Below are 57,671 nucleotides of genomic sequence, written 5' to 3'. Positions count from 1 at the left end.
TGAGGAATTACTGCCAATAATCCCGGCTACGCATAGTTGCATGGGTTGGCCCAAACCTTTGCAACTACGGTTTTTACTTCTTCGCCTTTTTGTAAATCAACGAACCTGTCTGAAGGGTGTCATTTGTTATTTCAAAGTTCCTTGTCAGGACTCCCAGATTACTAAAGTAACCCTTTTCTCCGTTCTTATAGATCCTACCATTTAATATGCCCAAATTAAAAATGTAGTAGTTATCTTTTTTGACAATGGAAATGACCGGCCAATCTTCCGTATTTTGATATATACCCGATATCTCATCGTTTGTATTGCTTGCGGTTAGGATTTGTGAATCTTCAGGGTATGGGATTTTATCTTCACTTTCAAAACTTTTGTCAAATTTTGGCTTTTCCTGCTCAAAAATACGGTCTGCAGGTAATGCGTTTATCAGGTTGTAAGCGTAATCTGCCATTAAATGAGGTAATAGATACGCCCTGTTGTCATTCGAAAAAGCAATGATTCCAAATTTTTTCTCCGGCATAAATGACATGTGGAAGCTTATGCCTGCTAAACCTCCAAAACGCGTCAAAATCTTTTCATTCTGATATTCCGCAACGTCCCAGCCTAAACTGTAGCCCGAGCGATGGTACGAGAAATATTCTTTGTCTTGTGGTGTAGTAGAGATATGAAGTGCTGACCAGGAATTTTTATTTAACAAAATGGTGTCTTCTCTAATGTTAGTGCTTAACCATTTGGAAAGGTCGTTTACGGTTGAAATTATTCCTCCTGCCGCATGCATGGTAATGTCATTTTTGTAAAAGCCTTTTTCAATAACTCCTTTTTCATGGGAAACGGTAAGTGACGGACGAATGTCTTTTAGTTTATAATCGCTGACATTTACACTTGTATTCTCCATTTTTAAAGGGGTAAAAATATAGTCTTTCATTTCCGATTTCCACGTTTTTCCGGTTATGTTTTCCACGACCATCCCGGCAATGATGGGACCGACATTGGAATATCTGAATTTGCCCGATGGGTCAAGAAGGAAGTCGGTATTTAAATCGTTGATCAATTCTTCGTTTTTACCGCTATATCCCAAAAAAGCTGTTTTCCACGTCATTCTTGTGCCAAATGTTCCGTGAGTGTGATTTAAAAGGCTTTTAATGGTAATGTCCTTTGTGTCTATACTGTCGTTGTAATGCAGTTGCGGGAGGTAATCGTGAAGGGATTTGTTTAAATCGAGTACCTTTTTCTGTTCTAATATTTTGAGTAATGTCCCCGTAAATGATTTGGTGCCTGATGCAATATACATGGGGGAATTATTGTCAAGGGACGATTTTTTGCCATTTAAAACCGCCCGGTTAAAGGCAAAGGAATACGCCAATCCGTTCTCATCAACTACAGCAAAAATAAAATCGCCGAACAATTCTTTTTCTTTGAAGATGCTTTTTAGCCGGTTTTCAAATTTTGATAAAAATTGAGGATGGTCTTCCCTGAATTTGTGTATGTTTTGAGATGCAGAGTCCTTGTTTGTCTTACAAGAAAATAAAATGAGCAAAAAAAGTATTAAAAATTGTGGCCGGATAACTTGATTCATGCTGTCTGTTGTTTTTATAGTTTTATATAGCTAAGACCGTCAAATTTTCAATTGGTTACAGTTTTTGCGTTTAATTGCGTATAATGCACAATTCCCTGTCTCCATATTTTTTAAGATCGGGTTTAAAGAACTCCGGTAAATACCACGCCTTTGGCACCTTGTACAACTTTATTTATAGGTATTACAAACGTTTTTGGGAAGATAGGCGCTCGTTTCTGCATTGCTCAAAAGAGAGCCCGTTGGTGTATATGTATCTGACCAGGGCGGAATAAAACTTTTGTATATTTGGAGAACGGCATCTTTTAAGAAGGTAATCTTAACAATACCATGAACAAAGAAATTCTCGCATACCACAATGCACAATCAGAAGCAGACAGGGAAATCTGTGATTTTTTATACGAAGAGATCTCCCGCAATCTTCGGGAAGCCGAGAACAAGATCTGGCACGCCCACCCGGTGTGGTTTCTGGAAGGAAATCCCGTTGTCGGATACAGCAAATTAAAAGATGGTATCCGCTTGTTTTTCTGGAGCGGGGCAAGTTTCGATGAAGAACAACTGAAACCCGGTACGGGAAAATTTAAAGATGCTTCCATCCGTTACACTGATGTTGACGAGATAAACCCTGACGATGTGAAACGATGGCTAGAAAAAGCCCGCGACATTCAATGGGATTATAAAAATGTCGTAAAGCGAAAAGGCGAGTTAAAAAGACTGAAATAAGCCTGAAGGATGATTACAAAAGTTTGTGATTTATAATTAAGGTGCATTTGCAAGGCATTCATTACCAGTTTTGTTCTGTTACTCCGCACCACATTGGAACGAAGCAAATTCCTACACAACAATCCTTATTTAGCTATTTTTTGCTTAAATTGTAATCAGAAATTAATCAATCGTTCTAGATCAAATTTCGACTTAAGTATCAACCTTTAAATGAAAAAACCTCATGCGCACCATTACCTTTTGTCTTTTAATCCTTACGAGTTTTGTTATTAATGCTCAGCAAACCGTAAAATACGATCTCCTTCTGATGAACAATGGAGAACAACGCTTCGGAAAAGTAACCGAAATTTCAGATGACGAAATTAAGTTTGCTTATGCGGATGAGGCCCTGATATACACCATAAAAAAAGCAGATATCAGCAAAGTCACCTTTGCAAGTGGCCGCATAGAATTCTTTAACCCTCCTAAAACAGATACATCCGGTGATAATGCCCAGCCTGCAGATTTCAACAACAAGCTGGCTATCCTGCCCTTTGCTTATATTGCAGACCAAAAAGACGGAGGTGCGGAGATGCCTCTTAGAATCCAGCAAGAATGTTTTAGCATTCTCAACAAAAAAGCCGATAAACTACAGGTACAGGATATACAAACAACAAATACACTGTTGGCCAAGGCAGGTGTCAATAACGGCAATATCCAGGGATACACCATGGGTGAAATATGCCACATTTTAAATGTTGAGTATGTAATTCAGGGCATGATAACCACCAATGAAACGGGTGTAATTACATCTACCGTACAATCCGGTAATTCCGTTGTCAAGGAAAGTAACAAAAAGAATGTTATCGGGAAAATTTTAAATACTACAACCAGCACTACCACTTCCGAGAAAAACTATGATACCACGGTAAATATGAATATGTATGACAACAAAGGCCAGCATCTTTTCGGACAGGAACACAACTCATTCTGGCCGGGAATGGATGCTTACCGGGTAACGTTGAACTACCTTCTGAAAAGGACACCTGTATACGGCAAATAACATTCCGGCTTTACAAACCTCTATTCATCCCGGAAACATTCATCGCACTTATAGGTAAAAAGGCTCCTGATAACGGCGTTTTTTTTTATTTTACTACGTTAAAAACTATTGGATACCTTTAGGAAAGAAAGTACCTTTATAAACAATTTGTAGTACTTATAAGAACCCATTGAACGACGAGTTCATTATAAAATAACACCTTTTTATACAACAAAAACCTCATTATTACTATGCAAACAGAAAAATGGATTGAAAAAGGACTTGGACTACTTTTAGAATATACACCCAGGATCATTCTCGCCATTCTCATATGGATTGTTGGTCTGTGGCTTTTCCGACGTGTTGTCAAATACTCCCGGAAAATCATGGAAAAACGGAAATACGACGCCGGTTTGCAAGGCTTCCTGGCCACCTTACTGGATTGGGGACTAAAAATACTCCTTATTATCATTATTATGGGGACGCTCGGCGTTCAAACCATGTCTTTTGCCGCCGTTATCGCCTCTGCAGGTCTGGCCATAGGACTGGCCCTCCAGGGGGCACTGGCCAACTTTGCGGGAGGAGTACTCATTATGATCTTCAAACCCTTTAAAGCAGGAGACTTCATAGAAGCACAGGGTATTTCCGGAACCGTAAAGGAAATCGGGATTGTAAATACCTCTCTCAATACTTTCGGGAACCAGCTTGCCATTATCCCCAATGGAAAACTCTCCAACGAGAACATCGTCAATTACAGCGCGGAAAGCATCAGAAGGGAAAATATCATTGCAGGCATCAGCTACGATTCCAACATTAAAAAAGCCAAAGAAATCCTTCTGGATATTGTAAATTCCAGGGATACCATACTCCGCGAACCTGCACCAATGGTCATTGTTAATGAGCTGGCAGACAGTTCTATTAACCTTTCACTAAGGTACTGGACCAGGAATGAATATTTCTGGGATTGCCGCTGGTATGTTCTGGAAGAAATGAAATATTGCTTTGACGCAGAAGGCATAGAAATTCCGTTCCCGCACCAGGTAGAAATTCAAAAACAAGGATAATTTACCTCCTGTTTACCGGGTCATAGCTGACCATAACCGCTACCTTCAGCCAAATCTTCTCAAAATCCCGGAAATCCGGGATTTCTGATATGGTTACTTTGTCCGTAATTTTGTACAATACAAATTCGAAAAAAACAGACAACGATGAACCTATTACGTCTTGGCACTACAGGTGCACTATTGGTAATGATGTCGCTTACTGCCGGAGCGCAGATAAAGCTGAACAAAAAAGCGCTGGAATCCGGCTCTAAAGTGGTAAAAGCGGCTACGTTGAGTGATGAGGAAGTTATTACCTATACGAAAGAATATATCCGGTGGATGGACGAAAACAATCCCGTAGCACCGGAAACCGATGCGCTGGCACAACGTCTGCAAAAACTAACTTCCGGGTTAAGCAATTACGACGGACTGGACCTTAATTTTAAAGTATACCTGGTGCGGGATGTCAACGCTTTTGCCTGTGCCGACGGTAGTGTACGGGTTTGTGCAGGTTTGATGGATATTATGTCGGACGAGGAAGTGTTAGGCGTTATAGGCCATGAAATAGGCCATGTAAAGAATACCGATTCCAAAGATGCCTTTAAAACGGCACTGTTAACTTCTGCTTTGAAAGACGGGGCGGCATCCCAGGGCGGGGCAGCAGCTACATTAAGTGATTCTCAACTGGGAGATCTCGGCGAAGCTGTGGCCAACTCCGCTTTTTCCAGGAAACAGGAAAGCAGTGCAGATGACTACGGCTATACGTTTTTAAAGGATAATGATGTAAACCCGTGGCACATGGCCATGGCATTCGAAAAGCTACTCGCTCCCTCCGGGGAAGCCGACGGTAACGGAAAGAAAAAAGGATCGCAATTGTTTTCTTCTCATCCCGATACGGAGAAGCGGATAAAGGCAACCGCCCAAAAAGCGGAAAAGGACGGGTTTGATCGGCCGTAATAATATTTTTAAGAATATATCAGACAAAAGCCCTTTAAATACAGGGCTTTTGTTGTATAATAAAAAAGTTTCTGTTTTTTTAAACTATCTTTAGCAATGAACTCGTTTAAATTTTTTCCATCCCGATAATTATCGGGAGGCTGCAAAATGATCTTTTTGCCCCAAATTTTGCCTTTTTATTACTCCGTAGCTCTGCTATGCAGCTCAAAAAAGCCAAAATTTGGAACAAAAATCTCTATTTCCTGCCTGCCGGCCAGGCAGGTTCGCTTCAATCAAAAAAGTTTAAACGAGTTCAATAAGAAAAAGCCTCTGAAAATTATGAAACAATTATTTGCTCTCTCTCTGTTATGTATCTCCTTTTTTAGTTGTACAGATTCCGGGAAGAAGGTAAACTACGCAGAAAACATCCAGGGTGACTGGGTTACGGATTTTGTTAAAAATGATGCGAACAGGCCTTTTTATACTTTTTCCTTCCAGGACAACCTCTGCTCCTATCTCTATCCCTCAGGTGAATATTCTTCATTTACTACCGAATCCGACACCCTGGTCATAGCAGAAAGAGTACAACGAAGCAGGGATAAAGTATCGGGAGGTAAAGAAAAGTACCATTTCAAAATACTGAAACTGAACGACAGCAGCCTTACCCTTACTCCTATAACGGAAAGCACATTAGAATTGATAGGGGTTCCGGGAAACAGTACAGATACTATACACCTGAAAAAAATACCGGTTAAAAACGATCTGAAAATTAAAAGAATAGGTTTCTACAGCGGTCCGTGTTTCGGAGTTTGTCCTTCTATGTACATCGAAATAGATAATTCCGGAAACATACTTTTCGACGGACTCCGGTATACCGAAAAGGAAGGCTTGTTTGCTGGAGATATCCCGAAACGGGAAGTAAAACAGATTATCCGGCAAGTCCGCAATATAGAACTGGATAATCTCAAAAAAGAGTATACCGCCCGGTGGACAGACGACCAGGCCTGCAGAATAAAAATCGAAACGGATAAAAAAACGTATGAAAGCAGCGTTTACGGATTCGATAAAGAGCCTGTAGCTCTCCGTATCTTGTTCCACAAACTTATGGAAACATACAAGAATGCGGAACTGAAACAAGATTCCACAATCCTGAAAAAATTTGCTTTCCCGGAATTCCAGCAAAGCGGTTTTCCTACGCCTCCGGCAGGGCATAGTAAATAGCTATTGCAAAGAACACTGAATTATTGACTATCAAAAGTAATATACTTGAAGAAAATACACATAGTCATACTAGTATTACTCGCCCTTATCATCGGGACTTATGTCATTTTAAACACTGTTGCCCATCGTAAAATGGAGCAGTTTCTGAATGAACAGGTAGACCGGGGGAATCTGCAATACAACAGTTTTAGCCTGTCGCTACTACAAGGAAACGCAACCCTCCGTCAAATACGTTATCAGAAAGGTCACCAGGCGGCAGATGCCGATCGGGTCCGGTTAAAGGGTTTTAGTTACTGGCGTTATCTTGTTCATGATGAGATTTACGTCCGGCAACTTTTGGTGAACCGTCCTAACATCAGCATAAGTAAAAAGCGTGATGCTAAAAAGGAACAGGAAAAAACATCTTTAGATAAAGAAATAAAAGTAAAACGACTCACCGTAGAAAAAGGAAGTATCACCTATACGAAAGATACTTCTCAGGTCCTTAAAGTGGCCGAATACGACCTGGAAATACACGATATAGCAGTGAACCGGGAAACACTGCAAAAAAAGATTCCGGCTAGTTATAAAGAATTTTCCCTGGTACTTTCGGATTTTTGGTATGATTTAAACGAATTGCAGGAAGTAAAAGCGGGGCACATGCAGATTACGGACAATACCATCGAAATAAACACGGTTGAATTACTCCCGAAATACACCCGGAAAAACTACGTAAAGGTTATTCCCTACGAAAAAGATCTGATGCGCCTGAAACTGGACTCCCTGTCTATTCCGCAATACCAGCTGCAACTAAACCGCGACCTTCCCCTATTTGAAGCGCCTGAAATAGTATTCCGGGGTATTGATTTTGACATCTACAGGGACAAAACGGTTACCGATGACCTTAGGGAAAAACCCCTTTACAGTAAAATGCTTCGCGATTTAAACATCGATTTGGATATAGACAGCATATTACTTAAAAACGCGAATATCAATTACCAGGAGCTCATAAGAAAAGACCGGGAACCGGGAGAGGTTTATTTCAGTGAATTAAATGCTTCCATAAGAAACATTACCAACATGCGTCAGGACCGTAAAGATTTTCCGGTTACGGAAATTGATATTAAATCCTTGTTCATGGGAAAATCTCCCCTGTCTGTGCATTGGGAGTTTCGTATTAACGACCCTGCTGATGTTTTCCGTATAAGTGGTAAAGGCTTTGACATTCAGCAACAGTCCATCAATTCCTTTTTCATTCCCGCTTTTAATATCAAAACCGAAGGGACGGTTAACGAGATTTACTTTAATTTCGGAGGAAACCAAAATGTGGCTTCCGGAGATTTCCAAATAGACCATGATAATTTTACGGTGGAAGTGCTCAAAAAAAACGGGGAGGAAAAAAGTGGTTTTCTAAGCTGGGTAGCTAATATATTAGTAAAAAAAGGAGACAAAGGAGAAAAGATCACCGAACATGTTAAAGAAGTGGAAAGAGATAAAACCAAATCGTTCTGGAACTATTTCTGGTCGTGTATAGAAGCCGGACTCGCCAAAACGATTCTTTAACTTTTCGGAAAAAACAGTTGCTTATTACAGGCAAGCACAGGTATTCATGGGAAAACCTGTGCTTGCTGTAATGTCGCAGAAACGGATATGTCCGAAGAAATTTATTTTAAAATCGCTTCGATCTCTTCCAGTTCGGCTGCCGTAAAACTCAAATTGTCCAATGCAGCCACATTGTCTTTCAATTGTTCCGGTTTGCTTACACCAACCAACACACTGGTTACACGTTTATCTTTCAATAACCAGGCAATGGCCATCTGTGCCAGGGACTGGTTGCGGTTTTCGGCAATAGCGTTCAGTTTAGTGACTTTTGCCACGACCTCATCTGTAATCTGACTGGCCTGTAAATACCTGCCGTCCTTTCCGGCACGGGAATCTACCGGGACACCTTTTAAATATTTGTCGGTCAATACCCCTTGGGCCAAAGGAGAAAAGACAATAGAACCTATACCTGTTTCCTCCAAAGTATCCAGCAACCCGTCTTTTTCCACCCATCGGTCCAGCATACTATATCTGGGCTGATGGATCAGGAAAGGGGTTCCCATCTCTTTCAGTATTCTGGCAGCCCTGGCCGTATCTTCCGCATTGTATTGGGAAACTCCTACGTACAGTGCTTTTCCCTGGCGTACCAATTGGTCCAAAGCTCCCATGGTTTCTTCCAGGGGTGTTTCGGGATCTGGACGATGATGATAGAAAATATCTACGTAATCCAGTCCCATCCGCTTTAAACTCTGGTCGCAGCTGGCTATCAGGTATTTCCTGGAACCAAAATTACCATAAGGTCCCGGCCACATATCCCATCCTGCTTTGCTGGAAATTAAAAGTTCGTCCCTGTAGGGCGCAAAATCTTTTTTAAAAATACGCCCGAAGTTTTCTTCGGCAGAACCATAGGGCGGACCATAGTTGTTTGCCAGGTCAAAATGGCAAATACCCAGGTCAAAAGCTGTTCTTAAAATAGTCCTTGCTTTGGTAAAATCGTTAGCATCGCCAAAGTTATGCCATAACCCTAAAGAGAGTAACGGCAACTGAACTCCACTTTGCCCGCACCGGCGATATTGCATGATATCGTAACGGTTTTCACCGGCAATGTAAGCAGGTAAAGGATGGATGTCGTTTATATGCATAGTATATGATTAAGATTTAATAGTCGATTACTGCAGTGCGGATCAACCCTGCAGAACAAGTCGTATTACAGATGGCTGTTCCGAATTTATTAAACAAAACAATATGTATCCGATACTTTGAAACCGGCCGGTAAGAAAGATAACTACCCTAATACCGAATCGTGCACTACCACCTTTTCCCAAAAGTGGCTGTATTTTTCTATGGCATCCATATGTATGGGATGTACACCGTAAACTTCCAGTTCTTCCAGGGTATCGAACTGTATCATCAGGTTATACGTAAAGCTGTTATCCACAACATCGCGGGGTTTGCTGCCGGCAGGTTTGCCGTAATAGAACTTGCGCACACCCGGTATGGTACGCAGCATTTCAAAAAAACCTGTAAACTCCTCTACCTGTTTTTTCGTAAGATCTTTTTTCAGCCAGAACAGTACATAGTGATTTACTACTTTATCGGATGGTGTTCGCATTGCCGAAGTTGTAGCCATAGCCGGAACTACGCTGCCCGCGGCTATGGCAGCAGTTGCCGTTTTAACAAAATTTCTTCTTTTCATGTGGTTGGGTTTATGTAATTTTATGGAAACTTCTTCCGGATTATATACGGTATGAAGATCGTAAAATTGTTTTAAAAAGCCCAGTTTTCCAAACAAAAGATGAATATACAGGCATATTTAAACCGGATCGCTTGCCCTACTGTTTCAAAACCGGATTTCTCCGCATTACGGCATCTGCAGAAACAGCACCTCCTGCACATTCCCTTTGAAAATCTCGATATCCATTACGGGGTTCCGATCCGGCTGGATACGGAAAATATTTTTCAAAAAGTCATCCATCATAAAAGAGGAGGTTTCTGCTATGAGCTCAATGAACTGTTCCTGCAATTACTTCTTGACTCCGGTTTTACCGCCAGGAGGATTTCGGCACGGGTTTACGACAGTAAAAAAGAACAGTTCGGCCCGGAATACGATCACCTTGCAGTGGTAGTAGACCTTGATGGGACTGAATACCTGGCAGATGTAGGTTTCGGGGAATTTGCCTTCGCGCCGTTAAAAATGGAGCCTGATGTTGTGCAGCAGGACGTAAGAGGCGCTTTTGTTATCCGGCCGGGCCATAAAGATGAGCTCGTTGTAAATATAAAAGACAATGCCGGAAACGAAGTCCCTAAATATTCCTTTCAAAACATCTCCCGCGAATACAGTGAATTCTCCGGAATGTGCCGGTACCACCAGACCAGCAGTGAATCGCCCTTTACCCGTAACAAACTGATATCCATTCCTACGGAAAACGGGAGGATAACCCTTACTGATAACAAACTGACGATCAAAGAAAACGGTAATACCAGCGAAGTTCGTATTATCAACAAATCTGAATTTGACCAAAAGTTACAGGAACTTTTTGGAATTGTGATAGTATAAAAACACCTCTGAAAACCTACAGTTCTTTCAAAAACGTGTCCAGAGCCTTCCGGTGTTCTTCCTTCAGTTCGCTATCGGTTATCTCTTTTTCTTCCCTGGAAAAGTTGTGACCGAAAGAAGGTAGTGAGAATGTAGCTACTACTTCCGCTCCGAACCTCGGTATCGTATCCTGTATTTTTGCCAGGGAATGCTGTCCTCCTGCCCTTCCGGGTGACGTACTCATCAAAAATACTTTTTTACCGGCCATAAACTGACGGTCCAGCCGGGAAAGCCAGTCGATAAGATTTTTAAAATAGGCAGACGGATTGCCGTTATGTTCATTGACGGAAATAATAACCCCGTCCGATTTTTTTATATCCTCATTGAGTTCCACCAATGAATTGGAAAAACCTTTTTCGCGTTCCAGGTCTTCGCTATACATCGGAAAAGGGCAATTGGCCATATTCAGTTGCTGTACAGGAATATTTTTTATCTCAGAAACCGTGTATTTCACCAGTTCGTAATTGATGGATGTGGAAGAATTACTTCCGGCAAAAGCCAGTATAGATGCCATATATATTGTTTTAAGATCGGTTTTATCCGTTAAATGTGCTAAAGATTTCTCAGAAAAGGAAATTTTAATGTAATAAACCTAAAAAAGCCATTTTTATTATGAGTTCATTTTCGCTTTAATCAAAAAAATAAATGAGTTCTATCTCAGTATATGACAACAAAAGATTTTGTCAGGATTAAAAGTCCGTTTTTTTTGCCGGCAAATAATCCAAAAGCCGGTTTTTGACAGTATATGTTATATGAAGAATAGCTCCCGCTTATATTTTATAGATGCCATGAGGGCCTGGGCTATTTTAATGATGCTGCAGGGACATTTTATAGGCAGCTTACTGGATTACTCTTATAGGGACTCGTCTGGTCTCGCCTTTATGATCTGGCAATACAACCGGAAAATAACCGCCCCCACCTTTTTTACCGTGGCCGGATTTATTTTCATGTACCTTCTCATACGGCAGAAAGGGCTCACGGGATGGGACAATCCCCGGGTAAAGAAAGGCATAAAAAGAGGATTGATGCTTATTGGGCTAGGTTATATCCTGCGCCTGAACTTTGAGGCCTTTTTTCTGAAAAACACTATAAACGAATCTTTCTACCAGGTATCGGTATTACATTGTATCGGGGTTTCTGTTCTGCTGCTTATCCTGATCTACCTTGTAAGTTACCGGAAAATGAAATACCTGATGCCTCTTACACTATTGGGTACCACGGTAGTATTATTTGCTTTATTTCCAATGTATTACGGCCTGGACTACACGGTACTTCCGAAAATGCTGGCTAACTTCTTCACCAGGTCTAACGGCTCCGTATTTACTATTTTCCCCTGGTTCGGTTATGTCTCTTTCGGTGCTTTTATGGCGGTAATGTTCGATACGTATAAACAAAAAAAGAATTTATACCCTATTGCCATAGCAATTTGCCTGGGTACGGGACTTCTCCTCATATGGTTGTTTTCCTTACCTTATCTTCACAATAACCTGTTTTCCTGGCTGGGCAATGTGCTTGTTTTATTCGCCGTTTTTATGCTGTGCAGAAATATACTGACCTCCGGAACCGTGATTGCCATAGGCCAAAATACCCTTTCTATCTATGTTATACATTATATTGTGCTGTACGGAAGTGTTTTCGGATTGAGTTTTCAGTTATTCCGGCATTCCCTTCCCCCCTATATTGTGATACCGGGAGCTTTATTGTTTATGATCATGATCAGTTATTTGTCGTTTCAGTACAATACGGTAAAACGGGCCATAAAGAAAAAATTACGGCGATATAATACCACCACCGGTTGATCTGCCTGTTTAATTTAGGGCTTCGGGTAAGAGATGCGAAATGGAACAGGCACCTGAAAAGAGCCAGGTAATTTGTATTATTTTTGCGGGGAAAAATCCAAAAGCACTGTTTTAGGAGTATATACCTATTGAACTCAAAAAGTAATCTATGGAGAAGACTTCCCGGTTATATTTTATAGACGCCATGAGGGCCTGGGCCATTTTAATGATGTTACAGGGCCATTTTACAGATGGTCTTTTGGATCCTCTCTTCCGGGACACATCCAATGCCTTCTTCGCTGTCTGGAAATACAATCGGGGGATTACGGCCCCTACCTTCTTTACCGTGGCCGGATTTATTTTCATGTATCTTCTCATACGCCAGAAAGAACTCACGGGCTGGGCCAATCCCAGGGTGATGAAGGGCATAAAAAGAGGGCTTATGCTCATAGGCCTGGGATATATTCTGCGACTCAATTTCAAGGGATTCCTGTTTAAAGGAGAAATATACGATAACTTTTACCGGGTAGACGTGCTGCATTGTATAGGACTTTCCATCCTGTTCCTGGTGGGCATCTACCTGCTGACTCATAAAGCCAGGCGATTTGTGATGCCTTTGGTGCTGGCGGGCAGTACTCTGTTACTCTTTTCTCTGTTTCCGTGGTATTCCGCGTGGGATTACAGTTTTTTCCCGAAACTGATCGCCAATTACTTTACCATGGCCAACGGATCGGTATTTACTATAGTGCCCTGGCTGGGTTATGCCGCTTTCGGAGCGTTTATGTCGGTATTGTTCAGTCAATACAGGGAGAAAAAGAACCTGTATCCCGTTGCTATCCGGACATGCCTGGTTGCAGGTAGTGCACTGATCTTCTTCTGCTCTCCCGCCTACCTGAACAACGCCTTGTTTGCCAGGCTCGGAAATGTCCTTATCCTATTTACCGTTTTTATGCTTATACGGAATATACTGACTTCCCGGACCGTGATATCCATCGGACAAAATACGCTTTCTATTTACGTTATACACTACATCATATTATACGGAAGTTTTTTTGGTTTGGGGCTTTACCAGCCATTCCATCACTCTCTGAATCCGTATATCGTCATTCCGGGGGCTGTACTGTTTATGGCTACTGTTACCTGGCTGTCTTTCCTCTATAATAAGATTAAACCTGCCATCCGGGAAAAAAAGACAATTTTGAAGAAGGAAATCGTTTCCGGATTCTATCAAAGCTACAGGGAAACCACATCGTTTTTTGCGAAGTTAAAAGTAAAGATCCTTTCTGCACTCAGCATGATCAAAAGCTAAATTCCCGCAAAAACCCCTCCCACAGGGTTTTTATCATTCTTTTTATCCCTGTTCTCCAAAGTCAACTATTTTGGGGCATCCCGATAACGGGACTGCGAATAAATATCGCTTGTGAATTAATCCGGAATGGGTTGAAAACCTTATCTTGGTACGGATAAAATAATATTATTTGAAATGAATTTTACCCAAGAGAAATTACATCATGTCCTCCAAAGAGGATATAATCTGGAATTTAGTCCTGTATTTGAAAAAGCTTTCGAGAACTACAAGAAAATTGCCTTACAGGCGGGGGTGGTCCTGCTTATTGTAAGTGTTATTCTGGTCGTCCTCATCACGGCCGTTGTTTCCAGTCTTTTCGGGATTGGCAGCCTGTCGGAAACCCTGCTGCAGGTCAACCTGAATTCTTCTTTTCTGGTTATTCTGGTCTATACCATATCTATTGCCGCCATCAGTGCCGTTCTATCACCTGTAAGTGCCGGCCTTATACGGATGGCACACCTGGCAGAGACCGGGAAGGATTTTTCCATATCCACCGCTTTCGATTATTATAAAGGTGTGTACCTTAAAGAGCTGTTCCTGGCATCATTCCTGCTTACCGTGGCCGGGGCTGTTATTTCCTTGCTCCCTTTTATCGGAACTATAATCTCCTACATCATCTCCTTTTTTACATTTCTGGCCATTCCGCTTATCATTTTTGCCGATCTGAAAGCCATGGATGCTATTCAAAAAAGTATTCAGCTAGTCTCCAAACAACCGCTTGTTATCCTCGGACTCCTTATTGTTACGGGTCTGGCTATTATGATAGGATTTGTTGCTCTTTGCATAGGTATCTTGTTTACCTTTCCGTTCATGTACTCTATGTATTATACTATTTATGCTCATATCATTCCGCTAGATAGCCGCGATGAGATTGACGAAATTGGCACCCCGGTGGACTGACCGGCACCAAAAACCATAAAAAAGTAAGGCCTCAAAACAATTTGAGGCCTTACTTTTTTACACATCACTTATATATTATACATGCAATGCCCTGTTATCGGTAGCAGCGAGGGCTGCTTCCTTAACTGCTTCGGCATAGGTAGGATGGGCATGACTCATGCGGGAAATATCTTCCGCGCTGGCCCTGTATTCCATTGCAGTTACTCCTTCGGCTATCAGGTCGGCCATACGGGCACCTATCATGTGGACGCCGAGTACTTCATCCGTAGCGGAATCTGCAAGTATCTTTACAAATCCGTCCGTATCCATACTGGCCCTGGACCTTCCGAGGGCGCGCATAGGGAACTGGCCTACTTTGTAATCTACTCCTGCTTCTTTTAATTGTTCTTCTGTTTTACCAACCGCCGCTACTTCCGGCCAGGTATAAACCACCCCGGGGATCAGGTTGTAATCGATATGCGGTTTTTGTCCTGCAAGGGTTTCCGCTACAAAAACACCTTCTTCTTCCGCTTTGTGAGCGAGCATGGCTCCTTTGATGACGTCTCCTATAGCGTAGATATTGGATGCACTGGTTTGCAGGTGGTCGTTAACTTCTACCTGTCCTCTTTCGTTCAGTTTTACCCCGGCAGCTTCAGCATTCAGGCCATCGGTGTAAGGACGGCGCCCTACGGAAACGAGACAGTAATCCCCTTCCAGAACTACTTCTTTGCCTTTTTTGTCATCGGCTTTCACAGTTACTTTCTTTCCGTTCCTGGTCACTTCTTTTACTTTGTGCCCGGTGTAGAACTTAAATCCTTGTTTTTTCAATACTTTGGTAAGTTCTTTGGATAGGGCTCCGTCCATGCCAGGAATAATCCTGTCCATGAATTCCACCACGGAAACATCGGCTCCTAATCTTTTATACACTTGCCCGAGTTCCAGGCCAATGACACCGCCACCTATAACTACCAGGTGTTTGGGTATCTCTTTCAACTTCAACGCTTCCGTGGAAGTGATCACTCTTTCTTTATCTATTTCTATAAATGGAAGTGTGGAGGGCTTGGAACCAGTGGCTATAATGGTATTCTTAGCTTCTATCTTTTCCTCTCCGCCATCTGCTTTTTTGATATTTATGTGCGTACTGTCGGCAAAGCTTCCCACACCTTCGTAAACATCTATCTTATTTTTGTCCATCAGGAACTTTACTCCGGCACAGGTCTGGTCTACCACAGATTGTTTACGGTTTATCATCTTTTCCAGGTTAACTTTTACTTCTCCCGGAATTTCGATACCGTGCTCCTCAAAATGTCTTACGGCATCATCGTAATGATGCGTAGAGTCCAGGAGCGCTTTGGAAGGGATGCAGCCTACGTTAAGGCATGTTCCTCCAAGGGTGGAATATTTTTCAATGATTGCTGTTTTCATCCCGAGTTGTGCACAGCGGATAGCTGCAACATATCCTCCCGGACCTGAGCCTATAACGGCTACATCGTATGAACTCATAATATGTTTTTTGAAAATGTATTTTTAAACTTAATAAACACAAAAATACAAATGTTTTGCAAAGCACCGGCCTTGTAATGCGGCTATTCTCGTATTTGTCACAAGATACTGCAATGAAGTGAGATATTACCCGGATACAGATCATAGGGGCATCGTATCCGGGAATCTTCTTTATAAACATTGCCCCCTTATGTCATTTACACTTTTACCGTCTTCCAGTTTCCTTTTTTAAACCATAGCAGCGCCATGATAGCAATCAAGGTTTCTGCAATCGTTATGCCCAGGTATACTCCTACAGGTCCCCAATGAAACACCATAGCTGCCAGATAGGCAAAAGGCAGCTGGAAAACCCAGAAACAGAAGAAATTTATGATCGTGGGGGTTTTGGTATCTCCCGCCCCGTTAAATGCCTGGGTAATCACCATGCCATAGGCATAAAAGATATATCCGGCCGCCACTACCTGTAAACTAAGGCTGCCGTACTTTATCACCTCTATATCATCGCTGAACCAGCCTATGATATACCTGGCGAATACCAGGTATACCAGGGACACCGTAAGCATAAAAATAGCATTGTATTTCCCGGTTTTCCAGACGGATTGTTCCGCCCGATCGGGCTGGCCGGCGCCCAGGTTCTGGCCTACCAGCGTTGCCGCGGCATTGCTCATCCCCCAGGAAGGCATCATGGTAAACATCATTACCCGGATGGAGATGGTATACCCGGCGAGTACTTCACTGCCGAATTCGGACATAATGCGCATAAGTATCACCCAGCTGGAGGTCCCTATAAGAAACTGTCCTATGCCTCCTAAAGATACTTTTACCAGGTTCCACATAACCTGCCCTCTTAGCACCAGGTCGGATAGTTGCAATTTTATCCTGCTCCATCCGTAGAACAATATCCACAACTGGAACAGAACTGCTACTCCTCTTCCTATGGTAGTAGCTATAGCTGCTCCTTCTACACCGTATGCAGGCACAGGCCCCCACCCGAATATAAAGATAGGGTCGAGGATAATGTTGAGTCCGTTAGACAATGCCAGGGCCCACATGGCAACGGAGGCATCTCCGGCACCGCGGAATATGGCATTGATAAGGAAAAGCAGGAATATGGTTATATTACCTCCTATCAATATCCGTGTATACCCGAAACCTTCTTCTATAAGGTCGGGTTCTCCTCCCATTATGCTGAGTATTTCTTTGGGATAGGAAACCCCGATAACTCCTACAACGATAGAAATTACTACCCCGAGAGCAATGGCTTGTACGGCGGTTTCTTTAGCTCCTTTAGTGTTCTTTTCCCCTACCCTGCGGGCTATTACTGCCGTAGCGGCCATACTCAGGCCTATAGCCACCGCATATAAGAGGGTAATTACCGACTCCGTAAGCCCTACGGTAGCCACGGCATTGACACTTACACGGGAAAGATATATAATATCTACCAAGGCAAAAACCGACTCCATCATCATTTCGAGGATCATAGGAATGGCCAGCATAAAAATGGCTTTGCGGATACTTCCGCTGGTAAAATCCGTTTCCTTACCGGTAAGGGCGGTTTTAAGGTTTTTAAAAAACTTCCTGTATTTATTTTTGGAATGTGAACGCATCGTCTCCGAAATTATATGGTCTGACAAATAAAATTTAAAGCAAAAAATATGGTAAGCGAAGAAGTATGCTTACCACGACAAAATATCCGCCTGTATCCAGGCCGGTTTTGTCATCTTATTAATATAATTTCGGAATGATCATAATGCTGCAATATTAAATACTTTTTTTTAAATAGTCGAAAGTTTTTTTTGTTTTAACAAATTACGGGTTTAAGACAGGGAATATTTTTATGAACTTTGCGGAGGATTAGTTGGGGAGTCTTGGAGTCTTGGAGTCTTGGAGTCTTGGAGTCTTGGAGTCTTGGAGTCTTGGAGTATGGGAGTTTTGGAGTATGGGAGTTTTGGAGTCATTGGAGTCTGGGAGAGGGCACCCCCTTTATCCCCCTCAAGGGGGAAGTGTGGTTTCATAAAAAATAGACTTCCTTTAGGGGATACGGGGAGTAAAGTCCATAGCTTCTCAACTAAGTATTAAAAAACTGACAACAATGAACATCAACCTTAAAAGAAGAGTAGCGGTAAGTGCAGTGTTTTTTCTGAGTGGTATCTGCTTTGCCAGCTGGGCCAGCCGTATACCGGATATTAAGAATAAGCTACAGCTTACGGAGGGTGAACTGGGCGGACTCCTGCTCGGGCTTCCTGCGGGGTCCCTGGCTGCTCTTCCGTTGGCGGGATGGCTGGTGCATCGTTTTGGCAGTCGTAAGGTAGCTGTTATTTCCGCTATATTATACGGATGCGTATTACCATTACTCGGGCTTGCGGAAACCACAATTGCACTGCTTGGCGCTGTTGCTCTTTTCGGATTGGTGGGCAATCTTATTAATATTTCGGTAAACACCCAGGCCGTAGGTGTTGAGTTCCATTACGGAAAGACAATTATGGCTTCTTTTCACGGTTTATGGAGCCTTGCGGGTTTTGTTGGCGGGGCTATTGGCGCGGGGATGATAGATCTGAAGATAAATCCTTTTTCTCATTTTACCGCTATATCTTGTGTTAGCCTGCTCATTATCTTCTTTGCTTACCGCAATATGCTTACGGAAGATGTAAACACCGGGGACAGTAAAGGACTGGTATTGAAGAGACCGGACAAACTGTTATTACGCATCGGGGCCATAGCTTTTTGCGGTATGATGTGCGAAGGTTGTATGTTTGACTGGAGCGGTGTTTATTTTGACAAAGTTGTAAATGTAGATGCCGGACTGGTTACCCTGGGATATATTGCTTTTATGAGCACTATGGCTACGGGACGTTTTGTAGCGGATCATTTTACCCAGCGTTTCGGGGCGGTTTGGTTACTTCAAATCAGTGGTATCCTGATATTTTTCGGGCTGTTGCTTTCTGTACTCTTTCCTTCCGTGATTTTTGCTACAGTCGGGTTTTTACTGGTTGGTGCGGGCACTTCTTCGGTGATACCTCTCTCCTTTTCTATGGCGGGGAGGTCTAAGAATTTTCCTCCCGGTATATCCCTGGCCCTGGTCTCTACCATTGCCTATTTCGGTTTTTTGTTCGGTCCGCCGGTTATCGGGTTTATTGCCGAACATCTCAATCTCCGGGCTTCGTTTTTACTCATCGCTTTTGTAGGGGCTATGATCGCTGTGCTTTCGTATAGCGGAAGGGATATCCTGCGAAAACCGTCAAATTAAAGAAGGTGGGAGTTTTGGTGGTGGCTTCCCCATTGCGCAATACACATGTCGTACCTTTGTCCTTTTTTAAGGGAAACCTCAAAAAATTGCTGTATTTTGAAAGATTTTTACCTGTTTTTAAAACACAATGCCAGGGAAGTAAGCTTTGGTTGGGTGCTGACTTTTTTATCCAGTTTCGGGCAGACTTTTTTGATATCACTTTACGTTCCGGAAATCCTGAAGGCGTTTAGCATTTCCGAAGGTACCTTTGGGGGGATATATGCTATTTGTACCATAATTTCCTCTGTCCTTATGCTCACCTTAGGGCATTCTATAGATCATAAACCTGTAAAAACGGTTACCGCTATTACGGTTATCGGTGCTGCGGTTTCCTGTTTTATACTTGGTATTTCGCACTACCATATCGCCTTGTTGTTCGTGGCCGTAATAGGGCTGCGTCTTACGGGACAGGGATGGATGACACATATCAGTATGACGGTAATGTCCCGCTACTACGAAGCGGACCGAGGAAAGGCCCTGAGTATTTCTGCCCTGGGCTATTCTATCGGTGAAGCCTTCTTCCCTATCGTGATCTCCACTCTTATCCTTTGGTATGACTATGAGGTAGCGGCTATTGCGTCCGGATGCTTTTTACTTTTATACCTGGTAAGGCTCCGCTTCGTAAAACTATCGCATTTTAATCCTAAGGAAAAAGGAAATGTTAAACCTACGTCCGTAGCCATTGCGAAGGATTACCTGAAAATACTTTCGGAAAAGAAACTCTACATTATGATGCCTGCAAGCATTGTGGTGGCCTTTACTTCTACTTCTTTCTTTTTCTATCAATATGTATTTGTAGCGGACAAAGGCTGGTCGGTCTCCCTGTATGCTTCTTTTTTTACGGCCTATGCCATTACTCGTTTTGCCATGACCCTGATGGGCGGACTGTGGGTAGACAAGTTTACGGCAAGAAAGATGTTCCGGGTATACCTGCTTCCCATAACTGTAGGCCTGCTTCCTCTTGCTTTTATGGACAGTATTATAGGCGCTCTGATATTCCTCATCCTTGCGGGATGTTCCGTCGGGGCTTCCGGGGCTATCACCACTGCTGTTATCGCTGAACTTTACGGGGTAGAAAGACTGGGAATTATAAGAAGCCTTTACACCATGTTCGTCGTATTGAGTACGGCACTGGGGCCGTTTTTGGTGGGACTGCTCCTGGATGCCAATGTATATTTCAGCTGGATTATTCTGGGGTTATTTTTTATGACCACGGCTTCTCTCCTCAATGCGCAACGTATTAAAAATATCCCGGAACCTTAATTTTCAAACCTAAAGGACAAGGATACATAACAGACAGGGGAAAGATCTGTTAATACAGGTACAGGAGTATTATCTGTATGGATAAGAAGTATTTGCACAGGTACAAGAATATCATCCGCAGGAACAAAAAGTATCCACACAGGTATAAGAATATCATCCGCAGGGACAAGAAGTATCTACACAGGTATAAGAATACTATCCACAGGGACAAGAAGTATCTACACAGGTATAAGAATATCATCCACAGGTACAAGAAGTATCTACACAGGTATAAGAATATCATCCACAGGTACAAGAAGTATCTACACGGGTATAAGAATATCATCCGCAGGAACAAGAAGTATCTACACAGGTATAAGGATATTATCCGCAGTGGAAAGAATTGTAACCGCAGGTACGGGAATATTAATTATGCTTAACTGAATATAACCTTAGTGCATGACAAAATTCAATCCGGATAGATTTTCCTTTAGGTAATGCATTGGGCCCAGTCGAAATGGTCCGGGTAGAACTGATTTTCCGACAATTCACTGAAAAACTAATTTTATCATATACTCTAATAATACAACATAAAGTTGCAAAATAGGTATGGCAGGTTTCTATCTTTCTATATGCTTCGCGGTAAGGGGGGGAAGAACCTTCAAACAATAAAAAGCGTGCTTTATAGCAAATTATCCGCAAAAAAGGATTAATTTGAAACCTGTTTACTTTTTAAGAAAACCCATTTTCATGCTACTGAACAACAAGATCCCCCTGAGGTTTCTCTTCAGGAAAACGCGTTCCGAGATCATTTTTGTTTCCTTTTTGTCTTTTATTATCGGTATAGCTGACGAACTTCTCCATGTTGGGGGCATTGCTATCCCCCTGGCTATTCCTACCATTTTGGGTACTGCTATTTCCCTGATCCTGGCTTTCCGTACGGGGCAGTCGTATAACCGCTGGTGGGAAGCGCGGATAATCTGGGGTGCCATTGTCAACGATTCGCGTTCACTGACCCGGCAACTGTTGGGTTTTGTCCGTATTGAAGGGGAGGATGCCGGGGAGGCTTCTGCTTTGGTACAGAAAATGGTGTACCGGCAAATGGCATGGTGCTATGCCCTGGGGAGATCGCTACGCAAGCAGGAGCCTTTGAAGGATGCCAGGGCATTCTTATCTAAAGAAGAACTGGAACGGGTGGGCAAACAGGACAATGTACCTAATGCCATGCTGCAATTGCATGCTTCCGACCTGAAAAAGGCCTTCCGGATGGGATGGGTCAACTCCTATCAACAGGTGCAGATTGACGAAACCCTGACAAGACTTTGTGACTCCATGGGAAAGGCGGAACGTATTAAAAATACGGTGTTTCCTGCCACGTACAGTCTTATTGTTCACCTTATTCTGTATTTGTTCATTCTTCTTTTACCTTTTGCACTGGTGGATGATCTCGGTTTTGTACAGATACCCCTGGTGATTACGGTAGCTATAGCTTTTTTTCTTATCGAAAAAACAGCTATTTACCTGCAGGACCCTTTTGAAAACCTCCCTACGGATACCCCGGTAACCTCCATTGCCCGAACCATAGAAATAAACCTCCGGCAAATGCTGAACGAAACGGAGGTTCCGGATACCATTAAGCCGGTGAAAAACTTTTACCTGATGTGAATGGCGTGAGAAAACCGATGTAAACGGTATAAGGAATAAAGCGTATTCCGGAAAAAATGTATTGTAAATCCGGGATATAATGTATTCGTGTTAAAAACAAGGGCCTGCGGAACTTCGTTGTTTTTTAGTTATCGGGCTACCCCAAACTATAACTTTTCAGAAGCCTAAGCGATCCGGATGACTCTATAAAGAGTACTAAAACATGGTTTAAGCTGTTCCTGAAACCAATAAAAAAGGCCGTCTGTAACGTTAGACGGCCTTGAACATGCCTTTACAAGGCTCTTAAAATATTAACTTAACTTCCCGCGTTTTTGATAATAAACCCGTTTAATTTATGCCCGGTTTCTTTGAAAGTACAGGGCATTTATTTACCCGTTTAAATTCAGAAATTAAGGTTAAGACCGCCAAGCAAACTGCCCATTCCCAAAGAATTCAGGATAAGTGCAGGTGTCAAAGCGATACCGGCCCAGGCTCCTGAAATGAGCATTGCGGCACCTAAACCCAGATGTGCCCCGCCTTGCTGGAAGTCGTGATAGGCCTGATTGAATGTGATACCCCCATCTGTTTCCTGTAATTCAGCAACGTTCATCTCCTGAACGCCATAGCTTTCTAAAGTTTTCATAATTAAAAGATTTTAGTTAATGAATGATTATAATTCAAAGCAGTTTTAATAATTACAAAACTGTTCAAATCCTGAATACAATGTGGGGCAGTATGGGGTAAACGGTTGTTTTTAGATGTGATTTGCAGTAATTCAAATCCAAAATCCATGGTAGCTAACTGTAAAGTTAACATTATTCACTGCACAAACCTTGCAGTTTGGTGTTTTTTAATCGTGGAGTTTTTTAGTTTTGAGTTGGTTAGCCACGAATATACGAATGTTTTTCAGGGGATTCCCGGTGGAAACTCCGGGGTTCTACGAACTTTTACATCCGGATTCCACCGGGTAAAGTTCGTTTCTTATAACGCTACGGGTATTTCTTCCACATTAGGGAACCACATAGCCGAATACCCGGCTAAACAACTCCAATATTAAAGTCTTTTATTGAAGTTCCGGATTATTAGCCGGTTTATGACTGTCCTGATATTTTTTTACCGTTACTGTCCTTATAATATTTTTTGTATTTCCAATAACTTATCGCCCCTAATAGTCCGACAACCACTATGGAATAGTACACGAAATCCGGGGTTATCACTTTGTCTCCGCTGGCGTAACTATGCAGCCCCACGAGATAAAAATTCACCCCGAAATAGGTCATCATAATACTGGCATATGCTATAATACTGGCATAATTGAATGCAAACCTGCCCCGAAGGCCGGGAACCAGGCGCATATGCACTACAAAGGCGTATACCATAATACTGACAAGTGCCCAGGTTTCTTTTGGGTCCCACCCCCAGTAACGCCCCCAGCTTTCGTTTGCCCATTGTCCTCCCAGGAAGTTACCTATGGTTAGCATAATAAGACCTACGGTAAGCGCCATTTCGTTGATCAGCGTAATCTCTTTTATATGGAGGTCCATTTTCTTCCTGTTCTTGTCGTTGGTGAGTATAATAAGCAGTAATGCTACCACACCGAGTATCATTCCCAGGGTAAAGGGACCGTAACTTCCCACAATAATGGAAACGTGGATCATCAGCCAGTAGCTGTTAAGTACGGGTTGCAGGTTGGCAATGGCCGGGTCCAGCCAGTTCATATGCGCTCCGAAAAGGATAATGGAAGTTACAAAAGCCGTGGAAGCCATCGTAAGATCGGATTTCCGTCCGAATATCAGTCCGAAAAGCATGGTGGCCCAGGCCACGTAAATCATGCTTTCATAGGCATCACTCCAGGGGGCATGTCCGGAAATATACGAACGGGCTATGAGTCCGAGTGTGTGTAATACAAAAAGTATAATGATCGCTATCTTACCTGTGAAGACAAGTGTCTTTAAAAACTTGTTCTCGTAAAATATACGCAGTACGATAAAAAAGAACATGACCAGTCCGACTGTCATATACCATATGAGCAACTGCTCGAAAATATTCACTTTGTTGTAAAGCACCTCCACTTCTACCTTACGATCGGAAGGCAATACTTCCGATCCGAAGTTTTCCTGGTTTTTCTCAAAAGCCCCGAGTATTTTATCGGCCTCGGTATAATCGTCGGTATTTATGGCCTGCCTGAGGGATATCAGGTAAAGGCTTACGGACTTATCTATAAAATTGGCGTAAAGAGAATCTTCAATAGGATATTGCCGGGTCCTGAAATCTACCGCGGATATCCATTTATTGTTCTCATCGTCCGGAAGCGGGAAAATTTTGAGGATCTCCCCTCCCAATGCCCTGTTCAGCAATGCCAGGCGCCGGTCTGCTTCTTTGAATTCTTTCTGGAACTGGTTAGGTACATTGGTTGCATATGCTTCCTGGAGATATGGTGCCAGTTTGTAATTTCCTTTTTCATCAAAGAAATCTATGGCCCTCACATATTTTGTTCCTTCTTCTACGCCAATAAGCCTGTGCAGGCTGTCATTGGCTTTTTTCATGTATATGATCTCCGCATTATACCAGGCAGCCGGATTTTGCAGCATGGATAAAAAAACCTGATCGGCATCCAGTCCGTTATAGGTATTGCTTTTGCTGATCTTCCGGAGTAATTCGGACGCGAAAGTATTTACGGGTTTCATACGGCCACCGTCATCCTGGATTACCAGTTTACCGAACTTGTCCGCATGCTCCTGGCTTACGGAGGTAGCTGCTATTACAGAATCTATCTGTGCCTTTGCGGGCAATACATTGGCATGTGTATGATCTTCCTGGTGCATGTGTGCATCGATCGTCTCTGCCTGCTCCTGTTGTGCAAAAGCGGTGAGACTGCAAAGCAGGGCTATGGCTGTTGCCATTTTGGCTTTTTCGGTTTTCACCTTTTTTAACATCTGTCCGAGACTTTTAAATCTCGTTTTACCATAGAACAGAATACCGATAAGCCCGGTGTACAGCAGAAAGTAACCGATATAGGTAATCCAGGTACCGTAAAAATCGTGATTAACGGACAATACGGTCCCTTTTTCATCCGGGTCGAACCTGGCCTGGAAGAAGCGATATCCCTTGTGGTCCAGAATGTGGTTCATATAGATATCATAATCAAAAGACCGCTCGTCATTTACTGTAACTTTACTCATAAAAGAGGCATATCCTTTTTCGGTACCGGGATATTTTTCCGCGATAAAATCGTTGAGTTTAATGCTGAAAGGCAACTCTATTTCTACGGAGCCGAAAGAAAGATGAAAATCCAGTCCGCCTACACTTGTAGTCAGGGGTTCTTTTGCCATTCCTTTACCTCCGAGTATTTTTATGCGTTTGGTTTCGCCATTGGTGGCGATATCCAGGATAAGGGCGTCCTGGGAGGCGTTGGCATTATCTTTGGCTTCTACAATATCGTATGTTCCTTTTACCACCGGTTCGGGAAATACGAACTGCATTCCCGCTACATTATATAAAGACCGTAGTTGTAATTTCTGGACGCTGTCTTTGACCACACTGTCCTGAAACTGATCTGCCATTCGCATAAAAGTCCCTTCGAAAGGAGTGGATATGGTATACGAACTGTCTTGTGTATTGATGTTGATGGCTCCTTTGGTAGGTTTGTTGAGGGCAAAAAGTACGTTGTGAATACTGGTCACTTCGCCGCTTTTTATATAGTGGTCGTGCCGGGTACCTCCGCCGGCTTCTACTATCTGGAGATATTCCTCCCCGTTTTCGTCCGGTACAAGTCCTTCTTCGGCACCGCTGATATACCCGGCATAGGAAACGGTAAAGGGCTGCCCGTTAAAATCGGATCGCCAGGGAAGCCTGGAAAGTATGCCTTCCGGGGATACCAGGAGGGCTTCTTTCATGGACTTCCGCATGGGTTGTCCGTCGATATTCCCGTCTATATATGCGGTGAGATAGGTTTTATCGGACAGGAAGGTATTGGAGGTCTCCCCTTCCCGTATGGGCATTACGCCTTCGTAACTGATATAACGGGTAACAAAGGCTCCGAGAATGATGATTATAAAAGATATGTGCAACAAGAGTACTGCCCATTTTTCGCGTTTGTGCAACCTGTAGCGCACGATATTTCCGGCGAAATTGATCATAAGCAACACCATAATGGTCTCAAACCACCAGGCATTATATATCCAAATCCGTGCTGTGGTAGTACTGTACCAGCTTTCGATAAACGTGCCAAAGGCCAGCGCTGTGGCAAACACTACAAACAAAATTGCCATTAAGCGGGTGGAGAAGAGCGTTTTCTTGAGGAAGTCTGTCATTACAACTTATTTACGTGTAGTTTTACACTATGAACTCATCTTGACTTTTCTAATTGGCTACAAAATGATCTTTTTACTCCAGATTTCGCCTTTTTCTTGCTCCGTAGCTATGGCTATGCTCCCGATAATTATCGGGAGCAAAAAAGCCTGCATCTGAAGCAAAAATCTCTATTTCCTGCCTGCCGGCAGGCAGGTTCGCTTCAATCACAAAAGTCAAGATGAGTTCAATGGTATTCCGCCTGCAAAAATAGGTTGTTTTTATGAATTTTTACGGGTATGGTACAGGAAAGAAGCCTATGGGAATGTTAATATGTTCTTAAATACTACAGGACTTTTACCCGGCACCCGGTCTCGGGGTAAGCTAAAGTCGATGGTAATATAATCGGCGGAAACATTTATTGAAATTTACATAGTTTTTTAGTTAGGGAGTCCGAAGTTGGGGAGTGTTAGGCGAATTGTTTGAAGAAGAGCAGGGTTTACCGGGAAACAATGACCAATAAAATAGTTTCAAAACACTTTGGTTTTCCTGTAAGCTGAAAGGATACGCCGATTCCGGCAATATCATACCCCATTGTATTTTTGTGTATATTTAAGCTATCTTTGTGTTATGCAAAAGGCTGTTCGAAATAAACGTATGCTCTTATCGCTTTTGCGGGCTAACCGGGAGAAGCTATTCAGCTATGGCGTTACAAGCCTTAGTATTTTTGGTTCTTTTTTATCCGGAAAACTTCGCCCTGACAGTGATGTAGATCTATTGGTAGAATTCGAGCCGGACAAAAAGACTTATGATAATTTTATGGATCTATCCTTTTTCCTAGAAGATCTCCTGGGACGAAAAGTAGAATTGGTAACTCCGCAATCCCTTAGCCCTTACATTGGCCCTCACATTCTAAAACAAGCCGAAAATGTTGCTCTCTAATATCGAGTTACTGAAACATATTCAGGACGAAATATTATTTGTTTTAAAAACGACATCCGGAAAAAATAAGGACGAATTTATTTCTGATCCCGTTTTATCGAGAGCTGTAATAAGAAGCCTGGAAATAATTGGTGAAGCCAGCACAAAACTTTCTCCCGGATTTAAAGCACAATATCCCGATGTGGAATGGAGAAAAATATCGGATACGAGAAACCGGTTGATCCACGACTACTTTGGTGTGGATTACGATATCGTCTGGAATATCATCACGGATAAACTCCCGGATTTAAAAGAAAATATCCAAAATATAATTACCGAAAATCCATAACTCATCCATTTCCGGTATCTTCGTAACTTTGCCCTATGACCAAAGTAATTATCATTGGCTCCGGGAATGTAGCCACGCATTTAATCAAAGCTTTTCATAAGAGTAGTAAAGTTAAGGTAATTCAACTCTTTAACCGAAGCCGTATTTCCATAGAAGGTATTCCCGTAACAGACGATTACGACAAACTCTTTTCTGCCGACTTGTATATCATCGCCGTCTCCGACGATTCCATAAGCGATGTTTCGCGTAAGCTTCCTTTTAAGGACCGATTGGTAGCCCATACTTCCGGAAGTGTTGCCCTGGATGAGTTGAGCCCGGAAAACCGAAGAGGTGTTTTTTATCCCCTGCAAAGCTTTTCCAAAGACAAGGACGTGGACTTCTCCGGGATTCCCCTGTGTATCGAAGCCGGAAATGACGGGGACCTGGAATTACTGGAACATATAGCCGGTAGTATTTCCGGAAAGTTGTACCCGGTAAATTCCGAACAGCGGCGGTCGCTTCACCTGGCTGCTGTTTTTGTAAACAATTTTGTAAATCACCTTTATGCTATAGGTGAGGACATTTGCGGGAAAGACGATCTTTCTTTTGACCTGCTGAAACCACTCATTGCGGAAACAGCAAAAAAAATAGAAAGCATGTCCCCCGCCGAAGCACAGACCGGCCCGGCGAAACGACACGATGAGACCACTATACAAAAGCACCTGAACCTGTTGAACCTTCACCCTACATACGGGAAGATATACGAATTACTTACGAAATCCATACAGGAACAGTGAAAGACTGTTTTTTATCCTGAACTTTCTATATAAGACGTGTTTATCCGGCCTGTTGAAGCAGGACAAATGCATTAAAAAAACTATAATTACAACGTTTAAAATTCCAGGTTGCAAGTTACAGGTTGCAGGTTTTTACTGAAAAATTAAACTTGTAACAAAGGAATAATCCCTCCAACTCCATCCCGACATATATCGGGACTCCGAACTCACAACTCACCAGCTCTTATCCAACCTGAACTTTCTATATACGAAGTGTTTGTCCTGCCTGTTGAATAAGCATCCTCCTGTTTCCGGAAGAAACTTTGTAACTTTGCTTTTTTTAATCTCAAAAGCAAAACATATTTCCCTGCATGAAGAATTATAAAGAATACCTGGAAGACATCACCACTTTTGTCTTTGATGTAGATGGTGTACTCACAGACGGCACCATTGTCATTACCTCGGACGGACAAATGCTCCGCAATATGAACCTGAAAGACGGTTATGCCATAAAAACGGCCATAGACAAAGGGTATAATATCTGTATTATTTCGGGCGGAACCAACGAGGGTGTCCGGGAACGCATGCGCGGCCTGGGGGTTACGGACATTTACCTGGGGGCGCATCACAAAACGGATGCCCTGAACGAATATTTCGATATCTACGACATAAGACCCGAAAACGTACTGTATATGGGCGATGACCTGCCCGATCTTCCTCCTATGCAAATGGTGGGCTTACCTACCTGTCCGCAGGATGCCGTTCCGGAGATCAAGGAGATAGCCAAGTATGTATCTCATAAAAACGGAGGAAAAGGATGCGTACGGGATGTTATTGAGCAGGTGTTGAAAGTACAGGGAAAATGGAGCAACAACTTCGAAGCGAAATACGATTGATTATTCCGCATAGAACTACCATCGTTAGAAATCCACTGTTTTTTATAAAAGACCGAAAGTTTGTTTTGCCACGGATACACGAATAACTTTTAGAAAACCAATTCTGTTATCCGTGTATCCGTAGCAAAAATTTATAGAAACTAAGGTAACTACAATGAAATTGCAGCATTTTAATTATTAAATTGCCCCTAAAACAAATTGACCGACCATGAAAACCAGAATTTTGTCTGTAGATGTATTACGCGGACTCACCATCTTCTTTATGATCGTGGTGAATACACCCGGATCGTGGGATTATGTTTACGCGCCGCTGCGCCACGCTTCCTGGCACGGATGTACTCCCACCGACCTCGTATTTCCCAGTTTTTTATTTGTAGTAGGTCTCTCTATGAGCATCTCCATGAAAAAACTGGACCCTTCGTTGAAAAAAACGGTATTACTCAAGCTTTTAAAAAGGGCTGCCCTTATTTTCCTGATAGGTTTATTGCTCAACTGGTTCCCTTTTTACAGGACCAATATAGCAGACCTTCGCGTTTTCGGAGTCTTGCAACGCATTGCCCTGGCTTTCCTGGTAGCGGGAGTATGTATTACCCTCCTGCAAAGAACAGGCTACCTGATCTTTTCTATTGCAGCGCTTCTTCTCGGGCACTGGGCCATACTTTATTTTGCGGGAGGTGATGCCCCTTATTCTTTGGAAGGAAATTTCGGTAATGTACTGGATACTGCGCTGCTCGGCGAAAGGCATTTGTACAAAGGTTTCGGTATTCCGTTTGACCCGGAAGGTTTGCTGGGCACACTTTCTTCTGCCGGACAGGTACTCCTGGGATATGTTATCGGAAAAAGCGTGCTGAAATCCGGCGCCCCGGGATTGTCGCAGGTAAAGAAACTGGCATTGCTCGCTTTGTGCTTTATCCTCGCCGGCCAACTGTGGAATTTCATCTACCCTATAAACAAACCTTTATGGACAGGGTCGTATGTATTTTTTACCACCGGGATCATTACAGCGTTATGGGCTTTGTTTATCTGGGTTATCGACATCAAAAAAGTCAGCGACTGGACATTGGTGTTCCGGGTTTTCGGGCAAAATCCATTGGCAAGTTATATGCTATCCGTACTGGTTGTAAAAATATTTATTTATGTGATACGGATCGGGGATACCTCACTGATGGGATGGTCTTATCAAAATATTTTCCGCCCGGTTTTTGACAATTATCTCGGCAGTCTTATGTTTGCATTGACTTTTACTTTCTTTATATGGCTCTTTGCTTACGGATTGTACCGGAAAGGAAAAATCATTAAGATTTAACTGATTTTTCCCTGGTCTGCGGCAAACCGAAAATCATGTCAAAAACCAATTATTAAAAAAACGGTAATATGCTCCGGAAAATATTAGAAAATTACCATATCATTCTTGCTTCGGGCTCTCCCAGGCGTCACCAGTTCTTCCGCGACCTCGGAATTGACTTTGAGATACGCTTAAAAAGTGTGGAGGAAATATACCCAGAAAGACTTCGCGGAGGTGAGATTCCGGATTACCTGGCGCAACTTAAAGCGTTACCTTTAAAAGAGGAACTGAAGGAAAAAGATATCCTGATCACTTCGGACACTATCGTATGGCATCGGGAAAAGGCTCTCGGCAAACCGAAAGACAGGGAAGAGGCCCGGGAAATGCTGAGAGCCCTGTCGGATAACAGTCACGACGTTATCACTTCCGTATGTTTTACCACAATTACATTACAAAAAACCGTAAATGCGGTTACCAAAGTATATTTTGATGTGCTTACGGATGAAGAGATCGAATATTACATAGATCATTTTAAGCCTTTCGACAAAGCCGGGGCTTATGGTATACAGGAGTGGATAGGCCTTACCGGGATAAAAAAGATTGAAGGTTCTTATTTCAATGTGGTGGGACTGCCCGCACACCTGGTGTATAGCACGTTGAAAACCATGGTGGAAGGTAACGCTTAAAAAAGAAACGGAACGGCCTGAAAAATAATTTCCTGATGTATCTTTACTATTTTCTGCAAAACAGTCAAAAAACCGATGAATACATTCTTTGATCTATATAAAAATCAATTATTATACACAGCAATAGCCATTGTCTTTCTTTTGCTTTTGAAGTACCTGTTATCTAAAATCATCCGGAAAGTAGGAGTTATAAGCCACTATAATGATGCCCGCACCTCCCTTATCGTGAGATATTCCAAAATCACCATATTCTTTATTGGTATTGCCGCCATAAGTATTATATGGAATGTAAATTTCGAAGATCTGGGACTGATACTTTCTTCGATATTCGCGGTAATAGGTGTGGCTTTGTTTGCCCAATGGTCTATATTGAGCAACATTACTGCCGGGGTTATCCTGTTCTTTACATTTCCTTTTAAAATAGGTGATAAAATAGAGATACTGGATAAGGATTTTCCGGTACGAGCCACTATTGAAGACATTAAGGCCTTTCACCTGATGCTCCGCACGGAAGAAGGCGAGCTGATTACCTACCCCAACAACCTGCTACTGCAAAAAGGGGTCAAGGTATATGGAAATTCCCGGGAAGATGACGGTAGCAGAAGCCTGTAAATAGTTAAAGAAAGCCTAAACCCCCGACGGTGATTTCTATTATTTTTATATTTGGAAGGCTGTTGCCGGCCCTGGTAATCACCGGTATATTATTTATCGCAATACAACTGCGGAAATCTAAAACTAACTGAAATGCGCAAAATTACCCTTCTGTTATTAACTGTTTTTGCTTTCTCAACCGCATATGCCCAGCAACCTAAAACCTATTCTTCTTCCGAAATATATCACGCCATACAGAAACTGAACTTCCTGGGTTCGGCACTTTACCTGGCCGCTCATCCGGACGACGAAAACACCAGGATGATCTCGTACCTGTCCAATGAAGTGCACGCCAGGACAGCTTACCTGTCCCTCACGAGAGGTGACGGAGGACAGAACCTCATCGGCACGGAACTCCGCGAACTTCTGGGGGTTATAAGAACCGAAGAATTACTGGCGGCAAGACGAATAGACGGCGGAGAGCAAATATTTTCCAGAGCCAATGATTTCGGTTTTTCAAAGCACCCGGACGAAACATTGAATATCTGGGACAAAGACAGCGTTCTGGCCGATGTGGTACGGACCATACGGAAATTCCGCCCGGACATCATTATTAACCGTTTTGACCACAGAAGCCCCGGAACTACACATGGGCACCATACTACATCAGCTATGTTAAGTGTGGAAGCCTTTGACCTGACCGGGAATAAAAATGCTTACCCGGAACAGTTAGAGCAACTGGAAACATGGCAACCCCGACGACTTTTTTTCAACACCTCATGGTGGTTTTACGGCAGTGAAGAAAAATTCCGAAATGCCAATAAGGGCAACCTCATAGAAATGGACCTCGGGGGCTATTATCCTTCAATAGGCAAAAGCAACGGGGAGATAGCCGCTCAAAGCCGCAGCCAGCACAGAAGCCAGGGCTTCGGTAGTGCTGCCTCCAGGGGAAGTGAAACGGAATACCTGGAACTATTGAAAGGGGATAAACCGGGAAACAACGATCTTTTTTCCGGCATCAATACCACATGGTCGAGAATTGACGGCACGGAAGAGATCGCGAAATTGCTTAAATCCGTGGAACATCATTTCAACTTTAAAAATCCGGCCGAACACATTCCGCAGCTGGTCAAGGCCTATACCCTAATCCAGAAGCTGGACGATGCGCATTGGAAAGCTGTTAAGACCAAAGAAATAAAAGAAATCATACAGGCATGTGCAGGACTGTACCTGGAAGTAACCGCTGCAGATCCGCAGGCACCTCCGGGAAGCAAAGTTAAACTCAGCATAGAAGCCATTAACCGGGGGAATACGGATATGGTACTGCAAAGTGTGGGAATCCTGCCTTCGGGAACCGTAAAAAAGATCGGTTCCAATCTCGGAACTAATGAAAAGAACGATTTTGAACTGGAAACCACGATACCGGATGCAAAAAAATACACGACACCGTACTGGCTGATACAAAAGGGAACACTGGGTATGTACCATGCGAAACCCGAGTTTACAGGCCTGCCCGAAACTCCGGCCATACTCACTGCCGATTTTCACGTGGTTGTGAACGGAACGGCGATAGATTTTCAGAAAGATATCGTATATAAACATACCGATCCTGCCAGGGGGGAATTGTATCAACCTTTTGAGATACTCCCCCCGGTAACAGCCACAATCACCAATAAGGTTAATATTTTTGCCAACGGGCCCAAAGGGATTCCGGTAAAAGTCAGGGCTATCCGGGAACGGGTAAACTGTACTGTTTATCTCAAAGTTCCCGAAGGCTGGAACGTGGTACCGGAAAGCCATCCGGTGCGAACTACTAAAAAGGGGGAGGAAAAAACCGTAGTATTCCAGGTGACCCCTCCTGAAAATGAAAGTGAAGGGCTTATAAAACCGATGGTAAGTATAAACGGGGAAACTTACGACAGGGAACTGGTAGAGATAAATTACGACCACATTCCTACCCAGTCTGTCCTATTGCCCTCCGAGGCCAAAGTAGTCCGGCTCAACATAGATAAAGCGGGGAAATCCGTAGGATATATAGCCGGTGCCGGTGATAAAATACCTGAAAGCCTGCGACAAATAGGCTACAACGTAACCTTTCTGGATGTAAACAACCTCTCCGCTTCCTCCCTGGCCTATTATGATGCTGTGGTTATAGGTATCCGTGCGTATAACGTATCGGAAGCCCTGTACGCCAGACAACCTGTTTTACTGAATTATGTAAAAGAGGGAGGTACACTTATCGTACAGTATAATACCGTAGGACGGGGAACACCGTTGAATGTTATGGCTCCTTACTCTCTCCGTTTGTCCAGGGACAGGGTTACGGATGAGCATGCGGCTGTAAAACTGTTGTCCGAAGATCACCCGGTATTGAATTTTCCGAATAAAATAACCGTTGCGGATTTCGAAGGCTGGGTTCAGGAAAGGGGACTCTATTTTCCGGATCAATGGGATACGGAATACACTGCCCTCCTATCTATGCAGGATAAGGGAGAAAATGCAAAAGAAGGTAGTCTTCTTGTAGCACCTTACGGAAAAGGTTATTATATTTACACGGGACTGAGTTTTTTCAGGGAACTTCCTGCGGGTGTTCCGGGAGCATTCAAGCTATTTGCCAACATGCTTTCTGTTGGAAAACAGGATAACGGCAATTGACCGGAGGTCCCAAACGGTAAACTTTCGTGAACATGAAAAAATAAACATCACCTTCGTTAATGGAGCAATTGCAAAAAAAGAACACTCCCGAAAAATGGCGCTGGAAAACCAGCTACACCCTGGTACTTATTGCCAATGCCATTTATATTATCCTCTTTTATTTTATAATGCTGGAAAACTGCTAGTACATGGAAAGTATAGACTGGATAGTTTTATATACAACCCTTCTTTTCATTGTAGTTTACGGTACATGGAAAACGAAGAGAAACACTACCGTCAAAGATTACATCCTGGGAAATAAAGAAGCCAAATGGTGGACGGTGGGCCTTTCGGTAATGGCTACACAGGCCAGCGCTATCACTTTTTTGTCTACCCCCGGACAGGCTTTTCACGACGGCATGGGTTTCGTCCAGTTCTATTTCGGCCTTCCGCTGGCCATTATAGTGATCTGTATTGTTTTTATTCCGGTCTATGACAGGCTCAAAGTCTATACTGCCTACGAATTCCTGGAACAGCGTTTCGACCTTAAAACCCGGAGCCTGACCGCTATACTTTTTCTCGTACAACGGGGACTGGCTGCGGGGATTACCATTTATGCTCCTTCTATCATCCTTTCGGCCGTACTGGGCTGGGACCTGAAAACCCTGAATATTATCATCGGTTCGCTCGTTATAGTGTATACGGTGATCGGGGGTACAAAAGCGGTGAATGTTACACAGAAACAACAGATGTTTGTTATCATGTCCGGTATGTTCGTTGCTTTTTTTCTCATTCTCCACTACCTGCCGGATGATCTCACCTTCAGCAAGGCATTGAAAGTAGCGGGAGCTAACGAAAAACTGAATATTCTGAATTTTTCACTGGACACCCAGAGCAGGTATACCTTTTGGAGCGGCATTACGGGAGGATTCTTTTTGATGCTGTCTTACTTCGGTACGGACCAGAGCCAGGTACAACGATACCTCTCCGGAAAGTCCGTAAGGGAAAGCCAGATGGGACTTATCTTTAACGGTCTGCTCAAAGTCCCTATGCAGTTCTTTATTCTGCTTGTAGGTGTCATGGTATTCGTCTTTTACCAATACCACGCCTCTCCCCTGAATTTTAATCCGGCAGCAACGGAAGCCGTTATGAACTCTTCTTATGCTGATGAGTACAGGCAACTGGAAAAGGAGCATCTGGACCTGGAAACCGAGAAAAAAATGGCGCAGGAGTATTACTCCGGAGTACTCAATGTCAAGGACTACCAGATGACAATGGGTGCCAAACGAAAAATTCAGCATATAAATCAACAGGAAAGAGCTAACAGGAGTAAAGCCAGGGAGCTTATCGAAAAGGCTGACCCGGCTATAGAAACCAATGATAAAGACTATGTATTCATTCATTTTATACTTAACAATCTCCCCACAGGATTTATAGGGCTGCTGCTGGCTGTTATCCTTTCTGCCGCCATGTCCTCTACCGCTTCGGAACTGAACGCCCTCGGGACCATTACTACGATGGACCTCTATAAGAGAAGCCATAAAAACGAAAAAGAAGACCGTCATTACCTGTCGGCTACCAGATGGTTTACCTTACTCTGGGGAATTATTGCCATTACGTTTGCCAACTTCGGTTCCCTTCTGGACAATCTTATCCAACTGGTAAATATCATAGGATCGGTATTTTACGGCAATGTACTGGGTATATTCCTTCTGGCCTTCTTTTTCCGGTTTGTACGCGGAAACGCGGTCTTCTGGGCTGCGGTGATCACCCAGATCGTTATTTTCTTTATTTATTACACTTTTGTTTATACGGATGAACGAATTGGCTATTTATGGCTAAACTTTATCGGCTGCTCCCTGGTGATCACCATAGCATTGTTCTTCGAAATGCTGCAACGTTCTCTGAAAATGAGCAACTCCTGATAGAAATCAGGGCACGCGTCATAAAATTCAAACGGTTTGTTGCCGGTTAGTTTTTAGTTTTGGAGTTGATGAGTTCGGAGTCCCGATATATGTCGGGATGGAGTTGGAGGTATTATTTCTTTGTTATACGTTGCCGGTTTGCCAGTATTTATAATTCTCCAAACTGTAACCCGGTAGCTTCGATACACCCTTCGCTGCGCTTGGGCACTCAGCCGCCTACGCCATGGCCTAAATGTCAAAGCCCAAACCTGTAACTTGCAACCTGGAAACCTGGAACCATTAAACGTTGCAATTATAGTTTTTTTAATACGTTTGCCCTGTCTGAAAGATAAGGTTCCCGGTTGCGCCATACGATTTTAGTATATTTGTAATCAAACCTTCCAACTTGTAATGAAAACTTATATCTGCATGCTCCGGGGTATCAATGTATCCGGAAAGAACATCATAAAGATGGCTGAACTGAAAGAACTGTTCGAAAACCTGGGATTTACGGAGATAACTACTTATGTTCAAAGTGGTAATATAGTATTTAACGACTCCTCCGGAACGGATGCCGTATCCCTGGAAAACCGGATAACGGACAAATTACACACTGTTTTTGGCTATGAAAACATCACTTCTTTTATAAAAACAAAGAAAGAACTGATGGCTATACGGAAAAACAATCCGTATTACAAACCGGAAACGAATACCAAAGCGCTGTATTTTACCTTTATCCGGGAAAAACCGGAAGCAGACCGGGTAGCGGGACTAGACGTATTTAAAAGTTCCTCGGAAAGCGTAAGTATAAGTGACAATTGTATTTATCTCTATTGTCCGGAGGGTTACGGAAAAACTAAACTCTCCAATAATCTTTTTGAGAACAAACTGAAACTCCGGGCGACTACGAGAAACTGGAATACTGTAAACAAACTGATAGAAATAGCTGATAATACGGAAAAATCATGTTAGGATTAAAACTGCCTACGGACCCAAGATGGGTGAATATCGTAGAGAAAAACATTGAAGAAATACTTATCGACCACGCCTATTGCGAGCAGAAAGCGGCAAGTACTGCTATTTCCCTCATCGTCTCCTTCCCGGAATACACGGAACTGGTACAGGCCATGACCGCTTTGATTAAGGAAGAGATGAGCCATTTTAAAATGGTACACGACAGGATTATTGCCCGTGGCTGGGTATTGGGCAGGGAACGCAAAGACCTGTACGTAGTGGAGCTGATGAAATTTTTTCCCAAGGGTGGCAGCCGGGAAACGCATCTCGCTCACCGGTTATTATATGCGGCCCTGATAGAAGCCCGGAGCTGCGAACGTTTTCGTTTGCTATCGGAGCATATTCAGGACAGGGAACTGGCTGAGTTCTACAAGAACCTTATGACCAGTGAAGCTAACCACTATACCATGTTCCTGTCTTTTGCCCGCCAATACGGCAACCGTGAAGAGGTAGACCGGAAATGGCAGGAATTGCTGGAATACGAAGCAGAAATAATGAAAAACCTGGGTAAGAAGGAAACCATGCATGGTTAATTGTTGCCGGGAAAATTATATACAATTGTTCCAATAAAAAAATCCCGCCTGATGACGGGATTTTTTATTGCTGTTATTTTCATGTTTATTTCATGAATTTCTCCATAACCTCGTTGCTAACCCCGGTATTGGAGAAACCTCCGTCGTGATACAGGTTTTGCATGGTCACTTTTTTGGTAAGGTCGGAGAAAAGCGATACGGTATAATCCGCACATTCTCCTGCTGTAGCATTGCCCAAGGGAGACATCATATCGGCATAGGCGATAAAACCGTCAAATCCTTTAACTCCCTGTCCGGCCGTTGTAGGGGTCGGAGATTGGGAAATGGTATTTACCCTTACTTTTTTATCCTTTCCGTAGAAATAACCGAAGCTTCTTGCTATGGATTCGAGGTAAGCTTTGTTATCGGCCATATCGTTATAATCCGGGAATGTACGCTGGGCTGCCATATAGGTCAATGCCACTACACTCCCCCACTCGTTCATGGCGTCGTTTTTATGCAGGGTTTGCAGTACTTTATGAAAGGAAACCGCAGATACGTCCCATCCTTTGGCAGTAAAATCGTAGTTCTGATCCGTATAGTGTTTTCCTTTACGGACATTCACAGACATTCCTATAGAATGCAGGACAAAATCGAGTTTACCTCCCAGGATTTCCATGGATTTTTCCACGAGGGCCTGCAGATCTTCCAGATTGGTGGCATCTGCTGGTACAATCTCCGAACCTGTTTTTTCCGCCAGTGCTTTTATCTGTCCCATACGCATCGCTATAGGAGCATTGGTAAGTACGAAAGTACCTCCTTCTTCATGAACTCTTTCTGCAGTTTTCCAGGCTATGGAGTTTTCGTCCAACGCCCCGAAAATAATTCCCTTTTTTCCTTTTAATAAATTGTACATTTCTATCTGTTATGTTTGTCGTTTATGGTTTAAAGTCTGAGGTTACGGATTTGGTATTGCAGATTGATCCTGAAACCTGTAACTAAATTTCATCACAATAATAATAATTCCCTGGCATGTGATATGGCCGATTCGGAAATATTTTTACCACTCAGCATTTCGGCTATCTCCACGATACGCTCATCGGTAGACAATTCTTTCATCTGGGTGGAGGTCACTTCTCCGGAATCCTGTTTATACACCTTAAAATGCCGGGCCCCTTTAGCTGCTATCTGTGGGAGGTGGGTAATGGCAAAAACCTGCATGCTTTCTCCCATCTCCTTCATAATATCCCCCATCTTATCGGACACCTCGCCGGAAACTCCGGTATCTATTTCGTCGAACATGATGGTTGGCAGCTTTTCATAACGGGCCAGCACGGCTTTTATAGACAGCATTATCCTGGACAATTCGCCGCCGGAAGCCACTTTTTTCAATTCGCCGTAGCCGGTTCCCTTATTCGCGGAGAACAAAAAGTGTAGTTCGTCTTTACCGTTGGCAAAAAACGAGGTAGTAGGTTTGATCTCTATCCGAAAGGTGGCATTGGGCATACCGAGTTTGGACAATGAACTCTCCAGGTATTTTTTTAGTTTAGGCGCTTCTTTTCCTCTTTTCTCGTGTATTTTAGAGGCTTTTACGTCCAGTTCTTCTTCCAGTTGGAGCACCTTCAGTTGTTTGTTTTTTATATCGTTCTCCAGGTTTTCCGTAACAGAAACTTTTTCTTCGAGTTCTTTTTGAATCCGTATAAGTTCTTCTACTTCCAGGGCATTGTGTTTCTTCTGCAGGTCATAAATAAGCTGAAGCCTGGTATTTACCTGATCCAGTTGCCCGGGGTCCGCTTCGACGGTTTCGTCTATATTCTGTATTTCGTTAAACGTATCGTCCAGTTCAATAAAAGCGGAATTGATCCTGTTTTGCAGTTCTTCGAACCTGGCGCCGTACCCGGCGAGTTTCCCCAGGAGGTTCCGCATATTATTCAGGTTAACCAGAATACCACTTTGTTCATCGCTGAGTAATTGAGAGGAGAGAGCCAGTTTTTCCTTTATCTCTTCTACATTGCTCAGTTTTTCAAAGGTTTCTTCCATTTCTTCCAGCATACCGGGTTGCAGGCGGGCTTCCCGGAGTTCTTTCAGTAAAAAGGCATTGTAATCCTGCTCTTTATCTGCTTCCTGCTGAAAATCTATGAGTTTCTGCAATTCTTTCTTGGCTTTATGATATTCTGCCAGTTTAGTTCTGTATGCCTCTATATTGGTTTTGTTCCCGGCTATGGCATCTATTACCTGAAACTGAAAATCGTTGTCGGTAAGTTGCAGGGTCTGGTGCTGGGAATGAATATCTATAAGCCGGATACTAAGTGCCGAAAGGACATCCAGGGTTACCGGGGTATCGTTCACAAAAGCCCGGGATTTACCGCCGGGAAGTATTTCCCGACGGATAATCGTATTTGCTTCGTAGTCGAGGTCGAGTTTGTTAAAAAGGGATTCCAGATGGTAATCCTCTACGGAAAACTCGGCTTCCACAATACATTTGTTCTCTTTGTTCTTTAAACTGTTCAGGTCGGCCCTTTTACCCAGTATCAGGGACAGTCCGCCCAGCAGGATAGATTTTCCCGCGCCGGTTTCGCCGGTGATAATGGTGAGCCCCTTATCAAAACGAACCTTGAGGTCGTCTATGAGAGCATAGTTTTTTATAGAAAGAGAAAGTAACAATACACAATGGTTTTATACGTTTCAAATATACTAACATTTTTGAATGCGGTAATACTCCATTTATGCTGTCTGTAAAAATTACAGTTTTCTTCTTTTTCGTTCCTTTTTAAGCAAAGACAATTCCCGGCTGGTTTGCCCGGCCACAGAGGTATTTTCTTCCGCCCGGCGTATCAGATAGGGCATTACGTCTTTTACAGGTCCGAAAGGCAGGTATTTTGCGACGTTATACCCATGCGCTCCGAGGTTATAGCTTATATGATCGCTCATACCGTATAACTGTCCGAACCATACCCTGGGATCGTTCTTTGCTATACCGCGTTCCTCCATAAGCTCCATAAGCAAGTGTGAGCTCTCTTCGTTGTGGGTGCCCGAAAAGATAGCCATACGGTCCAGGTGATCTATCATATAGGCAACTGCTTCGTTGTAATTATTATCTGTAGCCTCCTTGGACGGACAAATAGGCGTCGGATATCCTTTTTCTTCCGCCCTTTCGTTCTCCTTTTCCATATAGGCACCGCGAACCAGTTTTATCCCGATATAAAACCCTTCTTCTTCGGCTTGTTCATACAGTTTTTTCAGATAATCCATTCGATCCCAGCGGTACATTTGCAGGGTATTGTATACAACCACCTTTTCTTTGTTGTACTTGCGCATCATATCGGTGATCAGATTGTCTACCGCCTCCTGTATCCAGCTTTCTTCTGCGTCTATCAGCAGGCCCACATCCAATTGATGTGCCTTCCGGCAGGTGGAGTCGAAGCGGTTTACCACCCTGTCCCATTCATCCTGTTCCCTCACGGTAAGATCCTTACCTTCATTAACCTTCTGGAAAAGAGAAAATCTTCCGTATCCCGAAGGTTTGAAAACGGCAAAGGGAATGGAATCTTTTTCTTTGACAAAATTCAGTATATCTATAACCCTTCGGTGCGATTCGTCCAACGGGTTTTCTTCATCTTTTCCCTCCACGGAATAATCGAGTACAGAAGAAACCCCTTTTTCATACAATTTGTCGATGACCGGCATGCAGTCTTCTTCGTTCACACCTCCGCAGAACTGATCGAATACGGTAGACCGTATAAGCCCTTCTACCGGAAGATGTGTTTTTATGGCAAAATTGGTAACCGCCGTACCAATTCGTACCAAAGGCTGATTTGCTATCAGCTTAAATAGAAAATACGCCCTCTCCAGTTCCACATCGGTTTTTAGGGCGAAGGCAGTTTTTGTGTCTTCAAAAATGTTTTCCATTTACTGTTTCTCATTAAAAAAGGTCATTTAATACCGGAAAAAAGAACAACGAATCTCTTTCCGTACCGCATTGTATACAGTATGCTACTGTAAAAGAAAACGGCACGCTGTTTTCCGGGACGAAAATAAACGTAATTGTTTAAAATCGACTATAAACAGCCGAAAAAAAATTGCATAATTTTCAAGAAAGGAAGCCCGGCATTAATAACTTTTATATTTCATCCTCTTTTTCATGCATTTCATCTATTTTATAATGTTTATTTGACAGTATTAACACTAAAAATACTTCGTAAAATGCGTATATTTGATATAACTCTAATCAATAAATGTACAAAACTATGAGTGTTAAAGCAAAATATCAGCCGGTACTTGACCTGGGTACGGAATTAAAGATCAAAAACGGCAGCGCCGAAGAAGCCGATGGCATTCTGAAACTGAAAGGAACGACCAATACACAGTATGAAAAAAACATCCTGTGGGATAAGATAAAGGAAATAGGCGGCAACCAGCCTACTGATATCAAAGCGGATATACGTGTGGAAGAAACGGATGCCTCGGTATACCACAGACATATAGTACAAAAGGGGGAAACACTGGGGAAAATTGCTAAGAAATATTACGGGGACGCTTCTAAATACAATACTATTTTTCAGGCCAATACGGATAAGCTGAAAAACCCGGATCTTATTCATCCGGACCAGGAACTTGTTATTCCGCGATTGTCTTAGACGGTCTTATAAAAACAACCCCGGACTTCTCTAAAATCCGGGGTTATGTTTTTTTATTTGCTTTGCTTTTGTATAATCCGCATCGCATGATTGTAGATACGTTCGAACTGTTCGTCCTTTCCCATATCCGTGTTGTCCAGTTCTATGGCATCGGGAGCCTTTACCAGAGGGGAATCTTTCCGGTGTGAATCGATATAATCCCTGTCTGTAACATTTTTCAGGACTTCCGGGAAGGTTATCTCCTTTCCTTTGCCCAGGAGTTCTTTGTATCTCCTGGTGGCGCGGGTTTCCGGCGACGCGGTCATAAACAACTTTAATTCCGCATCCGGAAACACTACAGTACCTATATCCCTGCCATCCATCACAATACCCCTGTCTTTTCCCATTGCCCGTTGTTCTTCCACGAGTTTACGCCTTACCAGGGAAATAGCTGCTACTCCACTTACCCGGTTGGAAACATCCATATTCCTTATTTTCTCCTCTACATTAACATCGTTCAAGTATGTTTCTCCGTATCCGAGGGAATCGTTAAGTACAAAGCGTATTTTTATATCATCCAGTTTCCTGGTAAGACCTTCCTTGTCTATTATTCCTTCATCCCCGAACAGATTGTTTTCCATAGCGTACAGTGTAACCGCCCTGTACATGGCGCCGGTATCTACGTAGATATAACTCAATTCCTTAGCAAGTCTTTTGGCTATGGTACTCTTACCGGTCGAAGAATAACCATCAATGGCAATAATAATTTTTTTCATCCGAATAATTCTGTTAAAATAATATAGTTTCGAAACAGCAATTTTCTTCACTCTATCACCGGAAACCCACATTTCAGACTACTGCTATCCGCACATACAAATTAAACAATTCTCTTCTTATCACCTATAGTTTCCCTTAAGTATTTTGGAAAAAATGATTTTTATCCGAAGGAATATTTTTTATAAACGTCAAAAAAAGGGTTTTATGAGATCTGGGTTTAAAAGTTGTGGGATTGTCGGGTAGAATGTTTTAAAAAAAAGAGAAGGGTAAGTTGCAGGTTACAAGTTCCAGATCCAGGCATGCCTGAATAAGGTTATCATTATTCGTAAAAATGCAAAAAGGCGCTGTAAATATTTTACAGCACCTTTCCGGGGTTCATATATCTTTTTCGGACTACTCTCCCATTGCCGCGGCTACTGCAGCAGACAACCTTTTATAGGTTCCGTTTTCCAAACGATCACGGATCGCGGAGAAGGCATCGAGCGTTACGTTGACATCTTCGAGTGTATGGGTTGCTGTCGGGATCATACGAAGAAGTATTAATCCTTTGGGAATTACGGGGTACACAACGATAGAACAGAAAATTCCGTAATTCTCCCTGAGGTCCTTTACAAGAGCCATAGCTTCCGGGATACTTCCGTTCAGGTATACGGGTGTAACACAGGTATTGGTTGTGCCTATATTAAACCCACGATCTTTAAGACCGTTCTGTAAGGCATCGACATTTTCCCATAATTTACCTTTCAATTCTGGCATGGTACGAAGCATTTCAAGGCGTTTCAGAGCACCTTTAACAAAGACCATAGGCAAGGACTTGGCAAACATTTGCGAACGCAGATTGTATTTCAGGTAATCGATGATCTCTTTGTCTCCCGCCAGGAATGCCCCTATACTTGCCATAGATTTGGCAAATGTAGCGAAGTACACATCGATATCTTCCTGGATTCCCTGTTCTTCTCCTGCTCCTGCCCCGGTAGCTCCCAGGGTACCGAAACCGTGGGCATCATCTACCAACAGACGGAATTTATACTTTTTCTTAAGTGCAACGATCTCCTTCAGTTTCCCCTGTTCGCCACGCATACCGAACACACCTTCCGAGATAACGAGTATCCCTCCACCGGTTTGCTCGGCCATTTTAGTGGCCCGTTCCAGGTTCTTTTCCAGACTGTCTATGTCGTTATGCATAAAGGTAAACCGTTTACCCATATGCAAACGCACACCATCTATGATACAAGCGTGGGAATCCACATCATAAACAATAATATCGTCTTTGGTAACCAATGCGTCTATTGCAGAAACCATTCCCTGGTAACCGAAATTCAGCAAATAAGCTGCTTCTTTTTGAACAAAAGCCGCGAGTTCATTCTGGAGTTGCTCATGAACATCGGTATGTCCGCTCATCATTCTGGCTCCCATAGGATATGCACAACCGTGTTCCGCAGCAGCTTCGGCGTCTGCCTTCAGCACTTCCGGATGATTGGCAAGCCCCAGGTAATCATTGATACTCCAGGTGATAACTTCCTTACCATTGAACTTCATTCTATTGGAGATCGGCCCTTCGAGTTTCGGAAAAACAAAATATCCTTCCGCCTGCGATGCCCATTTCCCCAATGGTCCCTTATTTTCAATGATCCTATCAAATAAATCCTTCATGTAGATATCAAAATTTTATGATAAAATTTTCTTTAGCGCGAATGGGCTAAATTACGTATTTTAAGAATTCGTTCACAAAAATTCCCAGGAAGATATGAACTATTAGTGTCCATTTTGTAAACAAACATCCGCATTTTAGCGGATGTTTTAGAAAATTCTTACTTTATATATTCTATTTTCTGCTCCTCTTCAATATTTTTACTATCAAAAAACCCTTGCTCCCGCATCCATTCATCACTGTATATTTTACTCATGTACCTGGAACCGTGATCGGGGAATATCATAATAACATTGCTGTTTGCATCAAATTCTCCTTCTGCGGAAAGCTGTTTCACTGCCTGCATTACCGCTCCGCTGGTATATCCAACAAACAGTCCTTCTGTTTTAGAGACCTCTCTTGCGGTATGTGCACTTTCTTCATCGGTTACCTTGATGAATTTATCGATAACATCAAAATCGGTTGCAGTCGGAATAAGGTTTTTCCCCAGGCCTTCTATTCGATACGGATATATTTCCTTGGAATCGAACTCTCCGGTTTCGTGGTATTTTTTCAGTACGGAACCATAGGCATCCACTCCTATGACCTTTATTTTCGTTCCGTTCTTTTGGGCTTGTTCTTTGAGATATCTGGCAGTTCCGGAAATAGTCCCCCCGGTTCCGCTACAGGCTATGAGATGAGTAATGGCACCGCCTGTCTGTTTCCATATTTCGGGGCCCGTAGTGTTATAATGGGCATTGATATTCAGCTCGTTGAAATACTGGTTTATATAAACCGACCCTTTCATTTCCTCGTGCATACGCCTTGCTACCTGGTAGTATGACCTTGGGTCATCGGCACTTACATGGGCAGGGCACACATATACCTTGGCGCCCATAGAGCGCAGCATGTCTATCTTATCTTTCGAGGATTTGGAGCTCACGGCAAGTACACAATCATATCCTTTTACGATACTCACCATAGCAATACTGAACCCGGTATTTCCCGAGGTGGTTTCGATGATAGTATCTCCCGGTTTGAGAACTCCGCTCTTTTCCGCTTGTTCTATGATATGAAGAGCTATTCTGTCTTTCGTGGAATGGCCGGGATTAAAAGCTTCAACTTTTGCATAAAAATTTCCTTCGAAGGAATTGGTTATGGCATTAAGTTTTATAATTGGCGTATTTCCGATTAGTTCTAATACGTTATCGTAAGCCTTAATCTTTTGTTCCATATAACTTATATTTGGTTTCAAAGTCGGTTCTTTTAAAAAACCAAAAACCGAGCAAATTTAGTTATTTTTTTTTATTACTCTTTAATTCCCTCCAAATCTAACAGGAAAGCGTACTCTTCCGCGACCTCCCGAAGTGCCTCAAAACGCCCCGAGGCACCACTGTGGCCCGCATCCATATTGGTATGAAAAAGAAGTAAATTATTATCTGTTTTTAATTCCCTGAGCCTGGCCACCCACTTTGCAGGCTCCCAGTACTGCACCTGCGAATCGTGATACCCGGTTGTTACCAGCATATTGGGATATGGCTGAGCCTTTACGTTGTCATAAGGCGAATAGGATTTTATATAGTTGTAATATTCTTTGTCATTCGGGTTTCCCCATTCGTCATATTCACCGGTTGTCAATGGTATAGACTCGTCGAGCATGGTAGTAACGACATCGACAAACGGCACGGAGGCCACGACACCGTTATAGAGTTCGGGTGCCATATTTACTATGGCCCCCATTAGCAACCCGCCGGCCGAACCTCCCATAGCATAAAGATGTTGCGGGGAAGTATATTTTTCACCGATCAGGTATTTGGAACAATCCACAAAATCGGTAAACGTATTTTTCTTTTTGAGCAGTTTCCCGTCTTCATACCAGGGTCTTCCGAGATACTCCCCTCCTCTTATGTGTGCAATGGCATAGATAAAGCCACGATCGAGCAGGCTGAGCCTTACTGTAGAGAAATACGGGTCTATCGTAGAACCATATGATCCGTAACCGTAAAGCAACAACGGATTTTTTCCGGATTTTTTAATGCCTTTCCGGTACACCAGGGAAACCGGAATTTTTTTACCGTCTCTTGCCGTTGCCCATATTCTCTCGGACGCGTAGTTATCTTTATCAAACTTACCTCCCAGTACTTCCTGTTCCTTTTTCACTTCTTTTTCACGGGTCACCATATTGAAATCTATGGTGGAAAGCGGTGTGGTAAGCGAATTATAGCCATACCGGAGAATATCGGTATCAAATTCTATATTGGCACCGGTGTAGGCTGTGTAGGTCTCATTGTCAAAAGGCAGGTAATAATCCTCATCTCCATCCCAACGCATAATGCGTATTTTGTTCAATCCCTGGTTCCTTTCGCTCACTACCAGAAAATCCTTAAAAATATCTATATCCTCCAGTAAAACATCATCCCGGTGCGGCAATACCTCTTCCCAATGTTCTTTTCCGGTGTTGTTTTCTGATGTCTTCATCAGTTTGAAATTAGTGGCACTATCTGCATTGGTCACTACATAAAAATGATCGTTGTAGTGTGAGATACTGTACTCCAATCCCCGTATCCTGGGCTGGAAGACCTTAAAGTCCCCCGAAGGTTCATCGGCAGAAAGTATACTGTATTCTGTAGTAAGTGTACTGTGCGACCCTACTACAATAAATTTTTTGGATTTGGTTTTGTATACGAAGGCATTGAAGGTATCGTCCTTTTCATGATACACCAGTTCATCCTCTCTTTCCTCTTCGAGAACATGGCGGTATATCTTTTCCGATCTGAGGGTTTTGGGGTCCTTAACCGTATAGAAAAGCGTTTTATTATCATTACCCCAGGTACTTCCCCCGGTTGTGTTGTTAATTTCCAGGGACGATATTTCCCCGGTCTCCAGGTTTTTCACCCGGATGGTGTATATCCTCCTGCTGAGGGTATCCACACCAAATGCTGCCAACTTGTTGTCCGGGCTAATGTTAATTCCTCTCAACTGGAAGTAGGAATATTCTTTGGCCATCTCATTACAATCAAAGAGGATCTCTTCTTTCCCTTCCAGCGAATCTTTTCTCCGGGTATATACCGGATAATCTTTCCCGGTCTCGTAACGGGTAATATACCAGTAACCGTTATAGAAATAAGGGACAGACTCATCGTCTTCTTTTATCCGGGATTTCATTTCCCCGAAGAGATCTTCCTGAAACTGCTTGGTATGGGCAGTCATTTTATTGTTATAATCATTTTCTCTCTCCAGGTAATCTATGACTTCCGGGTTATCTCTTTCGTTCATCCAGAAATAATCATCTATCCGTATATCACCGTGTTTCTTTAAAGGAGTTGGTTTTTTTTCCGCAATCGGAGGCGTAATGTTTTTGATCACTTTGGAAGTATTTTCATTTTTACAAGATGTTGCAAAAATAGCACTAATAATAAGCAAGACACTTATTTTTTTCATAACGATTTTATAATATTTTCGCTCTAAAAGCAGTACAATTTAATAATTTTGCCTTTACAATTCTTTAAAATCAGGAAATAATGTTTGGAGATTTAACCGGAATAATGGGAAAACTCAAAGAAACCCAGAAAAAAATCGAAGAGACTAAAAAGCGATTAGACAGTGTTTTAATAGACGAGAGTTCAAGTGATGGTTTGCTTAAAATAACGATCACTGCAAACCGGCAGATCAAAGCTGTAGACATAGATCCTTCCTTGTTAAAGGATGGCGAACAGCTGGAAGATTACCTGATCTTAACTTTAAACAAGGCCATAGAAAAGGCGACAAAAGTAAACGAAGCCGAGCTTGCTTCCGTAGCTAAGGAAGGAATGCCGAGCATTCCCGGGATGGATATGTTCAAATAACCCGCAAAGTAATATCCCGTAAAACTGAGGCCGGAAATGATTTCCGGCTTCTTTTGTAAACAATAGTAACAGCCTGTAAAACCTCTTTACCTCCCAAAGCGATATCCGGGTTTCCAGGCTTTTTCATTTCGTACATTCACGAAACAGATCGGGGGGCAACAGATAATTTAACACCGGATCTTCCTCTTTTTTTACTATATTTACTACACTCAACCAAAAAAACAGTACCTCTATGTTTGAATTAAAGAAAAATACCAAAGGGGGCTTTCACTTTACTTTAAAGGCCAAAAACGGACAGGTAATCCTGAGCAGTGAAGCGTACAGTAGCAAAAGCGCTGCTGAAAACGGGATAGCTTCCGTAAAGAAAAACGCCCAGGACGAAACCAAGTTCGAAAGAAAAACAGCGAAGAACGGTAAGTTTTATTTTAATCTGAAGGCAGGAAACGGACAGATCATCGGCACCAGCCAGATGTATGCTTCGGAAGCCGGTATGGAAAACGGTATCGATTCTGTTAAAAACAATGCCCCCGGGGCGGAAATGCGGGAAGAATCCTGACTTGTAGTGTGATTTCAGGTCTCTTAATCTTCTTTTTTCATATACTTTTTCATCAGACTGACCTGCTCTTCCATATGGCCTTTGATCCCGGATAACAACTCAATATCTTTAGGAGTTTTTTCTGTTTTATCTTTGGGATTCTGTGCTTTGTTCCGCAATCGGTTCATACCTTTCACCACCAGGAACATGCAAAAAGCTATAATGACAAAATCGAGAAGAGCTTCCACCAGTTCTCCATAACCTATTGCTATCTTATTTGCTATAATAATTCCGCCCTCTCCCATAATGGCTTCGCGAAGGACCCATTCCTTATCTTTGAAATTCATATCGGAGACCAGAAAAGACATTGGAGGCATCAGTATTTTCTTGACCAGAACATCCGTTACCTTATTAAAAGATGCGCCTATAATAACCCCGATGGCAATATCTATCATATTCCCCTTAACAGCAAATTCTTTAAATTCCTTATATATCTTAAACATCGAATCCTGTTATTTTTAAATCTCCGGGTCTGGAAGAAGATATTTATTCAAAATCCAGGCTGATCTGCGATTTTCCGGAAGCTTCTATACTATCGGGATCTTTTTTTGCCGCATCATCATCTTCTGCTTCGGCTTCCTCCACTGCGGGCTCTTCAACTTCTTCATACGGCAACGGATCGAGAAGGTTCACCTGTTTCACCTTATCGGCAGTAAGCTGATTGCCAAGAGCCTTAATCCCTTTTATCGAGATAAAATCTTCCAGATCAACGGTCAGATTCTCCCTGACCTGCTTTCCTCTTGGTTTTACAAATTCTATTTCTGCAACAGGTCTCCATTCGGTAGACACGACCTCCAGTTGCGATTTCGGATGTTCGGTGATAAACAATTCTTCTTTATTTCCGTTTTCTACCAGGAAGCGTTTTACGTAATACCTTTCCTTTTCCCCGTCGTAATAAATTGCCGAAACCGGCTTTTTCGGGTTCCATTTTTCCAGGACCACCATATTCTGATCGAAATGTATGGAAAGGTCCGGAGATATGGTCTTCACTATTCCGGACTGTGTAATCACCAGCAACCTGTCTTCGCCCTTAAACGCGCCGAGAAGCTCTCCCCTGCCATCTACATTAAGGCGTTGTACCGTATCGTCAAACCAGATTTTTCTCGGATTGAGCGTGGATACTCCTTTTTCTTTTAGTTCTATGCGTTTAATGGCATATTTAGTGACTACATTCCCTTTGGATTGCCTTCCTTTAATAAGTATATCGGCGAAATCCACATCCCATTTCAGCTTTTTGATACTTCCGGCCTGGCGCAGGAATATGGTTATCATTTCCGCTTCTCCGTTTGGATTTGCTGAAAAATAAAGTATTTCCGAGCCTTTTTTACCCTGGGCAAGGTCGTATTCCCTGTCTCTTGTTATTCCGGTAACATGGAATCTTTTTATATAACTGGCACCTCCTTTTCCGTCCTTATAGATCAGGTTATATACCGTACGCTTATCTTTTTTCTTAAATACAGCTACGTGAATGATATTTTTACCGATAAAGGTTTTAGCTTCCACTTTGGTAACCACCATTTTACCTTCCTGGGTAAATACGATAATATCGTCTATATCGCTACAATCGCATACGTATTCGTCTTTTCGGAGGGAAGTCCCTACAAAACCTTCTTCCCGGTTTACATAGAGTTTGGTATTGCGGATAACCACTTTAGTAGCCTCTATATCGTCAAATACACGGATCTCCGTCTTCCTCTCCCTGCCTTCACCGTATACTTTTTTAAGCCTGGCAAAATAATCTATGGCGTACTCTATAAGGTTCGCGAGATGACGTTTTACCTGTTCTATCTCTCCTTCCAGCGCTTCGATCTTTTCCTGGGCTTTATCAATATCGAATTTAGATATACGTTTGATCCGTATTTCGGTTAACCTTACGATATCTTCTTCGGTAACGGCACGCCTGAGGTGTTTCACATGTGGTTGCAATCCTTTGTCTATAGCAGCTATTACCCCTTCCCAGGTTTCTTCCTCTTCTATGTCGCGGTATATCCTCTTCTCAATAAAAATACGTTCCAAAGACGCAAAATGCCATTGTTCTTCGAGCTCCTGTAACTGTATTTCCAGTTCCTGTTTCAGCAGTTGCACGGTAAAATCGGTAGACCTTCTCAACATTTCCGATACCCCTATAAACAAAGGCTTATTATCTTCAATAACACATCCTAAGGGCGATATGGAAGTTTCACAGGAAGTAAACGCATAAAGTGCGTCTATGGTTTTGTCCGGGGAGATACCGGCAGGCAGATGCACCAGTATTTCAACTTCGGCAGCCGTATTATCCTCTATCTTCTTGACCTTAATCTTCCCTTTTTCATTCGCTTTTAATATGGAATCTATAAGGGATGATGTATTGGAACCATAAGGAATTTGTGTAATTACCAGCGTATTTTTATCCAACTGGGAGATTTTGGCCCTCACCCGTATCTTTCCACCGCGGTTACCGTCGTTATAATTGGACACATCCATAATACCCGCAGTAGGGAAATCGGGATATAACGTAAAAGACTTTCCTTTAAGGTATTTTACGGAAGCATCTATCAGTTCCAGAAAATTGTGCGGAAGTATTTTTGTGGAAAGCCCCACTGCAATACCTTCGGCCCCCTGAGCGAGAAGCAACGGAAACTTAACCGGCAGGTTTACCGGTTCTTTTTTTCTTCCGTCATAACTGAGCTGCCATTCCGTGATCTTGGGACTGTACACTACTTCCAGGGCAAACTTAGAGAGCCTGGCCTCTATATACCTGGAAGCCGCAGCGCCATCTCCGGTAAGTATATTTCCCCAGTTTCCCTGCATATCGATAAGCAGGTCTTTTTGCCCTACCTGGACCATCGCATCTCCTATACTTGCATCCCCATGAGGATGATACTGCATGGTATGCCCCACAATGTTAGCCACCTTGTTATAGCGCCCGTCATCCAGTTCTTTCATGGAATGCAGGATACGGCGCTGCACAGGCTTAAAGCCATCTTCTATGGCAGGAACGGCCCGTTCCAGGATCACATAAGAAGCATAATCCAAAAACCAGTCTTTATACATCCCGGTAACCCGGGTTATGGAATCTGCGTTTGTTTCTTCGTTATTCAGATCTTGATTCTCGTTATTTTCCTCCATGTACGTAAGAGAGATTTATAAACTTTAAACGGTGTGGTTGTTATTTTAGTTTTCCAGTCATTATACCTGATAATGAGTCCATTAGTCGCATTATTTCACTTCTGATTTACCGGCTAATTGGCACATTTATTGTAAAACACCAGGGTATACTTGTAGCGATATACGTTATTCTTCCTCGATCAGGTCCAGCTCTACTTTGAGGTTATTGATAATAAACTCCTGCCTGTCCGGAGTATTCTTACCCATGTAAAACTCCAGGAGGCTGTCTATAGACATCGCTTTGTCCAGCATCACCGGGTCCAGCCGGATATCATCCCCTATAAAATACTTGAACTCATCCGGCGAAATCTCCCCGAGCCCCTTAAACCTTGTTATTTCCGGTTTTCCTTTCAATTTACGCATAGCATTCTGCCTCTCTTCTTCGCTATAGCAATAAATGGTTTCTTTCTTATTTCTCACCCGGAACAACGGGGTTTGCAAAATATACAAATGTCCTTCCTTGATAAGTTCCGGAAAGAATTGCAGGAAAAACGTAATCAGAAGCAAGCGTATGTGCATACCGTCCACATCGGCATCGGTAGCGATAACTATATTATTATACCGGAGGTCTTCAAAAGATTCTTCGATATTCAGGGCGGACTGCAAAAGGTTGAATTCTTCATTTTCATACACCACTTTTTTGCTCATTCCGTACGAATTAAGCGGCTTACCGCGGAGACTGAATACCGCCTGGGTATTTACATCCCTCGATTTGGTTATAGAACCGGAAGCAGAGTCTCCCTCGGTTATGAAGAGGGTGGATTCCAGTCGCCGCTCGTTCTTCATATCCATAAGGTGTACCCGGCAATCCCGCAGTTTTTTATTGTGTAAACTGGCTTTTTTGGCACGCTCCTTCGCAAGCTTCCGTATACCGGAAAGTTCTTTTCGTTCCCGTTCGGCCTGTAGTATTTTCCGTTGCAGTTTTTCTGCTGTCTCCGGATTTTTGTGCAGGTAATTATCCAGTTGCGTACCTATAAAATCGTTGACATAGGTCCTGACGGTAGGCAATCCGTCTCCCATATCCGCAGACCCGAGTTTGGTTTTGGTCTGGCTTTCGAAGACCGGTTCCATAACTTTCAGGGAAACGGCCGCGATAATGGATTTTCGTATATCCGACGCATCGTAATTCTTTCCGTAATAATCCCGGATGGTTTTTACTATGGATTCCCGGAAAGCGGCCAGGTGTGTACCTCCCTGGGTGGTATTCTGCCCGTTTACAAAGGAATGGTACTCTTCGCTGTACTGAGTTTTACTATGGGTCATAGCCACCTCTATATCCGCTCCTTTCAGATGGATAATCGGATACAGCATATCGTCCATATTATTATTATCCTCCAGCAGGTCTTTAAGACCGTTTTCGGAATAAAATTTTTCTCCGTTAAAAACTATGGTGAGTCCCGGGTTCAGATATACATAGTTTTTGAGCATCCTCTCTATATACTCATTCCGGAACTTGTAATTTTTAAATATTGCTTCATCCGGGATAAAGGATACTTTGGTACCCCGTCTCCTGGAGGTTTCGGACAGTTCTTCTTCATTGACCAGGTTCCCGGTTTCAAATTCGGCAGATTTCGATTTGTTATCCCTGGTAGACTCTACCCGGAAAAAGGAAGAAAGCGCATTCACCGCCTTGGTACCTACCCCGTTAAGCCCCACCGATTTCTTAAAGGCCCTGGAATCGTATTTCCCCCCGGTATTCATCTTAGACACTACATCTACCACCTTCCCCAGGGGAATTCCCCTACCAAAATCCCGCACGGTAACCTTATTGCCCTGTATACTGATTTCGATGGTTTTTCCGGCCCCCATCACAAATTCATCGATACAGTTATCCATTACCTCTTTCAAAAGGATGTAGATACCGTCATCTGCACTGGAGCCGTCCCCCAGTTTACCGATATACATCCCGGGGCGCATTCGTATGTGCTCTTTCCAATCCAGTGAACGTATATTATCTTCGGTATACTGAGATGTTTGCGACATTTTCTAAGAAGTTTGGTTCTGATGCTAATATAGCAACTCCGCCTAAAATATGAAAGACGTAAAAATTAAATTAATCAACAACAGTAGTGGCAATATTGTTGATTAGCGGGTATACGAGTATGTGGGGGTGCGAGTGGTCGGGTATGTGAGGATATGAGTATCCGGGTGTTCATGGGTACAGATGAATAAAACCTGTATACTCGAACACCCGAGCACGCGTCTATACGTTAAACCGGAAATGCATAACATCCCCGTCCTGAACTACATATTCTTTTCCCTCTACACGCATTTTTCCTGCCTCCTTAACCTTTGCTTCACTGCCCAGGGCTACATAATCGTTATAACCTATAACCTCGGCACGGATAAATCCTTTTTCGAAATCGGTATGAATAACACCCGCAGCTTGTGGCGCCGTAGCGCCGACGGGAACGGTCCACGCCCTTACTTCCTTGACACCTGCCGTAAAGTAAGTCTGCAGGTCCAGAAGTGTATAAGCTGCGCGGATCAACCGGGATACACCCGGCTCTTCCAACCCTATATCCTGGAGGAACATCTGCCGTTCTTCATAATCTTCCAACTCTGCAATATCTGCTTCCGTAGCTACGGCAAGTACTATGATCTCCGCGTTTTCGTCCTTCACCATTTCCTTTACCTTATCTACATAAGCATTGCCTTCCTTAGCCGAAGCTTCGTCTACATTACACACGTATAGAATCGGTTTTGCCGTAAGCAACTGAAAACCTTTTATGATCTCTTTTTCTTCCTCATTCACCTCCACTGCCCTTGCGGAAATACCGCTTTCCAGGGCGGATTTGAATTTTTGCAGCACTGCCTGTTCCTTTTGCGCGTTCTTGTCACCGGTTTTTGCTGCACGGTTTACTTTTTCCAGGCGTTTATCTACGGTATCGAGGTCTTTAAGCTGCAATTCAATATCGATGGTCTCTTTATCCCTCACCGGATCAATACTACCGTCCACATGCACAATATTCCCATTGTCAAAACAGCGAAGCACGTGAATGATAGCATGACATTCCCGGATGTTTCCCAAAAACTGGTTTCCCAGACCTTCTCCCTTACTGGCTCCTTTTACCAATCCGGCGATATCTACAATTTCCACCGTTGCAGGCAAAACCCTCTCAGGCTGCACCAGTTCTTCCAGTTTTTCCAGCCTGTAATCAGGTACATTCACCACTCCCAGATTGGGCTCAATGGTACAGAACGGAAAATTGGCGCTCTGTGCCTTGGCATTGGATAAACAATTGAACAAAGTTGACTTTCCTACATTGGGTAATCCTACTATTCCGGCTTTCATCTTGATATACGATATTGATTTTTTTTTTTGCGATGCAAATATAAGAGGAATTAACCATTCTTTATCACAGTATTACTCACACATTTACAACCTTTTATAAAAACCGAAAAACATAAACCAAAGCAGAAAGCTCCTGAATACTCCGTCAGTTTGTTCATTTTCATATTGTCAAATCATTTTCAGAAGGAAAACGACATTAAAATTTCATTATTCTTATCGCCTAAACAACCTAAATATGAAAAAAAATTCCTGTTACACAACGGCAACACTGCTAACCTAGGTCACTGCTAGGGTTCCTCGCATCAAACGGCAGGGCATTTATGGCGACCGGAATAAAAGATGATGGTTCTTATCGCAGAAAAATACCAGCTACCAGAGAAGATCTAAAAGGAATTGCCATAAGACCTTCCCTTGCCAATTGGATGGATAAAAATACACTATTGCTGTTCGGACAGGATATTGACAATCTGAAAAACCAGCGTTTTATAAAATTTATTTTTAAACCTTAAAATCCGGGTATCTCTTACACCATTTAATAAGCGGAAAATTCGTAATTTCGTCACTTTGTCCAAAAAGCTGTTTTTAAGCATTTCTTATGACGAATTTCGAAGAGAACATTGAAGTCCTCGGTGCCAGAGTTCACAATCTGAAAAATATTGATGTTACAATTCCCAGAGAAAAACTCGTGGTTATCACAGGTTTGTCCGGAAGCGGAAAATCCTCATTGGCTTTCGATACCATCTATGCCGAAGGGCAACGCAGATATATCGAAACCTTTTCCGCTTATGCCCGGCAGTTTCTGGGTGGGCTCGAACGTCCGGACGTAGATAAGATAGACGGACTGTCTCCCGTCATTGCCATCGAACAAAAGACCACTTCAAAATCGCCCCGGTCTACGGTAGGAACCATCACTGAAATATACGACTTTCTCCGGTTACTCTATGCCAGGGCATCGGATGCATACAGCTACAACACCAACGAAAAGATGGTGAGTTACAGCGATGAACAGATCAAAGAACTCATCATTCAGGATTTTACGGGCAAACGCGTCTACATTCTCGCCCCCGTAATCAAATCCAGGAAAGGCCACTACCGCGAACTCTTTGAACAGATTGCCAAACAGGGATTTGTTAAGGTACGCATAGACGGGGAAATAAAGGACCTGGAAAAGGGAATGAAAGTTGACAGGTACAAGACTCATGACATAGAAATTGTCATAGACCGTCTGCAGGTAAATGACAGTGAAGAATTCCATAAGCGCCTTATGGAAAGCATCAATACGGCTATGTACCACGGCGAGGATGTTCTGATGGTCATGGAACACGGGGGGGACAACACACGTTATTTCAGCCGTACCCTCATGTGCCCTACCACAGGTATTTCCTATCCCAATCCGGAACCTAACACCTTTTCTTTTAATTCCCCGAAAGGAATGTGCCCGCATTGCAGCGGACTGGGAACAGTGCGTGAGATCAATATCAAAAAAATAATCCCCAACCGCAATACCACCATAAAATCCGGGGGGATAGCACCGTTGGGAGAGTATAAAAAATCGTGGATATTCAAACAGGTGGAAGTTATTGCGGAACGTTTTAACTTTAAGCTTACCGACCCGATA

At 42.9% G+C, this 57,671-nt stretch carries 50 protein-coding genes (1 of these 50 only partly in view); 31 read left to right on the top strand and 19 right to left on the bottom strand.

Translation table 11 applies throughout. The features are described 5' to 3' along the window. Positions 1 to 73: 73 nt before the first annotated feature. Positions 74 to 1,573, bottom strand: a complete 1,500-nt coding sequence (locus tag ACVBDU_RS00975) for a serine hydrolase domain-containing protein (protein ID WP_447177914.1) — start codon at positions 1,571 to 1,573, stop codon at positions 74 to 76. A gap of 327 nt (positions 1,574 to 1,900) precedes the next feature. Between ACVBDU_RS00975 and ACVBDU_RS00970 the strand changes: the two genes are divergently transcribed. From ACVBDU_RS00970 to ACVBDU_RS00945, 6 genes are all read left to right on the top strand, one after another. Continuing rightward, positions 1,901 to 2,293 (top strand): DUF1801 domain-containing protein, encoded by a 393-nt coding sequence (locus ACVBDU_RS00970; protein ID WP_447177913.1) that lies wholly within the window; start codon positions 1,901 to 1,903, stop codon positions 2,291 to 2,293. 223 nt (positions 2,294 to 2,516) lie between these two features. Next, positions 2,517 to 3,335, top strand: coding sequence for a hypothetical protein (locus tag ACVBDU_RS00965; RefSeq protein WP_447177912.1), 819 nt, complete (start codon positions 2,517 to 2,519; stop codon positions 3,333 to 3,335). Between the two features lie 230 nt (positions 3,336 to 3,565). Next, the gene (locus ACVBDU_RS00960; RefSeq protein WP_447177911.1) at positions 3,566 to 4,378 is read left to right on the top strand and encodes a mechanosensitive ion channel family protein; all 813 of its coding nucleotides are present in this window, start codon (positions 3,566 to 3,568) and stop codon (positions 4,376 to 4,378) included. Positions 4,379 to 4,522: 144 nt separating this feature from the next. Continuing rightward, entirely contained in the window at positions 4,523 to 5,314 is a 792-nt protein-coding gene (locus ACVBDU_RS00955) for a M48 family metallopeptidase (protein WP_447177910.1), read from the top strand. A 318-nt stretch (positions 5,315 to 5,632) separates the two neighbouring features. Further along, the gene (locus ACVBDU_RS00950) at positions 5,633 to 6,514 is read left to right on the top strand and encodes a DUF6438 domain-containing protein (protein WP_447177909.1); all 882 of its coding nucleotides are present in this window, start codon (positions 5,633 to 5,635) and stop codon (positions 6,512 to 6,514) included. Between the two features lie 45 nt (positions 6,515 to 6,559). Then, entirely contained in the window at positions 6,560 to 8,056 is a 1,497-nt protein-coding gene (locus tag ACVBDU_RS00945; RefSeq protein ID WP_447177908.1) for an AsmA family protein, read from the top strand. A gap of 101 nt (positions 8,057 to 8,157) precedes the next feature. Here ACVBDU_RS00945 and mgrA read toward each other — a convergent pair whose 3' ends face one another. Both mgrA and ACVBDU_RS00935 read right to left on the bottom strand, forming a co-directional pair. Then, entirely contained in the window at positions 8,158 to 9,177 is a 1,020-nt protein-coding gene (gene mgrA / locus ACVBDU_RS00940; RefSeq protein WP_447177907.1) for an L-glyceraldehyde 3-phosphate reductase, read from the bottom strand. A 143-nt stretch (positions 9,178 to 9,320) separates the two neighbouring features. After that, positions 9,321 to 9,731, bottom strand: a complete 411-nt coding sequence (locus ACVBDU_RS00935) for a Dabb family protein (RefSeq protein ID WP_447177906.1) — start codon at positions 9,729 to 9,731, stop codon at positions 9,321 to 9,323. A 99-nt stretch (positions 9,732 to 9,830) separates the two neighbouring features. Here ACVBDU_RS00935 and ACVBDU_RS00930 point away from each other — a divergent pair, with 99 nt between their 5' ends. Further along, complete coding sequence (locus tag ACVBDU_RS00930; RefSeq protein ID WP_447177905.1) at positions 9,831 to 10,592, top strand: arylamine N-acetyltransferase family protein; 762 nt, start codon at positions 9,831 to 9,833, stop codon at positions 10,590 to 10,592. Between the two features lie 16 nt (positions 10,593 to 10,608). On the opposite strand, the gene ACVBDU_RS00925 is transcribed toward ACVBDU_RS00930, so the two are convergent. After that, positions 10,609 to 11,145, bottom strand: a complete 537-nt coding sequence (locus ACVBDU_RS00925) for an NADPH-dependent FMN reductase (RefSeq protein WP_447177904.1) — start codon at positions 11,143 to 11,145, stop codon at positions 10,609 to 10,611. Between the two features lie 238 nt (positions 11,146 to 11,383). Between ACVBDU_RS00925 and ACVBDU_RS00920 the strand changes: the two genes are divergently transcribed. From ACVBDU_RS00920 to ACVBDU_RS00910, 3 genes are all read left to right on the top strand, one after another. After that, positions 11,384 to 12,430 carry a heparan-alpha-glucosaminide N-acetyltransferase domain-containing protein gene (locus tag ACVBDU_RS00920; protein ID WP_447177903.1) on the top strand — a complete coding sequence of 349 codons (1,047 nt, stop codon included), beginning with the start codon at positions 11,384 to 11,386 and terminating at the stop codon, positions 12,428 to 12,430. Between the two features lie 148 nt (positions 12,431 to 12,578). Next, on the top strand, positions 12,579 to 13,718 hold the full coding sequence (locus ACVBDU_RS00915) for a heparan-alpha-glucosaminide N-acetyltransferase domain-containing protein (protein WP_447177902.1): 1,140 nt from the start codon (positions 12,579 to 12,581) through the stop codon (positions 13,716 to 13,718). Positions 13,719 to 13,892: 174 nt separating this feature from the next. Further along, the gene (locus ACVBDU_RS00910; RefSeq protein ID WP_447177901.1) at positions 13,893 to 14,657 is read left to right on the top strand and encodes a DUF2189 domain-containing protein; all 765 of its coding nucleotides are present in this window, start codon (positions 13,893 to 13,895) and stop codon (positions 14,655 to 14,657) included. A 75-nt stretch (positions 14,658 to 14,732) separates the two neighbouring features. On the opposite strand, the gene lpdA is transcribed toward ACVBDU_RS00910, so the two are convergent. Both lpdA and ACVBDU_RS00900 read right to left on the bottom strand, forming a co-directional pair. Next, entirely contained in the window at positions 14,733 to 16,139 is a 1,407-nt protein-coding gene (gene lpdA, locus ACVBDU_RS00905) for a dihydrolipoyl dehydrogenase (protein WP_447177900.1), read from the bottom strand. 197 nt (positions 16,140 to 16,336) lie between these two features. Beyond that, positions 16,337 to 17,746, bottom strand: coding sequence for an MATE family efflux transporter (locus ACVBDU_RS00900; protein WP_447177899.1), 1,410 nt, complete (start codon positions 17,744 to 17,746; stop codon positions 16,337 to 16,339). A gap of 485 nt (positions 17,747 to 18,231) precedes the next feature. On the opposite strand from ACVBDU_RS00900, the gene ACVBDU_RS00895 reads away from it, so the two are divergent. From ACVBDU_RS00895 to ACVBDU_RS00880, 4 genes are all read left to right on the top strand, one after another. Next, positions 18,232 to 19,386 (top strand): MFS transporter, encoded by a 1,155-nt coding sequence (locus tag ACVBDU_RS00895; protein ID WP_447177898.1) that lies wholly within the window; start codon positions 18,232 to 18,234, stop codon positions 19,384 to 19,386. A gap of 96 nt (positions 19,387 to 19,482) precedes the next feature. Beyond that, the gene (locus ACVBDU_RS00890; RefSeq protein WP_447177897.1) at positions 19,483 to 20,688 is read left to right on the top strand and encodes an MFS transporter; all 1,206 of its coding nucleotides are present in this window, start codon (positions 19,483 to 19,485) and stop codon (positions 20,686 to 20,688) included. 77 nt (positions 20,689 to 20,765) lie between these two features. Beyond that, positions 20,766 to 21,107: a hypothetical protein gene (locus tag ACVBDU_RS00885; protein ID WP_447177896.1), complete on the top strand. Its 342-nt coding sequence runs from the start codon at positions 20,766 to 20,768 to the stop codon at positions 21,105 to 21,107. Positions 21,108 to 21,417: 310 nt separating this feature from the next. Continuing rightward, entirely contained in the window at positions 21,418 to 22,332 is a 915-nt protein-coding gene (locus ACVBDU_RS00880; RefSeq protein WP_447177895.1) for a bestrophin family protein, read from the top strand. A 382-nt stretch (positions 22,333 to 22,714) separates the two neighbouring features. Here ACVBDU_RS00880 and ACVBDU_RS00875 read toward each other — a convergent pair whose 3' ends face one another. Both ACVBDU_RS00875 and ACVBDU_RS00870 read right to left on the bottom strand, forming a co-directional pair. Next, entirely contained in the window at positions 22,715 to 22,954 is a 240-nt protein-coding gene (locus ACVBDU_RS00875; protein ID WP_447177894.1) for a hypothetical protein, read from the bottom strand. Positions 22,955 to 23,402: 448 nt separating this feature from the next. Then, the gene (locus ACVBDU_RS00870; protein ID WP_447177893.1) at positions 23,403 to 26,624 is read right to left on the bottom strand and encodes a cytochrome c biogenesis protein; all 3,222 of its coding nucleotides are present in this window, start codon (positions 26,622 to 26,624) and stop codon (positions 23,403 to 23,405) included. Between the two features lie 634 nt (positions 26,625 to 27,258). Between ACVBDU_RS00870 and ACVBDU_RS00865 the strand changes: the two genes are divergently transcribed. The 12 genes from ACVBDU_RS00865 to ACVBDU_RS00810 all read left to right on the top strand — a co-directional run bounded on the left by ACVBDU_RS00865 (position 27,259) and on the right by ACVBDU_RS00810 (position 38,169). Continuing rightward, positions 27,259 to 27,543 carry a nucleotidyltransferase family protein gene (locus ACVBDU_RS00865; protein ID WP_447177892.1) on the top strand — a complete coding sequence of 95 codons (285 nt, stop codon included), beginning with the start codon at positions 27,259 to 27,261 and terminating at the stop codon, positions 27,541 to 27,543. Continuing rightward, a complete protein-coding gene (locus tag ACVBDU_RS00860) occupies positions 27,530 to 27,871 on the top strand; it encodes a HepT-like ribonuclease domain-containing protein (protein ID WP_447177891.1) in 342 nt (113 codons plus the stop codon). Before ACVBDU_RS00865 ends, ACVBDU_RS00860 begins: the two co-directional genes overlap by 14 nt. A 35-nt stretch (positions 27,872 to 27,906) precedes the next feature. Next, positions 27,907 to 28,647, top strand: a complete 741-nt coding sequence (locus ACVBDU_RS00855) for a Rossmann-like and DUF2520 domain-containing protein (protein ID WP_447177890.1) — start codon at positions 27,907 to 27,909, stop codon at positions 28,645 to 28,647. Positions 28,648 to 28,997: 350 nt separating this feature from the next. Then, entirely contained in the window at positions 28,998 to 29,522 is a 525-nt protein-coding gene (locus ACVBDU_RS00850; RefSeq protein WP_447177889.1) for a KdsC family phosphatase, read from the top strand. A 208-nt stretch (positions 29,523 to 29,730) separates the two neighbouring features. Next, positions 29,731 to 30,828, top strand: a complete 1,098-nt coding sequence (locus tag ACVBDU_RS00845; RefSeq protein ID WP_447177888.1) for an acyltransferase family protein — start codon at positions 29,731 to 29,733, stop codon at positions 30,826 to 30,828. Between the two features lie 68 nt (positions 30,829 to 30,896). Continuing rightward, on the top strand, positions 30,897 to 31,493 hold the full coding sequence (locus ACVBDU_RS00840) for a Maf-like protein (RefSeq protein WP_447177887.1): 597 nt from the start codon (positions 30,897 to 30,899) through the stop codon (positions 31,491 to 31,493). A gap of 75 nt (positions 31,494 to 31,568) precedes the next feature. Next, positions 31,569 to 32,105 (top strand): mechanosensitive ion channel domain-containing protein, encoded by a 537-nt coding sequence (locus ACVBDU_RS00835; protein ID WP_447177886.1) that lies wholly within the window; start codon positions 31,569 to 31,571, stop codon positions 32,103 to 32,105. A 132-nt stretch (positions 32,106 to 32,237) separates the two neighbouring features. Continuing rightward, the gene (locus ACVBDU_RS00830) at positions 32,238 to 34,739 is read left to right on the top strand and encodes a PIG-L family deacetylase (RefSeq protein ID WP_447177885.1); all 2,502 of its coding nucleotides are present in this window, start codon (positions 32,238 to 32,240) and stop codon (positions 34,737 to 34,739) included. A gap of 59 nt (positions 34,740 to 34,798) precedes the next feature. Further along, positions 34,799 to 34,924: a hypothetical protein gene (locus ACVBDU_RS00825; RefSeq protein ID WP_447177884.1), complete on the top strand. Its 126-nt coding sequence runs from the start codon at positions 34,799 to 34,801 to the stop codon at positions 34,922 to 34,924. Positions 34,925 to 34,927: 3 nt separating this feature from the next. Then, positions 34,928 to 36,643: a sodium:solute symporter family protein gene (locus tag ACVBDU_RS00820; protein ID WP_447177883.1), complete on the top strand. Its 1,716-nt coding sequence runs from the start codon at positions 34,928 to 34,930 to the stop codon at positions 36,641 to 36,643. 390 nt (positions 36,644 to 37,033) lie between these two features. After that, entirely contained in the window at positions 37,034 to 37,594 is a 561-nt protein-coding gene (locus ACVBDU_RS00815) for a DUF1697 domain-containing protein (RefSeq protein ID WP_447177882.1), read from the top strand. Continuing rightward, the gene (locus ACVBDU_RS00810) at positions 37,588 to 38,169 is read left to right on the top strand and encodes a MiaE family protein (protein WP_447177881.1); all 582 of its coding nucleotides are present in this window, start codon (positions 37,588 to 37,590) and stop codon (positions 38,167 to 38,169) included. Before ACVBDU_RS00815 ends, ACVBDU_RS00810 begins: the two co-directional genes overlap by 7 nt. Before the next feature lie 85 nt (positions 38,170 to 38,254). Here ACVBDU_RS00810 and ACVBDU_RS00805 read toward each other — a convergent pair whose 3' ends face one another. From ACVBDU_RS00805 to ACVBDU_RS00795, 3 genes are all read right to left on the bottom strand, one after another. Further along, complete coding sequence (locus tag ACVBDU_RS00805; protein ID WP_447177880.1) at positions 38,255 to 39,064, bottom strand: enoyl-ACP reductase FabI; 810 nt, start codon at positions 39,062 to 39,064, stop codon at positions 38,255 to 38,257. 92 nt (positions 39,065 to 39,156) lie between these two features. After that, the gene (recN, locus tag ACVBDU_RS00800; RefSeq protein ID WP_447177879.1) at positions 39,157 to 40,812 is read right to left on the bottom strand and encodes a DNA repair protein RecN; all 1,656 of its coding nucleotides are present in this window, start codon (positions 40,810 to 40,812) and stop codon (positions 39,157 to 39,159) included. A 78-nt stretch (positions 40,813 to 40,890) separates the two neighbouring features. After that, positions 40,891 to 42,057 carry a proline dehydrogenase family protein gene (locus ACVBDU_RS00795; RefSeq protein ID WP_447177878.1) on the bottom strand — a complete coding sequence of 389 codons (1,167 nt, stop codon included), beginning with the start codon at positions 42,055 to 42,057 and terminating at the stop codon, positions 40,891 to 40,893. Between the two features lie 338 nt (positions 42,058 to 42,395). Here ACVBDU_RS00795 and ACVBDU_RS00790 point away from each other — a divergent pair, with 338 nt between their 5' ends. After that, positions 42,396 to 42,785 carry a LysM peptidoglycan-binding domain-containing protein gene (locus ACVBDU_RS00790; RefSeq protein ID WP_447177877.1) on the top strand — a complete coding sequence of 130 codons (390 nt, stop codon included), beginning with the start codon at positions 42,396 to 42,398 and terminating at the stop codon, positions 42,783 to 42,785. A gap of 53 nt (positions 42,786 to 42,838) precedes the next feature. Here ACVBDU_RS00790 and cmk read toward each other — a convergent pair whose 3' ends face one another. The 4 genes from cmk to ACVBDU_RS00770 form a co-directional block, all read right to left on the bottom strand. Continuing rightward, positions 42,839 to 43,540: a (d)CMP kinase gene (cmk, locus tag ACVBDU_RS00785; RefSeq protein WP_447177876.1), complete on the bottom strand. Its 702-nt coding sequence runs from the start codon at positions 43,538 to 43,540 to the stop codon at positions 42,839 to 42,841. A 394-nt stretch (positions 43,541 to 43,934) separates the two neighbouring features. Then, a complete protein-coding gene (gene capB / locus ACVBDU_RS00780; RefSeq protein ID WP_447177875.1) occupies positions 43,935 to 45,194 on the bottom strand; it encodes a cysteate-C-fatty acyltransferase in 1,260 nt (419 codons plus the stop codon). 158 nt (positions 45,195 to 45,352) lie between these two features. Continuing rightward, entirely contained in the window at positions 45,353 to 46,405 is a 1,053-nt protein-coding gene (gene capA, locus ACVBDU_RS00775; RefSeq protein ID WP_447177874.1) for a cysteate synthase, read from the bottom strand. Between the two features lie 74 nt (positions 46,406 to 46,479). After that, complete coding sequence (locus ACVBDU_RS00770) at positions 46,480 to 48,612, bottom strand: S9 family peptidase (protein WP_447177873.1); 2,133 nt, start codon at positions 48,610 to 48,612, stop codon at positions 46,480 to 46,482. Between the two features lie 80 nt (positions 48,613 to 48,692). Here ACVBDU_RS00770 and ACVBDU_RS00765 point away from each other — a divergent pair, with 80 nt between their 5' ends. Together ACVBDU_RS00765 and ACVBDU_RS00760 are read left to right on the top strand one after the other, a co-directional pair. Continuing rightward, entirely contained in the window at positions 48,693 to 49,016 is a 324-nt protein-coding gene (locus ACVBDU_RS00765) for a YbaB/EbfC family nucleoid-associated protein (protein ID WP_447177872.1), read from the top strand. 232 nt (positions 49,017 to 49,248) lie between these two features. Beyond that, positions 49,249 to 49,572 carry a YegP family protein gene (locus ACVBDU_RS00760; RefSeq protein ID WP_447177871.1) on the top strand — a complete coding sequence of 108 codons (324 nt, stop codon included), beginning with the start codon at positions 49,249 to 49,251 and terminating at the stop codon, positions 49,570 to 49,572. 23 nt (positions 49,573 to 49,595) lie between these two features. Here ACVBDU_RS00760 and mscL read toward each other — a convergent pair whose 3' ends face one another. From mscL to ychF, 4 genes are all read right to left on the bottom strand, one after another. Beyond that, entirely contained in the window at positions 49,596 to 50,054 is a 459-nt protein-coding gene (gene mscL, locus ACVBDU_RS00755) for a large conductance mechanosensitive channel protein MscL (protein WP_447177870.1), read from the bottom strand. A gap of 43 nt (positions 50,055 to 50,097) precedes the next feature. Then, positions 50,098 to 52,719 carry a DNA gyrase/topoisomerase IV subunit A gene (locus ACVBDU_RS00750; protein WP_447177869.1) on the bottom strand — a complete coding sequence of 874 codons (2,622 nt, stop codon included), beginning with the start codon at positions 52,717 to 52,719 and terminating at the stop codon, positions 50,098 to 50,100. Between the two features lie 165 nt (positions 52,720 to 52,884). Beyond that, on the bottom strand, positions 52,885 to 54,741 hold the full coding sequence (locus ACVBDU_RS00745) for a DNA topoisomerase IV subunit B (RefSeq protein WP_447177868.1): 1,857 nt from the start codon (positions 54,739 to 54,741) through the stop codon (positions 52,885 to 52,887). Between the two features lie 220 nt (positions 54,742 to 54,961). Then, positions 54,962 to 56,053, bottom strand: a complete 1,092-nt coding sequence (gene ychF / locus ACVBDU_RS00740; RefSeq protein ID WP_447177867.1) for a redox-regulated ATPase YchF — start codon at positions 56,051 to 56,053, stop codon at positions 54,962 to 54,964. Between the two features lie 320 nt (positions 56,054 to 56,373). Between ychF and ACVBDU_RS00735 the strand changes: the two genes are divergently transcribed. Continuing rightward, positions 56,374 to 56,562: a hypothetical protein gene (locus tag ACVBDU_RS00735; RefSeq protein WP_447177866.1), complete on the top strand. Its 189-nt coding sequence runs from the start codon at positions 56,374 to 56,376 to the stop codon at positions 56,560 to 56,562. An 86-nt stretch (positions 56,563 to 56,648) separates the two neighbouring features. Beyond that, a protein-coding gene (uvrA, locus tag ACVBDU_RS00730) for an excinuclease ABC subunit UvrA (protein WP_447177865.1) crosses the window boundary here: on the top strand, positions 56,649 to 57,671 show its 5' end (the start). Its footprint extends 1,809 nt past the window's final position; 1,023 of the gene's 2,832 nt are visible here — the first part of the coding sequence; the start codon lies at positions 56,649 to 56,651; its stop codon lies off the right edge, out of view.

The organism is Sinomicrobium endophyticum, from assembly GCF_052983315.1.
The sequence above is the reverse complement of the archived record's forward strand: the minus strand, read 5'-3'. Positions and strand labels throughout refer to the sequence as shown.

Excerpts from the sequence above, each read along its gene's own strand:
- ACVBDU_RS00975 (WP_447177914.1), bottom strand. The coding sequence starts at position 1,573 with ATGAATCAAGTTATCCGGCCACAATTTTTAATACTTTTTTTGCTCATT.
- ACVBDU_RS00970 (WP_447177913.1), top strand. The coding sequence starts at position 1,901 with ATGAACAAAGAAATTCTCGCATACCACAATGCACAATCAGAAGCAGAC.
- ACVBDU_RS00965 (WP_447177912.1), top strand. The coding sequence starts at position 2,517 with ATGCGCACCATTACCTTTTGTCTTTTAATCCTTACGAGTTTTGTTATT.
- ACVBDU_RS00960 (WP_447177911.1), top strand. The coding sequence starts at position 3,566 with ATGCAAACAGAAAAATGGATTGAAAAAGGACTTGGACTACTTTTAGAA.
- ACVBDU_RS00955 (WP_447177910.1), top strand. The coding sequence starts at position 4,523 with ATGAACCTATTACGTCTTGGCACTACAGGTGCACTATTGGTAATGATG.
- ACVBDU_RS00950 (WP_447177909.1), top strand. The coding sequence starts at position 5,633 with ATGAAACAATTATTTGCTCTCTCTCTGTTATGTATCTCCTTTTTTAGT.
- mgrA (WP_447177907.1), bottom strand. The coding sequence starts at position 9,177 with ATGCATATAAACGACATCCATCCTTTACCTGCTTACATTGCCGGTGAA.
- ACVBDU_RS00935 (WP_447177906.1), bottom strand. The coding sequence starts at position 9,731 with ATGAAAAGAAGAAATTTTGTTAAAACGGCAACTGCTGCCATAGCCGCG.
- ACVBDU_RS00930 (WP_447177905.1), top strand. The coding sequence starts at position 9,831 with ATGAATATACAGGCATATTTAAACCGGATCGCTTGCCCTACTGTTTCA.
- ACVBDU_RS00925 (WP_447177904.1), bottom strand. The coding sequence starts at position 11,145 with ATGGCATCTATACTGGCTTTTGCCGGAAGTAATTCTTCCACATCCATC.
- ACVBDU_RS00920 (WP_447177903.1), top strand. The coding sequence starts at position 11,384 with ATGAAGAATAGCTCCCGCTTATATTTTATAGATGCCATGAGGGCCTGG.
- ACVBDU_RS00915 (WP_447177902.1), top strand. The coding sequence starts at position 12,579 with ATGGAGAAGACTTCCCGGTTATATTTTATAGACGCCATGAGGGCCTGG.
- ACVBDU_RS00910 (WP_447177901.1), top strand. The coding sequence starts at position 13,893 with ATGAATTTTACCCAAGAGAAATTACATCATGTCCTCCAAAGAGGATAT.
- lpdA (WP_447177900.1), bottom strand. The coding sequence starts at position 16,139 with ATGAGTTCATACGATGTAGCCGTTATAGGCTCAGGTCCGGGAGGATAT.
- ACVBDU_RS00900 (WP_447177899.1), bottom strand. The coding sequence starts at position 17,746 with ATGCGTTCACATTCCAAAAATAAATACAGGAAGTTTTTTAAAAACCTT.
- ACVBDU_RS00895 (WP_447177898.1), top strand. The coding sequence starts at position 18,232 with ATGAACATCAACCTTAAAAGAAGAGTAGCGGTAAGTGCAGTGTTTTTT.
- ACVBDU_RS00885 (WP_447177896.1), top strand. The coding sequence starts at position 20,766 with ATGGATAAGAAGTATTTGCACAGGTACAAGAATATCATCCGCAGGAAC.
- ACVBDU_RS00880 (WP_447177895.1), top strand. The coding sequence starts at position 21,418 with ATGCTACTGAACAACAAGATCCCCCTGAGGTTTCTCTTCAGGAAAACG.
- ACVBDU_RS00875 (WP_447177894.1), bottom strand. The coding sequence starts at position 22,954 with ATGAAAACTTTAGAAAGCTATGGCGTTCAGGAGATGAACGTTGCTGAA.
- ACVBDU_RS00870 (WP_447177893.1), bottom strand. The coding sequence starts at position 26,624 with ATGACAGACTTCCTCAAGAAAACGCTCTTCTCCACCCGCTTAATGGCA.
- ACVBDU_RS00865 (WP_447177892.1), top strand. The coding sequence starts at position 27,259 with ATGCTCTTATCGCTTTTGCGGGCTAACCGGGAGAAGCTATTCAGCTAT.
- ACVBDU_RS00860 (WP_447177891.1), top strand. The coding sequence starts at position 27,530 with ATGTTGCTCTCTAATATCGAGTTACTGAAACATATTCAGGACGAAATA.
- ACVBDU_RS00855 (WP_447177890.1), top strand. The coding sequence starts at position 27,907 with ATGACCAAAGTAATTATCATTGGCTCCGGGAATGTAGCCACGCATTTA.
- ACVBDU_RS00850 (WP_447177889.1), top strand. The coding sequence starts at position 28,998 with ATGAAGAATTATAAAGAATACCTGGAAGACATCACCACTTTTGTCTTT.
- ACVBDU_RS00845 (WP_447177888.1), top strand. The coding sequence starts at position 29,731 with ATGAAAACCAGAATTTTGTCTGTAGATGTATTACGCGGACTCACCATC.
- ACVBDU_RS00840 (WP_447177887.1), top strand. The coding sequence starts at position 30,897 with ATGCTCCGGAAAATATTAGAAAATTACCATATCATTCTTGCTTCGGGC.
- ACVBDU_RS00835 (WP_447177886.1), top strand. The coding sequence starts at position 31,569 with ATGAATACATTCTTTGATCTATATAAAAATCAATTATTATACACAGCA.
- ACVBDU_RS00830 (WP_447177885.1), top strand. The coding sequence starts at position 32,238 with ATGCGCAAAATTACCCTTCTGTTATTAACTGTTTTTGCTTTCTCAACC.
- ACVBDU_RS00825 (WP_447177884.1), top strand. The coding sequence starts at position 34,799 with ATGGAGCAATTGCAAAAAAAGAACACTCCCGAAAAATGGCGCTGGAAA.
- ACVBDU_RS00820 (WP_447177883.1), top strand. The coding sequence starts at position 34,928 with ATGGAAAGTATAGACTGGATAGTTTTATATACAACCCTTCTTTTCATT.
- ACVBDU_RS00815 (WP_447177882.1), top strand. The coding sequence starts at position 37,034 with ATGAAAACTTATATCTGCATGCTCCGGGGTATCAATGTATCCGGAAAG.
- ACVBDU_RS00810 (WP_447177881.1), top strand. The coding sequence starts at position 37,588 with ATGTTAGGATTAAAACTGCCTACGGACCCAAGATGGGTGAATATCGTA.
- ACVBDU_RS00805 (WP_447177880.1), bottom strand. The coding sequence starts at position 39,064 with ATGTACAATTTATTAAAAGGAAAAAAGGGAATTATTTTCGGGGCGTTG.
- ACVBDU_RS00795 (WP_447177878.1), bottom strand. The coding sequence starts at position 42,057 with ATGGAAAACATTTTTGAAGACACAAAAACTGCCTTCGCCCTAAAAACC.
- ACVBDU_RS00790 (WP_447177877.1), top strand. The coding sequence starts at position 42,396 with ATGAGTGTTAAAGCAAAATATCAGCCGGTACTTGACCTGGGTACGGAA.
- cmk (WP_447177876.1), bottom strand. The coding sequence starts at position 43,540 with ATGAAAAAAATTATTATTGCCATTGATGGTTATTCTTCGACCGGTAAG.
- capB (WP_447177875.1), bottom strand. The coding sequence starts at position 45,194 with ATGAAGGATTTATTTGATAGGATCATTGAAAATAAGGGACCATTGGGG.
- capA (WP_447177874.1), bottom strand. The coding sequence starts at position 46,405 with ATGGAACAAAAGATTAAGGCTTACGATAACGTATTAGAACTAATCGGA.
- ACVBDU_RS00770 (WP_447177873.1), bottom strand. The coding sequence starts at position 48,612 with ATGAAAAAAATAAGTGTCTTGCTTATTATTAGTGCTATTTTTGCAACA.
- ACVBDU_RS00765 (WP_447177872.1), top strand. The coding sequence starts at position 48,693 with ATGTTTGGAGATTTAACCGGAATAATGGGAAAACTCAAAGAAACCCAG.
- ACVBDU_RS00760 (WP_447177871.1), top strand. The coding sequence starts at position 49,249 with ATGTTTGAATTAAAGAAAAATACCAAAGGGGGCTTTCACTTTACTTTA.
- mscL (WP_447177870.1), bottom strand. The coding sequence starts at position 50,054 with ATGTTTAAGATATATAAGGAATTTAAAGAATTTGCTGTTAAGGGGAAT.
- ACVBDU_RS00750 (WP_447177869.1), bottom strand. The coding sequence starts at position 52,719 with ATGGAGGAAAATAACGAGAATCAAGATCTGAATAACGAAGAAACAAAC.
- ACVBDU_RS00745 (WP_447177868.1), bottom strand. The coding sequence starts at position 54,741 with ATGTCGCAAACATCTCAGTATACCGAAGATAATATACGTTCACTGGAT.
- ychF (WP_447177867.1), bottom strand. The coding sequence starts at position 56,053 with ATGAAAGCCGGAATAGTAGGATTACCCAATGTAGGAAAGTCAACTTTG.
- ACVBDU_RS00735 (WP_447177866.1), top strand. The coding sequence starts at position 56,374 with ATGGCGACCGGAATAAAAGATGATGGTTCTTATCGCAGAAAAATACCA.